The sequence below is a fragment of the Devosia sp. MDV22-iso42 genome (assembly GCF_058629155.1).
Genome location: NZ_JBZVWR010000009.1, coordinates 1 through 54,465 on the forward strand (window position 1 = coordinate 1; position 54,465 = coordinate 54,465).

A 54,465-nucleotide genomic window follows, 5' to 3' on the forward strand; every position below is an offset into this window, starting at 1 on the left:
CTGGCCGTTCTCGCGGAACACTTCCACCGCCCGCGCCATGGCGCCCAGCTCGTCGGTGCGGTTTGTCGCCGGCACCACATCAACCGAGGCGGGATCCTCTGCGATCTGCGTGGCGACGCGCACCAGGTTCAACAGGGGTCCGGTGATCGACAGGCGAATGAAGAAGTAGAGAGCCACGACCAACACCGCGGTGACCGCAACGCCGGCCAGAGCAGCGGTGACCAGGGTCTTGCCCTGTTCGGCCAGACTCTTGCTCAAGTCCCAGGCATAGGCGGCAACACCCACAGTGCTCGCCTCGGGGCCAAAACGCGCCGGCACGGCGACATAGGCAATGGCGCCTTCCGAAACGATCTCGGTCTTGCCGCTCGCCAGCGCCTTGCCGGCAACATCGGTCATGGCGGCATTGGTGGGCGCGTCCTCGGAGGTCGTGACGATGATCGCCGACTCCATGTTGTAGCTGGCGCCGGCCTTGAACTGCTCGCCCAGCGATTTTTCCAGCCCGGCATAGGCCGTCATCAGCGCATCGGCCTTGCCGAACCTGATGCCGCCCGCGAGCTGTTCGGTACTGCCCGCAGAAAGGGCCATATTGGCCTTTTCCAGCTCCGAGCGCAGCAGGGCCGCGTTCTGGCTGGCGCCGACATAGCTGATCGCGGCGGAACCCGCGATGAGCGCAAGCAGCACCAGGCCAACGATTTTCTGAGTGAGTGTGAGTTTGATCATCATTGGTCCTCGTGCTGCATAGGTAACAAACTAGAGCGAGCGATCAGAGCATCGAGACGTCGACGCCGACCGTGATGGCGCCAATCAGCGCACCGGTCGCCGGATCGGTGATCGGCACCGAGACCTGGCTCTGGAAGGCCTGCGTGCTTTCGTCCTGTTCGATCTCGCCGATATGGACGGTGTCCGCGCCGGCGCCATAGCTGGCGGTGAACTTGTCTTCATCGCCCTGCCAGTAGTCAGAGGTCAGCGTGCTCTGGGCCACGTTGAGACCCTTGGCATCCATGGCGAAGATTTCGGTATATTTGCCCAGCGACTCGTCCTGGACGGACTTGAGATAGGCCGATGCGGCATTGCCCATCGTGGCGTCGATCAGCGGCTTGGCGGAAGCATCGACCTCGGCGCGCCACTGCGTGTCCAGCGCATCGATCTTGGCCTGGTCATAGGCGCCGCTCATGGCGTTCTGGGCGTTGATGGCTTCGATCAGGAGGGGATTGGCAGCAAAAGCCGCAATCTCGCTTTTTGCCAGTTCGGTCAGTGGCGCGGTGAATTCATCCTGTGCCTGCAGTGCGGCACTGGTGGACAGCAGGGCGGCCAGAGTCAGCGCCGCCAGGCCCGGCCGCAGCATGGAATGGATGGTCATGAGCTTGTTCTCCTCTGCCGCGCACAATGGCGGCGTGGGGACAAGCATGGTTCAGCTCTGTGAATAATCTCTAAATTAATTCATCCAGCAGAATTTAACAACTCACGCGGCGCGCCGTTGACGCCTAGCAGGTTGTTTTTGCTGCACTTCTTCGGCGAGGACGAAAATATCGACAATCTGATCCAGCGCCCGCGCCTCGGCTTCCGTCTGCTCAATGGCCGCATTGGTCTGCTCGACCAGCGCCGCATTGTGCTGGGTCATCTCATCGAGCGTGCGCACCGAGACGCTGACCTCGTCAATGGCCGTTGCCTGATCGCGGCTGGCCCGGGCAATGCCCTCCACCAGCGCCGTGTTCTGTTCGGCAGCGCCCAGCATGTCCGACAGACGCTCGGCTGCATCGCTGACCAGCGTGCTGCCCGCCTTGACCTCGCGGGCGCTCTGTTCGATCAGCACCTTGACGTCGGCCGAGGCGCTGGCCGCCGACTGCGCCAGGCGGCGCACTTCCACCGCCACCACGGCAAAGCCCTTGCCAGCGTCGCCAGCCCGGGCCGCTTCCACCGAGGCGTTGAGCGCCAGCAGGTTGGTCTGGAAGGCAATGTCATCGATCATGCCGATAATGCTCGAGATCTTGGCCGAGCTGGAGGTGATGCGCTCCATGGCGGCGCTGGCCTGAATCATCACCTCGCCACTGGCCGAGGCACTGCCGGAAACCGCCAGCGCCTTGCTGGCCGCGTCCTGGGCCCGCCTGGCATTGTCCGCCACCGTGCCGGCCAGCTGTTCCATGGCGGCCGAGGTCTCCTCGATGGTGGCGGCCTGCCTGGTGGTGCGGTCGCTCAGATCATTGGCGCCGGAGAGGATTTCCCCAGTGGCGACACGGATCGAGCGCGACGTCTGTCGCAGCTGGCCGACCACATCGGCAAAGCGCGCGACGGTGCTGTTGAGCGCCTGGCGCAGGCCTTCGAACTCGGCGTCAAACTGGGTATCGATGCCGTGGCTCAGATCGCCCTCTGCCAGGGCCGCCAGGGCGGCGCCGACGGCCGTCACTGCCTGCTTGCGGGCGGTGACATCGGTGGCGAACTGCACCACCTTGTAGGGCGCCCCATCGAGCCCCAGGATCGGGGTAAAGGTGCTCTGGATCCACACTTCGCCACCATTGCTGGTGCGGCGGCGATATTCGCCGCTCTTGAAGGCGCCGCCTGCCAGATCGCGCCAGAACTGCTGATAGGTCGGATCGGTCGGCTGCGCGCCAAACAGCAGAAGCGCATTGGGCTGGCCGACCAGATCGGCAAGCCGATAGCCCAGCAGGTCAAGGAACAGCGGATTTGCCGTGATCAGTTCGCCGCTCAGGGTGAATTCGGCAACCAGCTGCGACATGGAAATGGCATTGAGCTGGCCGGTATGGTCGGCTGCAATCTCCAGATGCCGCCCGGTTTCTGCGCCCAGCTCGGCAATGCGGAGCGAATTGGTACGAAACACTTCCACCGCCCGCGCCATGCTGCCGATCTCGTTGCCATTGGCGATATAGGGTACTTCGGTGTCGAGCTGGCCCTCGGCAATGGCATTCATGGTGGCCGACAGCCGCGGTATTGGCCGCGTCAGGGCGCGCGACAGCAGCAGCGCCACAACGCCGATCAGCAGCAGCGCCAGGCCGCCGACAATGGCCATCATGGTCAGGCTCTGGCCGACCACCGCCTCGATGGGCGCCCGGGCCACCGCCACGAACAGCGCCCCGATCACCGTGCCATCAGCCATGGCGATGGGCTGGTAGCGGGTGGCATAGGCCACCTCATTGATGGTCTCGTTGCCGATCACGGCCTTGTTGGCCATCATCGCCTCAAACAGCGCCGTGCCGGCGACAATGGGTCGATCGACCAGACGCGCCCCATCGGCACCGGTCAGGCTGGTGGTGCCGATGCTGAAATCGGGACCGAGCTCGGGGTCGAACACGTAGATGCTGGCATCCTGCGCCGACACGCTGGCCACCGTGTCGATCACGCCGTCATTGCGGAAGCGCGGCATCGACCGCATGGTCAGGCTGGCCACATTGCCCACCTCGTCCGGTCCAACTTCGAGGCTGGGCAGGTTGACGCTGAGGATCTGCGCGGTGATGCGGGTGGCGCTGTCGAGCGCCCTGTCCACGTCGGCACTGGCGCTGCCCGACAGGCTGACGAACAGTCCGGCGACCACCGCGGCAATGGCGATGGTGATCGACCCGATGGCCATAGCGGCAATGGCAGCGGTGAGGCGAATATTGCCCAAGAGCGATGTCATGATGCGTCTCCGACCAGTGTACGGCGATGGGACCGTGCTGAAGGCGGACTGTGGGGGCTGTAATCTTAACGTCAGATTGATGTCATGAGAAATTCGTAATCATATTGCTGGACAGCACAAATATTAGGCACAATCCATAGCCTGCGTGGTGGAATACTCTCCCTGCTTGCAAATCAGGCAATAAAAAGCCCGCGGACCGGGATCCGCGGGCAATGTCGTGATAGAGCGATGCTGACTTAGTGGACGTGGCCGCCATTGATCTGGCCGGCTTCGATGGCCAGGTTCAGCAGCGCGCTCACCACTTCCTGCGCATAGGACTTGGCTTCCGGCGTCGGCGCCGCCGCCAGTTCCGCCTCGGCCGCCTTGATCTGGACCGCCAGGTCCGCATGGTCGAATTCGGAGAAGGGCGCGGACTGCTCGGCCAGGATCGTCAGACCCTCTGGCGAGACATCGGCAAAGCCGCCCTTGACGAAAAAGATCTCGTCGCGGCCATTCAGGCCGTTCACGGTAATGAACCCCGAGCGCAGCGTGGTCATGAAGGGCGCGTGATCATGCATCACCGTGAAATAGCCTTCGCTGCCCGGTACGGTGACGGAGGTCACCACTTCCGACAGCACCAGGCGCTCGGGCGACACGATCTCGATCTTGAGGCCTTCAGCCATAGTTTTGGTCCCTTAACGGCAGCTTGGGCTCGCCGCGTGCGGCAAGCCCGATGGATGGATCAGGCCGCCTGCGCAGCCAGCTTCTGGGCCTTCTTGACGGCATCTTCGATGGTGCCGACCATGTAGAAGGCGCCTTCGGGCAGGTGATCATACTCGCCGGCCACCAGGCCCTTGAAGCCCTTGATGGTGTCTTCGAGCGCCACGAACACGCCGGGCGTGCCGGTGAACACTTCAGCCACGTCGAAAGGCTGGCTCATGAAGCGCTCGACCTTGCGGGCGCGGGCCACGATCAGCTTGTCTTCTTCGCTCAGCTCGTCCATGCCCAGGATGGCGATGATGTCCTGCAGCGCCTTGTACTTCTGCAGCACTTCCTGCACGCGGCGGGCCACGTCGTAATGCTCCTGGCCGACCACGTTGGCATCCAGGATACGCGAGTTGGAGGCCAGCGGATCCACGGCCGGGTAGATGCCCTTTTCCGAGATCGCGCGGTTCAGCACGGTCACGGCGTCAAAGTGGGCAAACGAGGTCGCCGGCGCCGGATCGGTCAGATCGTCGGCAGGCACGTACACGGCCTGCACCGAGGTGATCGAGCCCTTGTTGGTGGTCGTGATGCGCTCCTGCATCTGGCCCATATCGGTGGCCAGCGTCGGCTGATAGCCCACGGCGGAGGGAATACGACCCAGCAGCGCCGACATTTCGGCGCCGGCCTGGGTAAAGCGGAAGATGTTGTCCACGAAGAACAGCACGTCCTGGCCCTGGTCGCGGAAGTTTTCCGCGATGGTGAGGCCCGTCAGCGCGACGCGGGCACGGGCACCGGGGGGCTCGTTCATCTGACCGAACACCAGGGCACACTTCGAACCGGCAGCCGAACCGCCATGCTCGGCCGGGTTCTTGTTCACGCCTGATTCGATCATTTCGTAGTAGAGGTCATTGCCTTCGCGGGTACGCTCACCCACGCCGGCAAACACCGAATAACCACCATGCGCCTTGGCGACGTTGTTGATCAGTTCCTGGATCAGCACGGTCTTGCCCACGCCGGCGCCGCCCATCAGGCCGATCTTGCCGCCACGCGCATAGGGCGCGATCAGGTCGACCACCTTGATGCCGGTAACCAGCACGGTGCTTTCCGGGTTCTGCTCGGCAAAGGTCGGCGCATCCTGGTGGATTTCGCGCTTGTCGGTCGAGGCGATCGGGCCGGCTTCGTCGATGGGCTCGCCGATCACGTTCATGATGCGACCCAGCGTGGCTTCGCCGACCGGGACGGTGATGGCCGTGCCCAGATCGATCACTTCGGCGCCGCGCACCAGGCCTTCGGTCGTGTCCATGGCAATGGTGCGCACGGCGTTTTCGCCCAGGTGCTGCGCCACTTCCAGGACCAGACGCTGGCCATTATTGGTGGTTTCGAGGGCGTTCAGGATCGCGGGCAGGTGGCCGTCGAACACGACGTCCACGACGGCACCGATGACCTGCGATACGCGACCGGCCTTTTTCTCTGCCATTTGTTTCGTCCTTCGCTTCGATTGCTTAGAGCGCTTCCGCGCCCGAAATGATTTCGATGAGTTCTTTGGTGATCTGCGCCTGGCGCTGACGGTTGTAGCTGAGCTGCAGCTGCCCGATCATTTCGCCGGCGTTCCGCGTCGCATTGTCCATTGCCGACATCTGCGCGCCATAGAAGGAGGCACTGTTTTCCAGCAGCGCCCGCAGCACCTGCACCGCAATATTGCGCGGCAGCAGGTCTTCCACGATCGCCTCTTCGCTCGGCTCGTATTCGTAGGGCACGGCCGAGGCTTCGACCTCGCCCTCTGCCTTGGCCGGCAGCTTGGCCGGGATCAGCTGCTGAGCCGTCGGCACCTGGCTGATGACGCTGCCGAACTTGGCAAAATAGAGCGTCGCCACGTCGAACTCGCCCGCATTGAACATCTCGAGCACCTTGTCCGTGACCTGCTGGGCCTGGACGAAACCGACCCGCTTGATCTCGCGGAAGTTGAAGGTGTCGACGATATTGTCGGCATATTGCCGGCGCAGGATATCGTGGCCCTTGCGGCCCACGGTCAGGATCTTGACGGTCTTGCCCTGGCTGAGCAGCTTGGCGGCATGTTCGCGCGCCAGCCGGGCGATCGACGAGTTGAAGCCGCCGGCCAGGCCACGCTCGCCGGTGGCGACCACCAGCAGATGCACCTGGTCCTTGCCCGTGCCGCCCAGCAGCACCGGCGCGTTTTCCTGGCCGTCATAAACGGCACCCAGCGCCGCCAGCACCTTGCCCATGCGCTCGGCATAGGGGCGCGCCGCCTCGGCCGCTTCCTGGGCGCGACGGAGCTTGGCCGCTGCGACCATCTGCATGGCCTTGGTGATCTTCTGGGTCGACCGGACCGAGTCGATCCGGTTCTTGAGGTCCTTTAGCGAAGCCATTGGCCGTCGATCTCCCTGCTGGCCTTAGGCCGCGTAGGTCTTCTTGATCTCGTCGAGTGCAGCCTTGAGCTGGGCACGGGTGTCGTCGCTCAGGGCCTTCTCGGTGGCGATGGTGGTCAGCAGCCCGGCATATTTGCCGCGCAGCGCCGACAACACCGACTGCTCGAACTCGCCGACCTTGTTGACGGCAACGCTGTCGAGATAGCCATTGGCGCCGGCAAAGATCACCGCAACCTGCTCTTCCATCTTGAGCGGGCTGAACTGGGGCTGCTTGAGCAGCTCGGTCAGGCGCGCACCACGGTTGAGCAGACGCTGGGTGGCCGCATCCAGATCGGAACCGAACTGGGCGAAAGCCGCCATTTCGCGATACTGGCTGAGCTCGCCTTTGAGCGAACCGGCAACCTGCTTCATCGCCTTGACCTGGGCCGACGAGCCCACGCGGCTCACCGACAGACCCACGTTCACGGCAGGGCGGATGCCCTGGAAGAACAGGTTGGTTTCAAGGAAGATCTGGCCGTCGGTGATCGAAATCACATTGGTCGGGATATAGGCCGACACGTCATTGGCCTGCGTCTCGATCACAGGCAGCGCGGTCAGCGAACCGAGGCCATGGGCTTCGTTCAGCTTGGCGGCACGCTCGAGCAGGCGCGAATGCAGGTAGAACACGTCGCCGGGATAGGCTTCGCGGCCTGGCGGACGACGCAGCAGCAGGCTCATCTGGCGATAGGCCACGGCCTGCTTGGTCAGATCGTCATAGGCGATCACGGCATGCTTGCCATTGTCGCGGAAGAATTCGCCGATCGCGCAGCCGGTGAAGGGCGCAATGTACTGCAGCGGTGCCGGATCGGAAGCCGTTGCCGCGATCACCACCGAATACTGCAGCGCGCCGGCTTCCTCGAGCTGGCGCACGAACTGGGCGACGGTCGAGCGCTTCTGGCCGATGGCGACATAGATGCAGTAGAGCTTTTCGGTGTCGGACGCATTGGCGTCATGGGCCGGCTTCTGGTTGAGAAAAGTGTCCAGAATGATGGCCGACTTGCCGGTCTGACGGTCGCCAATGATCAGCTCGCGCTGGCCACGGCCGATCGGGATCAGCGCATCGATGGCCTTGAGGCCTGTCGACATGGGCTCATGCACCGACTTGCGCGGCAGGATGCCCGGCGCCTTGACGTCGACGCGACGGCGTTCGGTATGCTCGATCGGGCCCTTGCCGTCGATCGGATTGCCCAGACCATCGACCACGCGACCCAAAAGACCCATGCCCACGGGCGTGTCCACGATCGAGCCGGTCCGCTTGACGACATCGCCTTCCTTGATGGAACGGTCATTGCCGAAAATCACGACGCCGACATTGTCGGTTTCAAGGTTGAGGGCCATGCCCTTGATGCCGCCCGGGAACTCGACGAGCTCACCGGCCTGCACCTTGTCCAGACCATAGACGCGAGCAATACCGTCACCGACGGAAAGCACCTGACCGACTTCGGAAACCTGGGCTTCCTGGCCGAAATTCTTGATCTGGTCCTTGAGGATCGCAGAAATTTCCGCGGCTTTGATGTCCATTATCCGACCTCTTTCATGGCGATCTTCATCGCAGCGAGTTTTGTCTTGAGCGAAGAGTCGATCATCTGGCTGCCGACCTTCACCTGAAGGCCGCCAATCAGCGACGGATCGACGAATTGATTGAGCGTGACGGTCTTGCCGATCTTGGCCTTGAGCGCTTCGCCCAGGGCCGCGACCTGCTCGGCATTGAGCGGTGCGGCCGAGGTCACGTCGGCCGTCACTTCGCCGCGCGCCTTGGCGGCCAGATCGCGGAAACCGGCAATGATGGCATCGAGCGCAAACAGCCGGCCATTCTTGGCGACAAGACGCAGGAAATTGGCGACCAGTGGATTGGTCTTGGCCTTGCCCAGCAGCGCATCGAGCGCACCGGCCTTGGTGTCAGCTGAAATCACCGGTGAACGCAGGAAGCGCGAAAAATCGGCGCTCTCGCCGATAAGCCGCGTCACGTCGGAAAGCGACGTCTCCACCGATGCCAGCTGGTTCTCGCTGCTGGCGAGATCGAACAGCGCCGACGCATATGGCCGGGCGATCTGGGTAAGCACTGAATTCTGCGCTGCCAATGCCGCATCACCCTCTTGGTTGCTTGCCTGCTTGCCGCCAATTCTGGTTGGGAAACCCGGGCGGTCGCTGACGCTTGTTCTTGTTTGGAAAAGAGGGCGTCCGGAGCCCCCTTCAAAGTCGCGCTCGCTCTAGCACAGGCCTCGCGCGCCTTGCAAGGCTTGGGGGAGAGATTCAAAGGCGGTGAAAGTGTCGCAGGGCAGCCTCACATGAAGCTCATCGGATCGATATCGACCTGCACCCGCAGATTGCCCGTCGCCTTCTCCGCCGAACCGAGCCAGAAGCGGACATAGCCCGAGAGGTCAAAATCCTTGCCCGACTGCGCCAGCAGCCGCACCCGATGCCTACCCCGCACCATGGCGATCGGCGCATCGGCCGGGCCGAACAGGCGCACGCCCTCGGCCATCGGTGCTGCAGACAGCAGCTTTTTGGCATAGCCCATCGCCACGTCATGCTCGCTGGCCGAGACGATCAGCGCCGCCAGCCGTCCGAAGGGCGGTAGCCCGCCCGCCTCCCGCGCCGCCAGCTCGTGGGCATAGAAGGCCTCGCGGTCGCCGCTGACCATGGCCTTCATCACCGCATGATCGGGATGATAGGTCTGGAGGAACGCCTTGCCGTTCTTTGACGCACGACCCGCCCGGCCCGCCACCTGGGTCAGGATCTGGAAGGTTTTTTCCGCCGCGCGCGGATCGCCATGCGCCAGCCCCAGATCGGCATCGAGCACGCCCACCACGGTGAGCTTTTCGAAGTGATGCCCCTTGGACACCAGCTGGGTGCCGATGATCAGGTCATATTCGCCGCGCTCGATTTCGGCGAGGCGCTGCTTGAGCTGGGCATTGCTGCCCATGTCCGAGGACAAAATCACCCGCCGCGCATCGGGGAAGCGCGCCGCCGCCTCCTCGGCCACCCGCTCGATCCCCGGTCCCACCGCGATCAGCGCATCGGCCGCGCCGCAGGCGCCGCAGACCGTCGGCGTGCGCACTTCGTGCCCGCAATGGTGGCACATCAGCACCCCGCGGAAGCGATGCTCCACCATCCAGGCCGAACAGTCCGGACACTGATACTGGTGGCCGCAGGAGCGGCACAGTGTCAGCGGCGCATAGCCGCGCCGGTTGAGAAACAGCAGCGCCTGCTCGCCCCGGTCGAGGGCAGCAAAAATCTCGCGCGCCAGCAGTGGCGCGATCCATTCGCCCTTTGGCGGGCCATCGACGCGCATATCGATGGTGGTGATATTGGGCATGGCCGCTTCGGCATAGCGCGCGGTCAACAGCACATGGGCATAGCGGCCGACATTGGCATTGTTGCGGGTTTCGACTGACGGCGTGGCCGACGACAGAATCACCCGCGCATTGCTGAGATGCGCCCGCACCACCGCCATGTCGCGGGCATGGTAGGTAATGCCGTCGGCCTGCTTGTAGGCGCCGTCATGCTCCTCATCGAGCACCAGCATGCCCAGTTCGCGGAACGGCAGGAACAAAGCCGAGCGCGCCCCGACCACCGCCCGCACCGTGCCGTCCAGCACGCCGCGCCACACCTTGGCCCGCTGCACCGGCGTCATGTCCGAATGCCATTCGGCCGGCCGCGTGCCGAAGCGCCTGGTGAAGCGGTCGATAAAGGTATTGGTCAGCGCGATCTCCGGCAGCAGGATTAGCGCCTGCCGACCCGCGCGCAGGGTGTCAGCCACCGCCTCGAAGAACACTTCGGTCTTGCCGCCGCCCGTGACGCCATCGAGCAGCGCCACGCCGAACTGCTGCGGGTCGAGCGCCAGAATCTTGTCGAGCGCGAATTTCTGTCCCTCCGACAGCGTGGCAATCGCCGCCTCCGGATCGGGCTGTTCCACAATGGGGGGCGCGGCCATTTCCAGCCGTTCCACCGCCCCGGCCCGCTCCAGCCCTTCGACTACCGACGCCGACACCCCCGCCGCGCCGATCAAAGCCGGCTTGGGCCAGGCCATGTCGTCCATCAGCACGTCGAGCACGCGCAGCCGGGCCGGCGTCAGCTTGTCTGGATCCCGGCCAGTCCGGCGAAACGCCACCACGGGCTTGGGCGGATCGAGCGCCTCGGTGGAGCGCAGCACGGCCCGCAGCACCTGGCCGGGTGCGGCCAGCGTATAGCGCGCCACCCAGTCGACCAGCTTGAGCAGTTCCTCGCTGAGCGGGGGCACGTCATGGGCCATGGCGATATCGCGCAGCCGGTTATGGGCCACCATGTCCTTGGGCGGCCCCCAGACCACGCCGAGCACCAGGCGCGGCCCCAGCGGCACCGAGACGATCGAGCCGCGGCTGACCGCCATGCCGGCGGGCACGCGATAGCTATAGGGGCCTTCGACGGCGACCCCCACCATGACCGCAACAATGTCTGGACGATGTTCCATTTGTGCCCGTTCTGTTCGCATCCGAACATAGGGAGCGCAAGTGATTCTGCCAAAGCCGGTGGGTGGGCGACAGGCGCCTAGAAGGAACCGCGCAGACCAGCGGTGATCTCGGCGCTGCGCAGGTCGGCGCCGCCCAGATCATCCCCGACTATGGTGCGGGCGCCGGTGATGGTGTTGAAATATTCCGACTTGCCCCGCATCAGGAAGGTCTGGCTGTAGCGCCCGGCAATGGTGAATTCCGAGGTCGGGCCCAGCGCAAAGCCGATATCGGCACCCAGCGCCAGTGTCGGGGCCGGACGAAAACTGTCTTCGACCCGCAGGTTGCGCATCCAGTGATCATCATGGCTCTGCGCCAGCACGGTCAGCCCGCCGCGCAGCATGCCGCCAATCCGGACATTGTCGTAATGCTGGTCGCCGTCAAAGCCGACAAAGATCTCGGGCAATTGCTGGCGATAGCTGATCGCCGGCGCGCCATCGGCGAAATTGCCTGTCTTGTTGCGATAGCCACCGTCGCTATAGATATAGGAGCCGCCATAGGAAGACCATTTGACGTCGGTATATTTTATACCCGCCTGCAGCCGCACAGCCCCGTCAATGTCCTCTGCCAGCGCATAGCCCACCGCCGCCGCGCCAGTGACATAGTGGTTGAGCCTGGTATCGGGATGCTGCGACCGGTCGGTCCAGGCGTCGAAATTATTGGTTTTGACCAGCCAGTCATAGTCTTCCATATAGCTCGAGCCGAAGCCGGCGAGACTCCCCTCGGCGCTGACCGACCAGCCGCCAGAGAGCTCGACGGCCATGGTGCCGCGCAGCACCGGCACCCGGCTCTGCCAGATCAGCCGGCTCAACGTGGCGTCGCCATTGAAGACATATTCATTGCCTTCCAGATACATGGCGCCGACGCTGCCGGAAATCTGCACCGATCCGTCGGCGCTGGCATGGCTATAGCTCTGTGCCATGGCTGAAGCTGTGCCCAGGGCCAGCAAGGCGGCGAGCAGCGCCGCGGTAGCGCCATATCTTGGTTGTGTCATGTCGGCGCCTTTCTGCCGATGAAACACTGGCAGAGGTCAGTTAAGCATCCGTTTACCGACAAAGTCGAGACTGGCGCCATGGTCGACTCCGCCTTTGCCACCGATGACGTCATTCGCGCCCGCATCCATGCCTGGCAGCGCGAGCTCGGCGCCGTCCGGCGGCTGGCCGACAACACGCTCGAAGCCTATGGCCGCGATCTCGACCAGTTCCTGCAGTTCCTTGCCGGCCATACCGGCGGCCCGGTTTCCCTCAAGACGCTCAAGGACTTGCGCGGCGCCGATGTGCGCGCCTTCATGGCCCAGCGCCGCAATGAAAGCCTTGGCTCGCGCTCGCTCGCCCGGGTACTGTCCGCACTCAAGAGCTTCTTCCGCTTTCTCGAGCGCGAGGGGGTGATGGCCACCGAGGCGCTCAATGTCATCCGCACGCCCAAGCTGCCCAAATCCCTGCCCAAGGCGCTCACCGTCATCGAGGCGCGCGACACCATATCCACCACCAGGGAGATGGAAGACCGTCCCTGGGTCGCCGCGCGCGATATGGCGGTGCTCAGCCTCTGCTATGGCGCCGGCTTGCGCATTGCCGAGGCGCTGAGCCTGACCCGGGCGGACCTCGAAAGCGCAGTTTTGCGGGTCACCGGCAAGGGCGGCAAGACGCGCATGGTGCCGCTGATCGCCCCGGTGCGCCGCGCCATCGACCTCTATCTCGAGCTCTGCCCGTTCAAGTCCTGGCCGGAGGAGCCGCTGTTCCGCGGGGTACGGGGCGGCGTGCTGTCCCCCCGCCTGATCCAGCTGCGGGTGGCGCAATTGCGCGGCGCCCTGGGCCTGCCGCCCTCGGCGACACCGCATGCGCTGCGCCATTCCTTTGCCACCCACCTGCTGGGGCAGGGCGGGGATCTGCGCGCCATCCAGGAACTGCTCGGCCATGCCAGCCTTTCCTCGACCCAGATCTATACCGCCGTCGACACCGACCGCCTGCTCGACAGCTATCGCAAGGCCCATCCGCGCGGCTGACACCCGATTCGATCTCTCGCCACGTTTTGTGCCGAACCGTTATCGTCTGGCGCGACTTGTCTGTCGCCATTTGGCCCGGCTACGGTGCGGCCAATGACCGCCGCCCCATCCACCGCCCCCGTCACTGACCCGCTGGGCTATGGCTTTGCCGTCGCCGGGGCGGTGCTGTTTTCCACCAAGGGCATTTTCATCAAACTCGCCTATGGCCACGGCGTCTCCACCGAGATGCTGCTCAGCCTGCGCATGCTGGTGGCGCTGCCGGTCTATCTGGTCATTCTGCTCACGCTGCTGCGGCGCGGGGATAGTTTGCGCCGCCTGCTGACCGTGCCCGTTGTGCTGGCCAGCATGGCGGTAGGCATTCTGGGCTACTATCTCTCGAGCTATCTCGACTTTCTGGGCCTGGCCTTTGTCAGCGCGCAATATGAGCGGCTGGTGCTGTTCACCTATCCCTTCTTCGTGCTGCTGTTCGGCGTCTGGTTCTTTGGCGATGCCATGCTCTGGCGCGTCGTGCCGGCCATGCTGGTCTCCTATGCCGGCCTGCTGGTGATTTTTGGCTGGAACCTGGCGGTCAATCCGGAAGGCCTGCTCGCCGGCACGCTGCTGGTACTGGGCTCGGCCATTACCTTTGCCCTCTACCAGCACCTGGCCAAGCGGCAGATGCTGCTGATCGGGGCGGGCCTCTTCACCTGTATCGGCATGTCCACCGCCGCCGTGGTTGCCATTGCCCAGAACCTGGTGCTGGCCGGGCCCGCCAGCTATCTGACCCTGGCGCCGGCCATCTGGGGTTACGGTCTGGCGCTGGGCCTGCTCGGCACCGTGCTGCCCTCCTTCCTGATGAATATGGGCATGGCCCGCATCGGCGCCCGCGCCACCTCCTCCACCGCCGCCTTCGGGCCGATCGTCACCATCGTCATCGCCGTCTGGGTGCTTAACGAACCCTTTACGCTGTTCCATGCCCTGGGCACCGCCCTGGTGCTGGCCGGCTCGGTGCTGTTCACCCGCGCCGAGCGCATGGCGCAGCGCCAGCGATCCTGACGTCATCGGCCCGCCGGGCAGAAATTTTCCATCGGGACTGTCGGCCGCCTTAAAGCCGCTTTACTGTACCGCAACACACGGGGACGTGACCTTCGGGAGGGACCATCGATGAATGCCTTGCACACAATTCTGGCCGGCGCTGCCCTGAGCCTGGCCCTGATGGCAGGCCCGGTTGCGCCCGCTTTGGCCCAGCAGCAGGCCCCCGAGGCGCCGGCGACCGAGACCGCGCCGGCCCCCGCCGAACCTGCGCCGGCGATTGATTTCGGCGACGATGCCAGCCAATGGGCCAATGATGGCGAATGCGACGATCCACGCTTTGCCGGCAGCGCATCGGCCGAAGAATTGCTCGACGCCGACCGCGGCCACGATGCCACCGACTGCAGCGCCGCCTTTGCCGAGGGCACGGTGAGCCTCGCCGACTCCCCGGACGACGCTGCAGTGGCCGATACGCCGGCGACCGACATCGACTTCGGCGATGACGCCAGCGACTGGGCCAATGACGGCGAATGCGACGATCCGCGCTTCACCGGGCCGGGATCAGCCGCCGAACTGCTCGATGCCGACATCCTGCACGACGCCACCGACTGCAGCACCGCCTTTGCCGAGGGCCGCGTGACCCTGGCGGATCCTGACGCCGTCACCGACGGGGCCGTCAGCACCGGCGCCGCCAGCCGCATCGACTTTGGCGATGACAGCGGCGAATGGACCTATGATGGCGAATGCGACGACCCCGATTTTGCCGGCGCCGGCATGGCCGCCAAGCCTGGCCCCGAGAGCCGGCTGCGCGATGCCAGCGATTGCCGCGCCGCCTTCGATCTGGGCACCATCTGGCTCGGCGCGGCCGGCACCCAGGGCACGGCCAGCTTCGATTATGGCAGCGACACCAGCCGCTGGGCCAATGACGGCGAATGCGACGATCCGCGCTTTGCCGGCATGGGCACCGACAAGAAGCTGCTCGACGACGACATGCTGGCCGATGCCAGCGACTGCCGGGCGCTCGAGGCCGAGGGCAAGGTCAGCATTCGCACGGTCTATAGCCCCGGCTATGCCGCCGGCGCCCCCTATGACAGCAGCGGCATCGACTTCGGCGATGACGGCTCCGACTATGCCCATGACGACGAATGCGACGACCCGCGCTTTGAGGGACCCGGCGCCGCCGGCTACCAGCTCGACGGCGATCTCAGCCACGACGCAGGGGACTGCCGCGCCGCCTATGAGGCCGGCACGGTGATGCTGCGCGAGGGTGAGATCTAGAAACCAAAGCCGGCAGGTCGATCGGAGCTGGACAAAGGCAGGGGTGACCCTGCCTTTGCCGTCTCCGCTACCAGGCCTCGAATTTGCCGGGCATGGCGATCGCGTCGCTGCCGCAGTCAAAATCCCCCGCCGCATCGGCGGCGGCGCGGGCCAGCGCATTGGCATCCGTGTTGGCACGGGCATCGACATAGGCGATGTGGCAGCTATTGCCCTCGACCAGTTGCGTCACCACCAGCACCTGCCCGCTATCCACGCCGGTATCGCTGTGGGCAATGTGGTAGCGCACAATCGTGGCCACCGGCAGCCAGCGCCCTGATGCATTGCTCAGCCGCCATTCGAGCTTCTCGTCCAGCCGGTTGAACGGGCTCAAGGTCTGACCGCCCGGCTCGGCATCGATATTGAAGCCATAGACGACGGAAAAGCGCAGATCGCCCTCGCTGACATGGACCGGATAGCCCCTGTAGCCCGGACAGGCCCAGCTGACGCCAAAGTCGTCGGCATCGAGCACGAGGCAATCGATGTCCAGGTTGAGGTCGGTATAGGCGCTGGTAAAACCCGTCTGCGCCAGGGCGGCACCGCTGGCCAGCGCCCAGCCCAGAACCGAGAACCCGAGCACGCGGCACAGGCTGACTTTGGCGAAGACCGGCATTGACAACACTCCTTGCAGGCATGATCCAGATCAATGTGCCCCGAGCAAGGACATAGCAAAGTGTTCGGCATAAGGAGACATATCCATGTTCAACTCTCTGCTGATTGCCACCGACGGTTCCGACCTGGGCAACAAGGCGCTGGCGGCCGGGCTGGAACTGGCCAGGCTGCACGGCGCCAAGGTGACGATTCTGACGGCAAGCGACCCGGTAAGCACCGCCCTGGGCGCCGGCGGCTTTGGCAGCATCGATGCCGGCCCCATCCTGATCCAGCTTGAAGAGCGCTATGCCGAGGAGGCCCAGACCATCCTGGCAGCCGCCGCCGCCAAGGCGCAGAGCGCCGGCATCGTCGCCGAGACGCTGCACCTGCCCCAGCACCGGCCGGCCGATGCCATTGTGCAGACGGCGACGGAACTGGCCTGCGACACCATTGTCATGGGCTCGCATGGCAGGCGGGGATTCCAGCGCCTGCTGCTGGGCAGCCAGGCCGCCGAAGTGCTGGCCCGGGCCAGCGTAGCGGTGCTGATCGTCAAATAGGCATGGCTGCCGCAGCTTTATTATGCCTTGCCATCGGGGGGCAGATTGGGCAGAACCTGCCCGCATCCGTCCCCCTTCCGAACGGCATGAAACCAAATGAACATCGACGCCATTCCTACCGGCAAGAACCCGCCCGACGACCTCAATGTCATCATCGAAGTCCCCATGGGCGGCGAGCCGATCAAGTACGAGATCGACAAGGCCAGCGGCGCGCTGTTCGTTGATCGCTTCCTCTATACGCCCATGCGCTACCCCGGCAATTACGGCTTCGTGCCGCATACTCTGTGCGGCGATGGCGACCCGCTCGACGTCATCGTCATGAATTCGCGCCCCCTCGTCCCCGGGGCGGTCGTCCGCTGCCGCCCGATCGGCGTGCTGTTCATGGAAGACGATGGCGGCCAGGACGAAAAGATCCTCGCCGTGCCGGTCTCCAAGCTCACCCGCATGTATGACGCCATCAAGGATATCGGCGACATGCAGGAAATCCAGGTCGAGCGGGTCAAGCACTTCTTCACCCATTACAAGGATCTCGAGCCCGGCAAATGGGCCAAGATCAGCCATGTCGGCGGCTATGAGGACGCCAAGAAGGTGATCCTCGACTCCATCGCCGCGCACGCCGCGGCCTGACCGGATGACCAAAGGGGCGCTCGGCGCCCCTTTTCTTTGAGGAAGCCGCCATGACCGGTCGCATCGTCATCCTCAACGGCGCGCCGCGCTCGGGAAAGTCGTCCATTGCCCGCGCCATGCAGGAGACCCTGCCCGATCCCTGGATCAATCTGGGTGTCGATGCCCAGAACGCCAGTCTACCCCAAGCGCTGCTGCCGGGGATAGGTTTGCGCCCGGGCGGGGAAAGGCCGGAGCTCGAACCGGTCGTACAGAGGCTCTACCGGGCGCTCTACCGCTCCATCTCCGCCCATGCCGTGGAGGGCTTTGACGTCGTGGTCGATGTCGGCCACCACGATGCCTATTCCCGCCCGCTCGGCATCCTGCCCGAATGCGCCTTCATCCTGGCCGGGCTCGACGTGCTGTTTGTCGGCGTGCATTGCCCGATCGACACCATCATGGCGCGGCGCAATGCCGATCCAGGCAGCCTGTATGTAAAAGGCAATGGCGTGCCGGCGCCGGTGCAGCGCTGGCAGGACGCTGTGCATGTGCCGGGCATCTATGACCTCGAACTCGATACCGACACGCTGACGCCAGCTGAAGCTGCGGCCGCCATTGGCCGCCTGCTGGCCGCGCCGCCACAGGATCGCGCTTTTGCCGCGCTGGCCAACCTGGCCCCGCGCTTGTGACTTGCCGCGCCGAGGGCCGGCGCGCATGCTCCCGGCAAAAGGGAGCTCATCCATGAAGCTGTTTGGCACCATTGCCGCTGTTCTGCTGATGCTGCTGGGCCTGGTCTGGACCCTGCAGGGCGCCAATATTCTGGGCGGCAGCGTAATGTCGGGCCAGAGCCAGTGGCTCTATATCGGCATAGTGGTGCTGCTGGCCGGCGCCGCCTTGCTGTTCTGGCTGCGCCGGAGCCGGCCCTAGGGTCGCAAGGCATAGGTCGAGACCACATTGCCCTTGGCTGTAACCTGGTTATTGACCAGAACGAGCCGCGTGATCGGATCGCCGGGCTCGAACAGGTGCCGCCCGGAACCGGCAATGACCGGATGGGTGATCAGCACCAGTTCGTCCAGCAGGCCGGCAAACAGCAGCTGGCGCACCAGCGAAATCCCGCCCATGGCGGCGATCTCGCCGCCCTCGCTTGCTTTCAGCCGCCGCACGAAATCAAGCAGGTCGCCGTCGATCAGCCGCGCATTGCTCCAGTCCAGGGACCCAGTCAGGGTTTCGGAGGCGACATGCTTGGGCGCGCCATTGGTGAAATCGGCAAAATCGCCATCGGCCTCGGCCTGCGGCCAGTAGGCGGCCCATTGCTGATAGCCGACCCGGCCGAGCAGCACATCGGTGACCCGCTGCTGCACGCCGGTCAGCAGGATCCCCAGATCATCGTCAAAGCTGTCGAATTGAAAGAGGTTTGGCGCTTCGACCACCCCGTCGATCGAATGAAACAGTCCAGCCATCACCTTGCGCATGAAAAATCTCCCCATTGAGCGGCGGTCGCACGGCCGCTTCTGCCGTTACGACGAGGGACAGCGGCGGCTTTCGACGCGCGGGGAATTTTTGGCTTAGCCGCCGTTTTGCCGCTCCGCCCGCAGGGCCGCCACGTCGGCGCGCAAAGCGCGCAGTTCGACCAGCACCGTGGCCGTATCGTCATGCAAAGCCTGGCGATCGGCCGTGGCCGTGGCCTCGGTTTCCTCCTGCATGGCCGAGACGATGACACCGATGAAGAGGTTGAGCACCGCATAGGTGGAGAGGAGGATGAAGGGCACGAAGAACATCCAGGCCAGCGGGAAGGCTTCCATCACCGGCCGGACAATGCCCATGGACCAGCTTTCGAGCGTCATCACCTGGAACAGCGTATAGAGCGAGGCGCCCAGGCTGCCGAACCAGTCGGGAAATTGCGGGCCGAAGAGGTTGGTCGCCATCACCGCCGCCACATAGAACAGCATGCCCATCAGCATGACGATCGAGCTCATGCCCGGCAGCGCCGCGATCAGCCCGCCCACCACCCGGCGCAAGGCCGGCAGGGTCGAGACCAGCCGCAACGCCCGCAGGATGCGCAGGGCGCGCAGCACCTGGAACGGGCCGCTGGCCGGCACCAGGGCGATGGCGACGACGAAGAAGTCGAACAGGCTCCAGGGATCGCGGAAGAAGGCGGGCCCGAAGGCATAGAGGCGCAGGGCGATCTCGACCACGAAGATGGCGAGGATCACGGTATCGAGCGCGTGCAGCAGCGGCCCGAAGCGGGCGACCAGCCCGGCATCGGTCTCCAGCCCCAGCACCAGCGAATTGAGCAGGATGACGGCCACGATGGCCTGCTCCCAGCGGCGGGAGCCGAGCAGTTGAACAAGCGCCTGACGCATGGCGGGAGATCTCCGGGTTTCAGCATGAGGCAAAGGCCAGGGCGCGGGATTCGTCAAGGGGGATGGCGGCGCGCAGGCGTCATCGCCGCCTGGGTCGCGGTTGTCACAACAGGAGCGGACCCCGAGGCGGCTTTCGCCTCTGGTAAGTTAAAATAGCGAGACGAAGACCGCCTCGGGGCGCCGGTTTTTGGAACTGTCCGGTCCTAGGGGTCGCTCGCCCTGTCGCAACCGAAGCGTGGAACCTGTGGGAGAGGCAAAACCCCCACCCGGCTCACCCCACCACTGTTCGCCTGCAGGCCGCTCGCGCGGGGTGATGGGGGGATTATGCGCGCGGTTGGAGGGGGCGGGGAGAAGAGGGATAGATTTATGGGGGGTGACGGCGGTCGGGCTACACGCCGCCCCTGACGCGATGTCATCCCGGCGCAGGCCGGGATCCATCTCGAGATGGCCCCACAGCAGCAAGGTGTCAGTGGTCTGACGGCGACCCCGTCCCGGACCATATCTCAGGATGGATCCCGGCCTGCGCCGGGATGACACCGTGGGTGGGGAAGGTTGGGAGAAAGCCCAGAGAGCGTCGTTGTTTTCTCCGGTCGTCACCCTCGGGCCTGACCCGAGGGGCCCACACTTACCCGACGCTCCGCCAGTACAGAGCCCTCAGGTCAAGCCCGAGGGTGACGCGCGGTGGGTGGCTACAAATATGAAACCATATTCCAAGCTGTTGACCCCATGGACATTTTAAAGAAAAACGGATACAGGAACTCTGTTCCTGTATCCGACAAAGTCTTAGACCTGTGGTCTATTTCTTAAGCTACTGATAATACTATAGGAATTGCATTTCAGTTCAGAAGCAGTGACGCTCTTGCTCCGCAAAATGGGCAGTTGTAACGTATTGTAATGCGTAGTATCCGTGACCTAGAAAACAGTCGCTCTCGCCTAAAGCAGGCCATTGCAGCCATTGAGATTGAACTCTCGGAGGTCGAGAAAGAACTTTCTGATCTACAGAAGCCCGTTTCGTTAGATAACGCTTTTTTCTGGGGCGAGGTTGCTACCAGAATTCGCGAAACGAAGTCGGGAATGTCTAGCGGTAAATTATACAAGTTTCTAACTGAGTCTGGATTTCAAGTCAGTGAAAATGGGCTCAGGACTTTATTAAGCCGAAATAAAACGCGCGGAAACCTGAACACAGTGAAGAGCACAACCGGCATCACACTTTGGCAGCTAAGCGCCGACGCCAAAGTAACTGTCAAGACTCTTAGCGGTGAAGAATAAACGAACAAACTGCCAACACGTTGGCGAAAAATTGGCCGCCCCGAGCTTGTACCTCAAGGCGGCCGAGACCCCAAGTTCTAGCCGAACTGGGGGGCGTGGCCCTTACAGACCGGATGCGATGGAAACACCGTTACGGAAGCTACGTCAAGGTTCGGCATTTTCGCTCAAGAAGGAGTTTTTCCATGAGCACAATGACGAAGAAGTGGGGCTCTAGTGTCCTGGTACCTTGATATTTCAGCTTTGACTAAGAGCGACGGGAATAAGGATTGGTGGACAACCACCTATACTCCCGGGCAGGAAGTTCCGGTTTCTGGCATTTATCGGTGCCTTGGATGCGGCAAAGAGGTTACCTGCAACGACCCAGATCGGTTCCCGCCTCAGAACCATCACCAACACACGTCTGCGCAGGGGTCGGTTCGGTGGCGTCTGAACGTGCGTACTAATACCACCGGTAGCTAGTCCATTGATCATGTTGAAGACCCGGGATAGCTCCCGGGCCTTCTTCATTCCAGTCCAGACGACGTCTGGCTACCCCCAATGCGCCAGCACGGCGATCAAGAGCAAGGCGACGATATTGGTGATCTTGATCATCGGGTTGACGGCGGGGCCGGCCGTGTCCTTGTAGGGGTCGCCGACGGTGTCGCCGGTGACGCTGGCCTTGTGGGCGTCGCTGCCCTTGTGGTGGGTGACGCCATGGCTGTCGGTGAAGCCATCCTCGAAGCTCTTCTTGGCATTGTCCCAGGCGCCGCCGCCGGCGGTCATGGAAATGGCCACGAAGAGCCCGGTGACGATGACGCCCATCAGCATGGCGCCCAGGGCCGAAAAGCCCGCCGCAGCGCCCGCGATCCAGTAGATCACGAAGAACACCACGATGGGGCTGAGCACGGGGAGCAGGGACGGCACGATCATTTCCTTGATCGCCGCCTGGGTCAGCATGTCGACCGCCCGGGCATAATCGGGCTTGGACGTGCCGGCCATGATGCCCGGATCGGCCTTGAACTGGCGGCGCACTTCCACCACCACCGATTGCGCGGCGCGACCCACCGCCGTCATGCTCATGCCCGAAAAGAGGAAGGGCAGCAGGCCACCAAACAGCAGGCCCACCACCACATAGGGATCGGCCAGCGAGAAGGTGAGCGTGCCCATGCCGGCAAAGATGGCCGGGGCATCGGGCAGGTTGGCAAAGTAGATCAGGTCCTGCGTATAGGCGGCAAAGAGCACGAGGGCGCCGAGGCCCGCCGAGCCGATGGCATAGCCCTTGGTGACGGCCTTGGTCGTATTGCCGACGGCGTCGAGCGCATCGGTATTGTGGCGGACTTCCTTGTCGAGCCCGGCCATTTCGGCGATGCCGCCGGCATTGTCCGTGACCGGCCCGAAGGCATCGAGCGCCACCACCATGCCGGCCAAAGCCAGCATGGTCGCCACCGCAAAGGCAATGCCGAACAGGCCCGCCAGATTATAGGTGACGATGATGCCGGCAATGATCACCAGCGCCGGCAGGGCCGTCGACTCGAGCGATACCGCCAGGCCCTGGATGACATTGGTGCCATGGCCGGTGACCGAGGCCTCGGCGATGGAATTGACCGGGCGCCGATTGGTGCCGGTATAATATTCGGTGATGACGATGATGAGCCCGGTAATGACCAGGCCGGCCACGCCGCACCAGAAGAGCGACATCGGGGTAAAGGTCTTGTCGCTGGCCGCGATGGCGACGTTGAGATCGCCGAAGACGAACCACAGCACCGGCAGCAGGGCCACCAGCGAGAACACGCCCGTGGCGATGATGCCCTTGTAGAGCGCGCCCATGATATTGTTGGAAGCACCCAGCTTGACGAAATAGGTGCCGATGATCGAGGTCACGACGCAGGCGCCCCCGATGGCCAAAGGCAGCACCATGCCGGCCAGCTTGAACGCATCGGGCAGGATGATGGCGGCCAGCACCATGGTGGCCACCAGGGTCACCACATAGGTTTCGAACAGATCGGCCGCCATGCCGGCGCAGTCGCCGACATTGTCGCCCACATTGTCGGCAATGGTGGCCGGATTGCGCGGATCATCTTCCGGAATGCCCGCCTCGACCTTGCCCACCATGTCGCCGCCGACATCGGCGCCCTTGGTGAAAATGCCCCCGCCCAGCCGGGCGAAGATGGAAATCAGCGACGCGCCAAAGCTCAGGGCGACCAGCGCATCGATGACCACCCGGTCATTGAAGGCAAAGCCGAGGAACTGGGTCAGCACGATGAAATAGAGCGTGACACCCAGGAGCCCAAGCCCCGCCACCAGCATGCCGGTGACCGCGCCCGACTTGAAGGCCAGGTCGAGCCCCTTGGCGAGCGAACCGATGGCCGCCTGGGCCACGCGCACATTGGCGCGCACGGAAACGTTCATGCCGATAAAGCCGGCCGCGCCGCTCAGCACCGCGCCGAGCAGGAAGCCCACCGCCGCATAGATGCCCAGCAGAAACCAGGCCGCAATCAGGATGACCACGCCGACGATGGCGATGGTGGTATATTGCCGCTTGAGATAGGCCGAGGCGCCTTCGCGCACCGCGGCCGAGATTTCCTGCATGCGGGCCGAACCGGCATCGGCAGCGAGCAATTGTCGTGTGGTGATGACGCCATAGATGATGGCCAGAGCGCCGCAGATGACGATCAGCCAGAGTGCCAGAGTCATAGAATAGTCCCTCTCGATTTCCTCCAGGGACCGATCACCGGGGAATCGAGGTCCTCCAACCTCTTGTCCCCAGCACTCCAACACGGCCCCTCCGCCGTCGAGATTAGCCAGATTGATTGGTTAAGCAATGGATATTGCGCTGTTTTGTCGCGGCTAGAGTGTGGCGAGCGCAGCCGCCAGCGCCGCCCCATCCCCAGCCACGGCCAGCGTCTTGAGCCGGGCCGTATCGCCGCTGGTGACCTGGATGGAGGATTTCGGCACGCCCAGCGCCTTGGCGAGCAGCACGATCACCGCCGCCGTCGCCTTACCCTTGTCGGGCACCGCCTTGACCCGCACCCGCAGCACGGCGCTGCCATCGTCGCGCTGCTCGACGCCCTCAATCGCATCGCGCCCGGCATTGGGCGTGACGCGAACAAAGAGGCTCAGCCCCTGGGGGCCGAGCCGGTAGCACTCTGCCATGGCCGAGATCCCTCAGGGGACCGCGGCATAGCCATAGCGCAGGATCAGCTGCTGGATGAAGAAGATGGCCAGGAACAGGATGATCGGGGAGATGTCGAGGCCGGAAAAATTCGGCATGACCCGGCGGATCGGATTGAGCAGCGGCTCGGTCAGCTGGTTGACCACCCGCCAGACGCTCTCGACGAACTGGTTGCGCGTGTTGATCACGTTGAACGAGATCAGCCAGCTCATGATGATCATGATCAGCAGCACCCACCAGTACAACTGGAGGATCACCATGATCACATCGAGTACGGCCTTCATTGCAGTCTCCCTGTTTTCATTGCCTTATTTAGGCGCAAGCGCCCCGCCCGACAAGAGCGGCGCCGCTAAAGCATGAAGACCCCGTTCTGGTCGCACAGAACGAGGCCTCAATGACTGACATCCGGTACGCAGTACAAGATCCGGATAGGCGCTCTCTTGCACATTCCGTGCCAGATCGCTGCACCAGCAAATCTAGGGCAGAGGTATTAAAGTGCTGTAAACAATCGCGTTTTGCGTCACATCCGGCGTCGCAGAATGCGAGGGCGCTCGCAAATTGCGACGCCCGCTAAAGCAGGCCCTCGCGCGGGTCCACGCCCAGCATCAGATTGAGGTTCTGCACCGCTGCGCCCGAGGCGCCCTTGCCCAGATTGTCATAGACCGCCACCAGCACCGCCTGGGCCCGCGCATCATTGGCAAAGACGTGCAGGCTCATCTTGTTGCTATTGTTGTAGATTTGCGGATCGAGTTCGGGCGTCTTGGCCAGCGCCGCATAGGGCGCCACGCTGACAAAGCTGTCGGGAATGGCGGCAAAATGGTCGGCAATGGCGGCATGCAGCTCCTCGCCGCGCGGCACCACGCCCAGATGCCCCAGCTGCAGCGGCACGAAGGTCACCATGCCCTGGGCATAGTCGCCCACCGCCGGCACAAAGAGCGGCGCATTGGCCAATTTTGTATAGGCCGTCATTTCGGGCACATGCTTGTGCTCGAAGGTCAGCCCATAGGGCATGAAATGGCTGGCGGCGGCGCCGGCCGCCTCGTACTCGGCGATCATCGCCTTGCCGCCGCCCGAATAGCCCGAAATGGCATTGATGCTGACCGGATAGGCGGCAGGCAGCAGCCCGGCCTCGATCAGCGGCCGCAGCGTGGCGATCGGCCCCTGCGGATAGCAGCCGGGATTGGAAACAAAGCGCGCCTTGGCGATGACGGCGCTCTGGCCCTTGTCCATTTCGGCAAAGCCATAGGCCCAGTCGGGATGGACGCGAAAGGCCGAGGAGGCGTCGATCACCCGGGTCGTGCCATTGTCGATCAGCGCCACGCTTTCCTTGGCGGCGTCATCGGGCAGGCAGAGGATGGCGACGTCGGCCGCATTGAGCAGCCGGGCGCGCTCATGGATATCCTTGCGCTTGTCCGCATCGATCGAGATCACCTCGAGATCGCGCCGCCCGGCCAGCCGCTCGCGGATCTGCAACCCGGTCGTGCCGGCTTCCCCGTCGATGAAAATCCTGGCGACCATTGGCGTTCTCCCGTTTGGGCAGCGTAAATGGACCGCGATCATGTCGGGGTCAAGACTGCCGGCGCTTTCTTGGCCCGACCGATCGGGCCGCCCCGGCTTGCCGATCGGCCCCGCCAATGGCATTGCTGGATCAATCGGACCCCAGCAAGGACAAAACATGACCCCGCACAACCACGCCAAAGCCGGCGACTATGCCGAAGTCGTGCTGCTGCCCGGCGACCCGCTGCGCGCCAAGTGGATCGCCGAGACCTTTTTCGACGACGCGCGCCTGGTCAATTCGGTACGCAATTGCCTGGGCTATACCGGCACCTACAAGGGCAAGCCCGTCTCGGTGCAGGCCAGCGGCATGGGCCAGCCCTCGCTGTCGATCTATGTGCACGAGCTGATCAACACTTACGGCGTCAAGACGCTGATCCGGGTGGGCACCTGTGGCGGGCTCAATGCCAAGGTCAAGGTGCGCGACCTGGTGCTGGCCCAGGCCGCCACCACTGACAGCGCCATCGTCAAGGGCCGCTTTGGCGCCTTCAACTTCGCCCCCATCGCCGATTTTGGCCTGCTGCGGTCCGCCGCCGACAAGGCCGAGGCCGCCGGCATGGCCTATCACGCCGGCAATATGCTGAGCTCGGACATCTTCTACCACGCCAATGGCATGGCCGGTTACGACGCCCTGCCCCAGCACGGCGTCATCGGCGTCGAAATGGAAGCCGCCGCGCTCTATACCCTGGCCGCCCGCTTCGACGTCCGCGCTTTGGCCATCTGCACCATGACCGATTGCCTGATCACCGGCGCCGAAATCGACGCCGAGGAACGCCAGAGCTCGCTGAAAGAAATGGTGACCCTGGCGCTGGAAGTGGCGATCGAGGGCTAGGCGGCGGCGTCAAGCCATCGCCCCGTCGGATTTGATCCAGATCATCGCCCCATGCCGGCCAATGTGCGACCGATTCCTCAGCGACAGACTGGCGGCGCTCAGCCAGCGGCTTGCCGTCGCGCCTAGGCGCGGCCGAAGATGGCGCAGTCTTTGGGCAAGGAGAATGACGATGGAAACCAGTCAACTGCATCGTGGTCGGCTCATCGACCATATCCAGCTTGTGGTCCAGGACCTCAAGGCCAGCCAGGATTTCTACACGGCAGTTCTGGCCGTGCTGGAAATTCCCATTGTCGATACGGCGCACGACTTCTTCTGGGCTGACGAGCTCGTCGTGTCATCGGCAGCCAGCCCCGCCGCCCTGGGTGTGCTGACAGGGCGCCACCACCTGGCCTTCCAAGCCAAGGACCGCGCAACTGTGGACGCCTTCTACCGCGCGGCGCTGGCCCATGGCGGACGCGACAACGGCGCACCCGGGGAGCGGGCCTATCACCCCGGCTATTACGCCGCTTTCGTCCTTGATCCCGATGGCAACAACATCGAGGCCGTCTTCCATGGCGCGGCGAAACGCAGCGCTCCCGCGGTGGTCATCGACTTCTAGCGTCCAGACCGCGGCTGCAGTCGTCGGGCCATTCTGGCGCGGCGACAAAGGCAAATCACGACCAGCACCGCAAAGGCAATCGCCGCCCCATGCCGGGCACCTGCTCATCCCCGCCCACCGGGCACCGCGGCCTCCCCCTCACCGCTTCGTCATTAACCCTGCCCGCTTCTGCCACCATCTCGCCGCCATCGCTGTGTTAACCTCGCCTTAATCTCCGGGGAATGCGCCATGCAGCTCAAGCCGAATGCCTACCGCCTCAACGAGACCGTCAAGGGCGTCGAGACGATGACCCGCTTTGCCCTGGCGGTGCTGGCTTTGGCCTCGGGGGTCTATACCTATCTGGGCGTGCGCGGCCTGCTCGATGGTTCGGCGAGCTTTGTCTTCTTTGCCGCCATCATCTATTCGGCCGCCGTTTCCGTGGCCATCTACGCCTTCTGGAGCTTCATGCTGCGTTTCGTGCCACTGGTGACCTCGGGGGTGCAGCGCATCGCGCTGTTCCTGACCATGGCCATTGGCTGCGTCATGATCATGGCGATGAGCAGCTGGCTCAATGCGGCGGCTCTCGCCGGCTCGGCCGCGCTCGAGCAGCATATGGCAGTGACGCTGCAGGGCTATGCCGAGGATCTCGACAAGGCCCATGCCAATGCCCTGGCCAGCCAGAGCCTGCTGCCCGACGTGCAGCGCGCCGCCGAGCGCTTTGCCGGCCTGGCTGCCGACGAGCGCGAGACCGGCGCCCTGACCGGCACCACCGGCTCGGGCAGCGTCGTGCAATTGCTCACCCAGATGAGCACGCAGATGACCCAGCTGGGCACCACCATTACCGGCAATCGCGACGAGGTCGCCAGCCTGTTCGAACAGGGCTCGACCCGGCTGGCCAGCATGCGCGAACTGGTGAGCACCCCCGGCACCATCGAGCCGCGCTCGGACAGCTTCCAGACCGAGGCCGTGCAGCTCTCCGCCGTGATTGCGGCGCTGCAGCAGACCGACATCGCCGCCTCGGTCAAGCGCGCCGCGGCCGACCTGTCGGCCGGCTTCATTGCCCCGGTGGCCAATGGCCAGAGCGCCGACCTGGCCAATCGGCAGGACCAGGTGATGGAAACCGTGCGCACTTCTGTGGCAGCGCAATCGGCGGCGCTGAGCGCGGCGGCCGATGAAATCCTCGCCACGCCCGCTGTGGAACAGCGCCGCTTCGTGCCGCTGTCGAGCGCTGAATCGGTGCTGCGCTACTGGAGCGACTTCATCCCCAGCTGGGCCGGCGCCATTTCCATCGACCTGCTGCCCGTCGTGCTGGTGCTGGTGCTGATGATCGTCAATGACGCCATGCGCCAGGAATCCCTGTCGCTGGCCGAGGCCGAGAACATCACCGCCGCCGAAATGCTGCGCGCCATGGCGCTGTTCCGCCAGATGGAGGCCGCCGGCATCGACATCGCTTCCGGCCAGCCGCGGCAACTGGCCACCCCCCGACCCGAGCCGGCGGCAGCGCCCGCCCCGGTCGAGACGGCTGAAACGCCGGCCGCCACAACCGACACGTCTGCCAGCGAGGCCGTCGTCACCCCCATCGATGCGGCGCAGCGCAAGCGCAGTGACGGACCGCGCCCGGCATGACCAGCCCGGCCAATGCCCGCGCCAGGGCCCCCGACGGCCCCTTCTACCGGGGCCTGATCGACCGCATGGCCGCCATCGATGACGGCAATATCCTGCGGGTGGCTTTTTTCGCGCTGCTGGCCGGCACTGCCTCGGTGCTATTCGTCGACTATCGCGAACTGACCGAACTGGCCGCGGCCAGCCCGGCTTTGCCCATGCCGTTGCAGCCCATCCTGCCCCCAGCCACGTCGGGGCCGACGCCTAGTGCCCCCCGGCCGGACATCACCACCACGCCCGAACTGCTGCAGCAGGCGCTCGACATCGCCCTGGGCAGCGGTGGCCAGCTGACCCTGACCGGCACCATCGACCCAGGCGCCGCCGAGCGCTTTGCCGCCGAGATCGACGCCCGCGGCGAATATGTGCGCGCCGTGGTGCTCGATTCCCCCGGCGGCTCGGTGCGCGACGCCCTGGCCATCGGCGATCTGATCCATGAGCGGGGCCTCACCACCCAGGTCGCGGCCGGCGCGCTTTGCGCCTCGTCCTGCCCGCTGATCTTTGCCGCCGGCGCCACGCGGCTGGCCAGCCCCGACGCCGCCATCGGCGTGCACCAGATATATGCCGCCGCCCTGACCGGGAGCGTGCAGGACAATGCCCGGGTCGCCGGACTGGCCATGAGCGACGCCCAGACCATTACCGGCACCATCATTGCCAGCCTTACCCGCAGCGGTGTCGATCCGGCGCTGTGGCTGCATGCACTGGAAACCCCGCCCAAACAGCTCTACTATTTCTCGCGTGACGAGATGGTGAGTCTCAAGCTCGTCACGGACTTCCTGCAGAAGTGATGCGTTGCGGACGGAACGGGTGGAGGACCCGGACCGTTGGACTACACCCATGGCTCTTTGAGGAGGGAGACCATCATGACCGACAGCAAACCCAGCACTGACAAGACCTTGATCCGCCACCGCGACATCCAGAACTGGGTCGCCGACCGGCAGGGCGTGCCGGCCATTGCCCGGGTGCGCAATCGCTTCGGCGAGGAGCGGGCCCAGCTCAAGCTGCGCTTTGCCCGGGCTGACAAGCCCGTGGCGCCCGGCGCGCAGGACGAGCTCAGCCCCTGTTCCTGGACCGCCTGGCTGGCCGAGCTCGACCGCCAGCAGCTGGCGCTGCGCGTCGAACCCGATAGTGACGGTTTTGAACTGGTCGAACGCGGCCGCGCCAACTAGTCCGGCAGGGCGCCTTCCGGGGGCACAGGCATGCCTGCCATATCGGCGGTGCAGACCCGGTCGCGACCGGTGCGCTTGGCCTGATAGAGGGCGGCATCGGCCCGGTGCATGAGTTCGAACAGGCCCTCGCCCCTGCGCATGGGCGCCACACCCAGACTGACGCTCAGCCGCTGGCCGGGCGTCAGCGCGCCGCTCAGCGCGGAGAATTCCTGCCTGACGCCATGCGCCAGCCCCTGGGCAACGTCCAGGCTCGAAGCCGGCACCAGCGCGGCAAATTCCTCGCCGCCCAGCCGCCCCAGCACCGAGCGATGATCCACCGCGGACTTGAACACCTTGGCAAAGGCGGCGATCACCCGGTCGCCCACAGCGTGGCCATGGTTGTCATTGATCGATTTGAAGTGATCGAGATCGGCGACCAGCAGCGTCATCGGCAGGCCGATGCGGTGTGCCCGCTGCAGCATTTTTTCGGCCCGCCCCTCAAAGCCGCGCCGGTTGAGCAGCCCCGACAGCGTGTCGGTTTCCGAGCGCGTCGTCATCTCCTCCATGCTGGCGCGCACCAGCAGCAGCAGCAGGAGCAGGCCATGGGCCACCAGCAGGACGGCGCCGCTGGCCTGCGAGATCGCCGCATAGGTGGTGGTGATGTAATCCTGTTCGGTGGCGCCCGGCCCCAGCATCGACGACAACACCGCCTTGGCAAGGAACTGCATGGCGCCGATGGTATAGAGCGAGAGCAGCAGCAGATCGAGCGCGCCGCGCCGCGCCGGCGGTGCCGCCAGCATCACCACCACGGCGATCACCTGCATCGCCGCATAGGGACCCTGATAGAGCAGCGCCCGCAGCAGGGATTGGCGCGGCATGTCCAGGATCGCCACATTGACCAGTACCGATACCAGCACCACGCCCAGCAGCACGCGCCAGGGCGTCGGCACGTTATAGTGCCAGGCCAGGCCAATCACCATCAGCCCCTCGGCCAGCAGGAAGGCGGTGAACAGGGCCACGCTGAGCACCGGCATGGGCCCGTGCAGCGGCAGCAGGAATTCGAGCACGGCATAGAGCGCCCCCATGCCATAGGCGGCCGACAGCCAGCGGGCGCTGATGGCGGCGCGCGTCGTCACCGCTACCACGGCAAAGGCCGTGGCAAAGATGCCGGCAACGCAGACATTGATCGCCAAGATGAAAAACGCTGCGCTCATGTCCGGCCTGCCCCCCAACCTTGCGCACGCTAGGCCGCAACCGCCAAGGAGAGCTTAACGCTATGCCCGATTCTGCCAGAAATCGACGGTTTTGCGGCTATTTCACCATCTTGGCGCCATCCCGAAGGCCTCAGCCACCAGCTTGTAGGAGCGCCGGCGCTGCGCATAGGAGTGGATGGTGGTCGTGATCATCACCTCATCGGCCGCAGCGGCCTCGGCCTTCTCGGCGATGACGTCGCGCACCGTCGCCGGCGAACCGACGATCCACAGGCTCGACTGATGGTCGATCACCGCCTGCTGCTGCGGCGTCAGGGTCCTGGCATGGGCATCCTCCGGGCTCATCAGCTTGCGCTGCTCGCCCGAGGTGAACAGCGCCCAGCTGACCGCCTGCGAGCGCGACAGATATTGCGCCTCCTCGTCGGTGGGGGCGCAGACCACCGAGACGCACAGCATGGTCTGCGGCCTGGGGAAGGCATCGGTGGGAACGAAGGCCCGCCGATAGGCGTCAAAGGCCGGCGCGGCCGGCGTATGGCTGAAATGGGCGGCAAAGGCATAGCCGATGCCCAGCTGCCCGGCCGCCTGCGCGCTATTGCCCGATGAGCCGAGCAGCCATTTGGGCGGCAGGGCGATGCCGCCCGGCGAGACCGGCACGCGCGAGAACGGATGCTCGGGCGGAAAGCTGTCCTCGTCAAACGCCATCAGCTCGGCCAGATAGCTGGAAAACTCCTCGCCGCCGCCGCTGCGCAGGGCGCGCATGGCATAGCCATCGCCACCCGGCGCCCGGCCCAGGCCCAGATCGATGCGGCCCGGATGCAGCGCCTCGAGCGTGCGATAGGCCTCGGCAACATGTAGCGGCGCGTGGTTGAGCAGCATGACGCCGCCCGAGCCGACGCGGATGGATTTGGTATGCGCCGCGGCGCTGGCGATCAGGATTTCGGGCACCGACGAGGCGATCGAGGGCATGCCGTGATGCTCGGCATACCATAGCCGCGTATAGCCGAGCTGGTCGGCCGCCTGGGCCAGGGCGATGGTTTCGCCCAACGCCTCGGCGGTGCTGGAGCCTTCGGCAATGGGGGCGAGATCCTGCAGCGACAGGGCGAATGGAGCAGTCATGGGGTCTATCCTTTGGCAATCGCGTCCTTCTATCGTCAAATTACGATGAAAGCGAGGCCTTCCGCGACATCCCGGTGACACCGCGCGCACAAACGGCAGCGCCGCGTTGACTCATTGGCAAGATTGCGGCTCTTACTGTAGCCCAGTCCAAGAGGAATCGCCGTGTCGAAACTGCTTACCGCCGCTTTTGCCATCGCAGTATCGGCCCTGCTCGCCCTGCCGGCGCAGGCCCAGAGCCTGCTGACGCCGAGTCCCTTTGCCGAGGTCGTCGACGAAGTGCGTATCGGCCTGCACGCCCATGACGTCAGCTATATCCTGTTTCCCCCGCCCTGGGAGTACAAGCTCAACCAGATCGAGGACATCAGCTTTGAGGTCCTGTTCAAATCGCCCGACCTCGAGGCTTTCCGCTGGATCGGCTCGCCGCGGCCCGACCTGGGCGTCACCCTCAATACCGATGGCCAGGACAGCCTGCTGCACCTGAGCCTGACCTGGCAGCTGCCCATCTTTGACACCCCGCTCTATCTCGAAGGCGCCTTTGGCGGCGCCGTCCATAATGGCTATCTGACCGGCTCGCCCGACGACACGCGCCACGCCAATTTCGGCTGCCGGCTGAACTTTTACGAGCGCTACGGCGTCGGCGCCCATGTCAGCGACAATGTCACCGCCACCCTGACCTATGAGCACACCTCCAATAACGGCTGGTGCGAGAAGAACCAGGGCCTGTCCAATGTCGGCCTGCGGCTCGGCTGGAAGTTCTAGGCAGCAATCGGCTCAGGCGACCTGCCCGGCCGCCCAGCCCGAGGCCCAAGCCCACTGGAAATTGTAGCCGCCCAGCCAGCCGGTGACATCGACCACCTCGCCGACGAAATAGAGCCCGGGCACATCCCGGGCGCCCATGGTCTTGGCGTCGAGATCGCGCGTATCCACGCCCCCCAGGGTCACTTCGGCGGTGCGATAGCCCTCCGAGCCGACCGGCTTGAGGGTCCATTGCTTGAGCACCGCCTCGACCAAGGCCAGCTTCTTGTCGGAAAAATCCCCGATCATCCCGCTCATGTCGAGTTCCTCGCCCAGCAGCTGCGCCAGCTTGCGCGGCATAAAGCCCGCCAGCACGGTCTGCACCTGCAGCTTGGGCGTGGCACTGCGGGCAGCGCGCAGCTTTTCGCCGGCATCCTGATGCGGCAACAGATCCACGGCAATGGCGTCGCCCTCGCGCCAATAGGAGGAAATCTGCAGGATGGCCGGGCCCGACAGCCCGCGATGGGTGAACAGCAGCGCCTCTTCGAACGCCGTCTTGCCATGGCTGACAATGGCATCGGTGGCGATGCCGGAGAGCTCCTTGAGTTTTTCGAGCGCCCCGGTTTCGAAGGTCAGCGGCACCAGAGCCGGCCGCGTCTCGGTCAGCCGCAGGCCGAACTGGGTGGCCAGCTGATAGCCCAGGCCCGACGCGCCCATCTTGGGAATGGATTTGCCGCCGGTGGCGACCACCAGGGCCTCGCAGGTGATCGAAGAGGTGCTCAGCTGCAGCGAGAAACCGTCGCTGCCCCGATCCACCGCTTCGACGCTGGTCTCGAGCACCATGGTGACCCCGGCCTTGCGCATTTCGTTGAGCAGCATGGAATTGATCTGCGTCGCCGGCCCGTCGCAGAACAGCTGGCCCAGGGTCTTTTCGTGAAACTGGATGCCGTGATCCTTGACCATGGCGATGAACATTTCGGGCGTGTAGCGGCTCAGCGCCGAGAGGGCAAAGCGCGGATTGGCGCTGAGGAAGCGATCGCGGCCCTTGTCGGTGGTGGCGTTCACATTGGTGAAATTGCAGCGCCCGCCGCCCGAAATGCGGATCTTTTCGCCCGCATATTTGGCGTGGTCGACCACCAGCACCGAGCGGCCGCGCCGGCCCGCCTCGATGGCGGCCATCATGCCGGCAGCGCCGGCGCCAAGGATGACGACATCATAATGGGGCATGGGGAGATCCTGTCAGCTGCGCAGGCCCGGTCTAGTGCAAGCGGGCAGTTCTGCCAAGCCGCGCCGGTGCAGTGTCCAGCCGGAGTGGCCCGGCAGCGCAGTGGCCAATGCAGCCCGACCGCGCAGCGGCCAATGCAGCATTGACTAAATCCTATAGTGGCGTATGACTTCGCCTGCTTTTTCCAAACAAGCAGTCACTTGATGCGCAGCTTTTCTATCTTTGCTGATCGGACCACCACCCGGCGCCCCGCCGGGTGCGTCGTTGCGCGCATGACCAAAACCACCAAAACCGCCTGACGCCTTCCCCGGGTCGCCTCCCGACGGGGAGCGGCGCAACCGGATCACCGCCAGTCGCAAGACGGGCGCGGGAGGCAAAAATGGTAAGGGACTGGAGTTCCAAAAATGGGTTATCGCGTCGCCGTCGTCGGTGCCACAGGCAATGTGGGCCGTGAAGTTCTCAATATTCTGGCCGAACGCAAGTTCCCGGCCACCGAGGTCATTGCCTTGGCCTCCTCGCGCTCCACCGGGCGCGAGATCTCCTATGGAGACAAGATCCTCAAGGCCAAGAACCTCGACAATTTCGACTTTGCCGGCGTCGACTTCGCCATCATGTCGGCCGGCTCGGAAATCTCCAAGGACTGGGGCCCGCGCATCGCTGCAAGCGGCTGCATCGTTATCGATAATTCGAGCTTCTGGCGCTACGATTCCAACGTGCCGCTGATCGTGCCCGAGGTGAACGGCCCGGTCCTGGCCGGCTGGCTGGCCAGCGCCACCCGCAAGAACATCATCGCCAATCCCAACTGCTCGACCGCCCAGCTGGTGGTCGCGCTCAAGCCTTTGCATGAGCTGGCCAAGATCCGCCGCATCGTCGTCTCGACCTATCAGTCGGTCTCGGGCGCCGGCAAGGAAGGCGTCGACGAGCTGTGGAACCAGACCAAGGGCATTTTCGTCAATGACAGCCCGGGCGGCGGCTCCAAGTTCCCCAAGCAGATCGCCTTCAACGTCATTCCCCATATCGACATCTTCATGGAAGACGGCTCGACCAAAGAAGAGTGGAAGGTGATGGCCGAGACCAAGAAGATCCTCGATCCCAAGATCAAGGTGACCTGCACCGCCGTACGCGTGCCGGTCTTTGTCGGCCATTCCGAAGCGGTCAATATCGAGTTCGAGAACCCCATCTCGGCCGATGAGGCGCGCGACGCCCTGCGCGACGCACCCGGCATCACCGTGCTCGACAAGCGCGAACCCGGTGGCTACGCCACCCCAGTCGAATGCGTCGGCGAATATGACACCTTTGTCAGCCGCATCCGCGAGGACGCCACCATCGAAAACGGCCTCAATATCTGGATCGTCAGCGACAATCTGCGCAAGGGCGCCGCGCTCAACACCATCCAGATCGCCGAGACGCTGATCGAGCTGGGCCTCAAGCCGCGCGACGCCGCCTGAGACGCCTGATCAAGGGCTGACCGCAACGCAGACCGGCCCTGCACCAAACAGTCTCCCTCCCCCTTGTGGGGAGGGATTAAGGGTGGGGGCCTTCGGGTAATACCGGGGTCCCCAGACACCCCCACCCCAGCCCTCCCCACAAGGGGGAGGGAGCCAGATCGAGCGCCTGCTACCATCGCGCTTTTCTCCCGCAGGTCATCATGCCGATTCGCGACCTTCTTCTGGCCCTCGGCGTTGTCACGCTCTGGGGTCTCAACTTCGTCGCCATCAAATGGGGCGTCGACGAGGTCTCGCCCTACCTGCTGACCGCCTTGCGCTATATCGGCTGCGCCCTGCCCGCCATTTTCTTCGTCCGCCGCCCCGCCGTCAGCTGGGGACTGCTGATCGCCTATGGCATGACCGTGGGCGTGCTGCAGTTCAGCTTCCTGTTTTCCGCCATTGGCCTGGGCATGCCGGCCGGGCTGGCCAGCCTCGTGATGCAGATGCAGGTGTTTTTCACCCTCGGCCTCGCCGCTTTGTTTCTGGGTGAGCGACCGACCCCGCTGCGCCTGGCCGGCGCCGGCATTGCCCTGGCGGGCCTGGTGACCATTGGCGCCGAACATATCGGCGGCGCCGTGCTGGTGCCGCTGCTGATGACCCTGGCCGCCGCCTTCTTCTGGTCCGTCTCCAATATCGTCACCAAGCGCGCCGGCAAGGTCGACATGTTCGCCTTTGTCATCTGGGGTAGCCTCGTCCCGCCTTTACCCATGCTGGCGCTCTCGCTGCTGCTCGAGGGACCCGGCCCATTGCTGGACCTGCCCTTCATCAGCCCGCAGGCGGTGTTTTCGGTGCTGTTCATCGCCTATGGCTCGACCCTGCTCGGCTATGGCGGCTGGGCCGTCCTGCTCGGCCGCCATCCCTCGGGCCTGGTCGCGCCCTTTGCCTTGCTGGTGCCCATTGTCGGCTTTGCCGCCGCCTTCATCTTCCTGGGCGAGGCCGTCAGCAGTCTCGAACTGGCCGGCAGCGTGCTGATCTTTCTCGGCCTGATGCTCAACGTCTTCGGCCCGCGCCTGCTGGCACGGCTGCGGCCGGCCTGATGCCGCTGCGTCACGTCGCGCTGGCTTTGCTGGTCGTCGCCATCTGGGGCTTCAACTTCGTCGTCATCAAGCTCAGCGTTGCCGCCCTGCCGCCCTTGCTGGCCGCCGCTTTGCGCTTTCTCTTTGCCGCTTTGCCGCTGGTCTTTTTCATCAAGCCACCCAAAGTAGCCTGGCAATTGGTGGTGGCCTATGGTTTTGCCTTTGGCGTCGGCCTCTATGGTTTTCTGAACCTCTCCATGGCCTGGGGCATGTCGGCAGGCCTGAGCTCGCTGGCGCTGCAGACCCAGGCCTTCTTCACCATGGCTTTGGCCTTTCTCCTGCTCGGCGAGCGGCCGCGCCGCGTCCAGGTCATCGGCGCCGCCATTGCCTTTGCCGGCATTGCCGTGATCGGCGCCGAGCGCCTGGCCGATGCCGCCCTGCTGCCGCTGGGCATGACGCTGCTGGCGGCCCTGTGCTGGGGTGGCGCCAATATCCTGATCAAGAAGGCCGGCCGCGTCGATCCGCTGGCGCTGACCGTCTGGGGCGCCCTGGTCGTGCCGCTGCCCCTCTTGGCCCTGTCGCTGCTGGTGGAGGGGCCTGCTGCCGTGACCACCGCGCTGGCCGGCTTTGACTGGGGCGACGCCGCCCTTATCGCCTTTCTGGCCTATCCGGCAACACTGCTCGGCATGGCGATCTGGAGCTGGCTGATGGCGCGGCACCCCGCCTCGGTGGTCGCGCCCTTTACCCTGCTGGTGCCCATTACCGGGCTTGGCTCGGGCTATCTGGTGCTGGGGGAAACCATTACCCCGGTCGAGATCGCCGGCGCGGTCCTGGTCATTGCCGGCCTGCTGGTGACCCTGCTGCGACCGCGGGCGACGCCGCTGCTCTGACCACAGTCAGTCAAACAAAAAGCCACCCCACACGAGGTGGGGTGGCTTCGTAACGCCCGGGAGGTGGCGTCTGATTTACATCGCGGCAGGCGCGGGCGCGGCCGAGGTCAGCAGCGCATATTCATCAGCCGACAGTTCGCCATTGGCATCGGTATCGGCCGCGGCAAAAGCCTCAGCGGTCAGATCCGGCCAGGCGACAACCGCCTCTTCAAACGACACGGAGCCGTTCACGTCGGTATCGACGGATACGAGATCGGTGGCGCCCTGCGCAAAGGCAGCGCCGGACATGCCGAGGACGACGAGGGTCGAGAGAATGATCTTTTTCATGGGAGTTGAGCTCCAACATTGGGGAGATAAAAGCGGTACCCGGTTAGCCGGCTGCCGACGGGCTGCTCTCCTGCAACCCATGAGACAGACAATGACTGCACATTGTGACCGGCAAAAGTTTGAAAAACGGCGCAGTCCGGGAAAATATTGGGCAAGTTCTGGGCAGTCTATGCGCAAAAAAGGCACAGACGAAATCGGGATTTATTTCCAGAAAAACAATACTACTACGCCGCCCGCGCCGCCGGAATAACAATGGATTGGCCAGCGGCGTCGCAGCACTGATATTGCCCGCAAGATGTCTGGGGATATTCTACTGCACAGCGCCGCGATCGGCACTGCATGCGCACGATCACGCCGGCGTGAGGACTGACGCCGGCCCGAACGGGCCGCCTGACGACTGCAAAGCTCAGATCTCGGGCCGCATGAAGTCGCCGCTGGCATCCATGATCCACAATTCGCCGGTCGAAATGTCGAACCAGGCGCCGTGCAGCGCCAGCTTGCCCTGTGCCTCGAGCTCGGCGACATAGGGGAAGGTACGCAGATTGGCGATCGAGTTGCGGATCGAGATGCGCTCCAGCGCCGTCTGCCGCTCGCTCTCGGTCATCAGGGCGTTCTGGGCCACCTGCTCTGGCAGGCCGCCCAGCATGCTCATCCACTTGCCGATGAAATCGCCGCTGTCGAGCGGGCTGGAATCGGGGCTAAGCGCCGCCTTGATGCCGCCGCAGCGGCCATGGCCCATGATCACGATATTGGCGATGCCGAGCGCCTTGACGGCAAATTCGATACCCGCCGAGGTGCCGTGCTGGCCGCCATCGGGCTGGTAGGTCGGCACCAGATTGGCGACATTGCGCAGCACGAACAGTTCGCCCGGCTCGGAACCGAAGATCACCTCGGGCGCCGCGCGGCTGTCGCAGCAGGCAATGATCATGGTGGTGGGCGTCTGGCCCGATGCCGCCAGTTCGCGATAGCGCGCCTTTTCGCGGACATAGCGGTCCGACATGAAACTGGCGTGGCCCTTGAGCAGATGTTCAGGAAAGTTGTGCATGGCCTACCGATTAGCGCTAAGAAGCAACAAGATCAATCGGGCGCCTGCGCCCGGCTATTGGGGGCGCCCATGCTTATCTATCGGTTTCTGACCGGCGAGGACGATGCCAGCTTTTGTCACAAGGTGACCAAGGCGCTCAGCGAAGGCTGGCAGCTGCATGGCAGCCCCACCTATGCCTTTGACGGCCACGCCAAGAAGATGAAGGCTGGCCAGGCCGTGACCCGCTCGGTCAAGGATCAGCCTTATGATCCCGACAAGAAGCTGGTGGACTACTAGGCCGATCGCGGCTGCAGACCGTCACAGCCCCGCCAGCACCGTCTCGAGCTTGCCCAGAAACTGCTTCCAGCCGGCATGCGCGCCGCCATAGGCCTGCTTCTGTTCGGGGCGGAAGCCGCTTTGCTCGACCCGCAGATGCGTGCCCGTCGGGATGGGCGTCAGCGTGAACACCACGACGCTTTCCAGCCCATAGGCCGGGTCGTCATGCACGAAGTTCCAGCTATAGGACAGCAGGCGGTTGGGCTCGAGCGCCAGCACCTGGCAATCCAGCACCCCGCCCCAGTCGCCGCGCAGGGTGAAGTCATGGCCGATCGTGGGCACGAAGTCATTGTCCATCAGCCAGTCGGCGATCAGCTGCGGCTGCGTCAGGGCGCGCCAGAGCTTTTCGGGCGGATGGGCGAAGTCGCGCTCTATCCGCATGGTGCGGCGGTCGGTTTCGGTCATGGCAGTCTCCCTCAGAGCTTTTCGCCGGGCAGGCGACTGGCCTGCCTGACCCAGTCGGCCAGCTGGCGGTCGAAGTCCTCACCTTCATGGATGTGGTGATAGCGCAGCTGCGGGTATTTGGAGGTGACGGCGGGAGCCGGCTCCAGCGCCGCGCCCTGAAAGAAGGTCAGCTTCACATAGGCGTTGAAGCAATGCAGGCTCAAAAACCAGCTGTCGCGTTCCAGCCCATAGAAGGGCGAGTTCCATTTGACCGCCTTGACCACGCCGGGCACTTCCCGCGCCACGATGGCGTCGATCCTTCTGCCGACATCGCTTTTCCAGCCCGGCATGGCGGCGATATAGGCCTGCACCGGGCCATCGCCATGGCCCTTGGCGATCTGCGGATTGCCGCCCGACAGCAGCACCGGCTCTTTGCTGACTGCGTCTGCCACGGCGCGCTCCTAGCTGGCCATCCGGCGCCCGGCGCGTCGCCGCTGCGCATAGGGCAAAAAGAACAGGTAGAGCCCGCTCAGCAGCATCAGGGCGAGCGGCAGCAGCGGCAGATAGGTCAGCCAGGTCAGGCTCTGGCCCATGAACAGCGCGATGAAATTGGCGATGACGGTGAGGGTGAAAAACAGCGACAGCCAGCGGTGGCTCTGCCGCATCATGGTGCTCCAGTTCATTGGTCCATCCTTGTCAGAAGATTGTCGAGGGCGTCGAGGCGATGATGCCAGAAGCCTTCCATCTGCGCCGTCCAGTCGCTGAGCGGCGCCAGCGCCGACAGGTCGGCGCTATAATGGGTCTGCCTTCCGGCATGGCGGTCGCGCACCAGCCCGGCCTGCCTGAGCAGGCCGAGATGCTTGGAGACGACCGGCTGGGACACGCCCGAGCCCAAGGTCAGCGCACCGACCGTCCGTTCGCCCTCGCGGCACAGCCGCTCGAACAGGCCGCGGCGGGTCGGGTCGGAAAGGGCTTTGAACAGCATATCGGCAGCGGCGTGCATGAAAATCCCATAGCTGATTGACTATGGGTTTATATAGCCATCGAGCTATCAATCAGTCAATGCCCGGCGTTAGCGGCGCTGCAGCGCCAGGCCCTGCAGCAAGATGATTGTCTTGGCATCGGTGATCGCGCCGCTGGCAATCATGCCATAGGCCTGCTCAAAGCCCAGTTCGAGCACCTCGATATCCTCGCCCTCATGGGCGAGCCCGCCGCCATTATGGGCCTGCTGGCCCGGCGTATAGCGACCGATGAAGCAGGCGCATTTTTCCGTCACCGCGCCCGGGCTCATATAGGCATTGCACAGCAGCACCAGGTCCTCGCCGGCATAGCCGGTTTCCTCCAGCGCCTCGCGCCGCGCGGCGATCTCGGGCGCTTCGCCGTCGAGCAGCCCGGCCGGCACCTCGATCAGCCAGGCCGGATCGCCATTGAGATGGGGCGGCAGGCGGAACTGCCGGGTCAGGATCACCGTCTCGGTCTGCGCCGCATAGAGCAGCACCGCCGCGGCGCTGCCATGGTCATAGACCTCGCGCAGTACGGTCTGCGTGCTGCCGTCCCGCCTTCCATGGGTGATCTCGTAATTGTCGAACCGCCCCCAATTGTGGCTGAGCTTGGTGACACTGTTGATCTTGATGCTGTCAGACATGAAGGCTCCCGGGACAATCGGGCCAGCTATGGCCCAACTTGGGCGCGAGGGCCAGTGAGCCAGACTCACAACCGCCATGCGCAAGCCGGTTTGGCGCGCGGAAATTTCGCCGTCATCGCGTCCGTTTGGCCAGTTTGTCTGAAGTTGACAAAGCCGCTTGCGACGATAGGCTGATCCAGGGCTGGTGCAGCCTGCCGCTCGCGCCTTCAATGGATGGTGAATGCACTTTTGACCTGTTTGACCCTGACCATCCGGGCAGGCTTTCAGCAATGCGAGCACTGATACTTCTTCTGCCCGATGAGAAGGATCGAACTCATGCATAGTTTCATCAATGCCAAGGCCATGGCCAAGCTGCTCCGGCAGGCCCTGGGCGAGCGCCACATCGACATCACCCATAGTGACAGCCTTGAGCTTGTCTCCCGCCAGTTCGGCTTTGCAAACTGGAACATGCTCAGCGCCCGGATCGACCGGACCACCACCGGCAACGGCCCCCTGCCCGACGGCTGGGTCAAGGCGGGCAAGAGTCCGCAATTATATGACACCCGGATTGACCAGGACAATGGCGCCACCGCCTTGATCGCCGCCCGCCCGGACCTGCTCGATGAGGTGCGCGGCGACGACTTCTGTACGATCATGCAAAGCGTTGACGCCGAACCCTTCAGGCATAGGCGCATGCGGCTGGCCGGTGAATTGCGCACCGAGGATGTCGGCACCGGCGCAACCGTCTGGTTCCGCATCGACGGCGCCGGCGGCACCCTGCTGTTCGACAATCTGGAATTGCAGCGGCCCGACGGCCCCCTGGTCGGCACGCAGGACTGGGCGGAGCGCTCGGTGGTATTTGACGTGCCCGACGCCGCGCTGAGCCTGCACTATGGCTTTTTCCTCAAGGGCACGGGCCGCTGCTGGGCACGCCGGTTCAGCCTGGTCGAGGTCGATGCCAGCGTACCGACCAATAGCCGCAAGGGACCGGTCCTGCCCAGGCCGACCAATCTCGATTTCGGCCGGTCGGCGACCCACTAGCCGGTACGGATCCGGCCCGCGGTACCCTTGCCTTGGTGTCCGCGGGCCGGATCGCCTCCGAGCATGCCGCGTGGGCGGGATGTCCCGCAGGCAATAGCGGCGCCCAACCCGTCCGCCCTTCGCACATTGCGTGCGCCATGCGAACAAAGTGCGCTTTCCGCCAAAAGTAGCATCCCGATACCGGTTAACCGCTTTGAATTTGTAACCTTTGGGCGCTAGAAGTCTCGAACCATTCCAAACTGCAGCGGCTTTGACCGGTCGCCAGCGAGGCCCCATGACGGTTCGATCCCGCCCGCTTTCTCCCCATCTCCAGATCTATCGCTGGACCATCACCATGGCGATGTCCATCGCCCACCGCGCCACCGGCATCGCCAATTATGCCGGCACCCTGCTGCTGGTGCTCTGGCTCGGCGCCGCCGCCATCGGCCAGGAAGCGCTCAACCCGGTCAATGACCTGTTGGGCAGCTGGATCGGCCAGCTGGTGCTGTTCGCCTATACCTGGAGCCTGCTGCACCACATGCTGGGCGGCCTGCGCCACTTCGTCTGGGATTTCACCCTCGGCATGGAGCCGGGCCAGCGCGAAGCCCTGGCCTGGGCCAATCTGGTGGCCTCGATTGTCCTGACCCTCTTGGTCTGGACCGTTTTTGTATGGGTGGGCTGAGATGACCGATCGCATTCCCGACGCCGTGGTCGCCAATCCCAAGACCAAATATGGCAATGCCAAAGCCTCGACCCGCCATTTCATCACCCAGCGGGTGACCGGCGCCATCAACATCCTCTTCATCGGCCTGCTGGCCTATATCGTGCTGCGCCTCGCCGGCCAGGACCGCACCGACATGGTCGCCACCATCGGCAATGGCTTTATCGGCCTGCCGCTCGCCGTGCTGCTGGTGATCGTCACCGTGCATATGCGCAACGGCATGCGCGACACGCTGGAAGACTATTTCCACGGCGCCGCCTTTGCCCGCTTCATGGCACTCAATACCGCCTTCTGCATCTTCATCGCGGTGGCCGGCCTGGCCGCCATTCTCAAGCTCGTCTTCTGGGGTTAATGGTCATGGCGCAATACGAACTCATCGACCACGAATTCGACGTGGTGGTGGTGGGCGCCGGCGGCGCGGGCCTCCGCGCCACCCTGGGCATGGCCGAACAGGGCCTGCGCACCGCCTGCATCACCAAGGTGTTCCCCACCCGCAGCCATACTGTGGCCGCGCAGGGCGGCATCGCGGCTTCGCTGCAGAATATGGGCCCCGACAGCTGGAAATGGCACATGTACGACACCGTCAAGGGGTCGGACTGGCTGGGCGACAACGACGCCATGGAATATCTGGCGCGCGAAGCCCCGGCCGCCATCTATGAGCTCGAGCATTACGGCGTGCCCTTCTCGCGCACCGAAGACGGCAAGATCTACCAGCGCCCCTTTGGCGGCCACATGACCGAATTCGGCGATGGCCCGCCGGTGCAGCGCACCTGCGCCGCCGCCGACCGCACCGGCCACGCCATTTTGCACACGCTTTATGGCCAGAGCCTGCGCCACAATGCCGAGTTCTATATCGAATATTTCGCGCTCGACCTGATCATGGGCGAAAACGGCGCCTGCGAGGGCGTGATCGCCTGGAAGCTCGATGACGGCACGCTGCACCGCTTCCGCGCCAAGACCACGGTGCTGGCCACGGGCGGCTATGGCCGCTCCTATTTCTCGGCCACCTCGGCCCATACCTGCACCGGCGATGGCAATGGCATGGTCGCCCGCGCCGGGCTTCCCTTGCAGGACATGGAGTTCGTGCAATTCCATCCCACCGGCATCTATGGCGCCGGCGTGCTGATCACCGAGGGCGCCCGCGGCGAAGGCGGCTACCTCACCAATTCGGAAGGCGAGCGCTTCATGGAGCGCTATGCCCCCAATGCCAAGGACTTGGCCAGCCGCGACGTCGTATCGCGCTGCATGACCCTGGAAATCCGCGAGGGCCGTGGCGTCGGTCCCAAGAAGGACCATATCTACCTGCATCTCGACCATCTCGACCCGGCCGTGCTGGCCGTACGCCTGCCCGGTATTACCGAATCGGCAAAAATCTTTGCCGGCGTCGACCTGACGCGCGAGCCGATCCCGGTGATCCCGACGGTGCACTACAATATGGGCGGCATCCCCGCCAATTATCATGGCGAAGTGCTCAACCCGACGCCTGACAACCCCGACGCGGTCGTGCCGGGCCTGATGGCCGTGGGCGAAGCCGCCTGCGCCTCGGTGCATGGCGCCAATCGCCTGGGCTCCAATTCGCTGACCGATCTGGTGGTCTTTGGCCGCGCTGCCGCCATCCGCGCCGGCAAGGTGATCGACCGCGCCAGCCCGATCCCGGCCATCAACAAGGCCCAGGACGACAAGATCCTCGCCCGCTTTGACCGCCTGCGCCACGCAGCCGGCTCCAGGCCGACCGCCGCCATCCGCGACGCCATGCAGCACACCATGCAGGAAGACGCTGCCGTGTTCCGCACCGGCGAGACGCTGCAGTCCGGCGTCCGGCGCATGGGCGAAATCTATGGCCAGCTCAAGGATATCGCGGTTACCGACCGCTCGCTGATCTGGAATTCCGACCTGGTCGAGACGCTCGAGCTGGAAAACCTGATGGCCAATGCCATGGTCACCGTGGTCTCGGCCGAAGCGCGCGAGGAAAGCCGCGGCGCCCATGCCCGCGAGGACTTCGCGTCGCGCGACGACGTCAACTGGCGCAAGCACACCTTGGGCTGGATCGACACCGCTACGGGCGCGGTCAAGCTGGGCTATCGCCCGGTCCATCTCGACCCGTTGACGCCCGAAAGCGAAGGCGGCATCGACCTCAAGAAGATCGCGCCCAAGGCACGCGTCTACTGATGAGTGAGCTGGCCGGATATTCGGGCACGCCTTTGGCGCAGAAGCTGGGGCTCAAGGACGGGCAGCGGGCGCTGTTCATCGACCTGCCCTCGTCCCTGGCCGAACTGGCCACGGCGCGCGCCTTCGCCGAATCGAGCCGGGTCACAATCGACCAGCTCGGCGATGCGGCGCCAGGCTATGACGTCATCCATATCTTTACCAGCGCCCGGGCCGTGCTCGAGACGCTGGGCCAGCGCCTGCTCGACCTGATCGCCCGCGACGGCATGATCTGGGTCAGCTGGCCCAAAAAGGCGGCCAAACTGGCAACCGACATTACCGAGGATGTGATCCGCACCGTGCTGCTGCCCATCGGCCTGGTGGATGTGAAGGTCTGTGCCGTCGACCAGACCTGGTCGGGGCTGAAACTGGTGATCCGCAAGGAGCTGAGATGAGATTTTTAGCCGTGCTGGCCATGCTGGGCCTTTCGAGTGCCCCGGCCCTCGCCGCAGCACCGACAGCAGAGCAAAAAAACGAATTCTACCGCGTCTGCATGGGCATCGCCCAGAACGACACGCTGTGTGCCTGCAAGGCCGAGGCGGCCATGACGCTGATCGATGAACGCTTCATGGGCGTGGTCATTGCCTCCATGAAGGGCGGCACCCCGGCCGACAGCGATTTCGTCGCCTACAATAGCTATGTCGCCAAGAGCAACCAGGTCTGCAAGCCGGACTACTAGGATTTCGCGCTGTGTTGAGCAGCGTGCGTAAAAAAGGAAGACCGACCCATGGTCGAACTGATGCTCCCCAAGGCCGACCGCCCCGCCAAGGGCAAATCCTGGCCCAAGCCGGCCGCGGCCAAGCGGCTGCGCGAATACCACATCTATCGCTATGACCCCGACCAGAGCGCCAATCCGCGCATCGACACCTATTTCGTCGATCTCGACGATTGCGGCCCGATGATCCTGGACGGCCTGCTCTGGATCAAGAACAAGGTCGACCCCACGCTGACGCTGCGCCGCTCTTGCCGCGAGGGCATTTGCGGCTCCTGCTCGATGAACATCAACGGGCTCAACACCCTGGCCTGCACCAAGGGCATGGAAGAGAGCTCGGGCCCCATCAAGATCTATCCGCTGCCGCATATGCCGGTGGTCAAGGATCTGGTGCCCGATCTCAGCACCTTTTACGCCCAGCACCGCGCCATCGAGCCCTGGCTCAAGACCACCTCGCCCACCCCGGACAAGGAATGGACGCAGACGGTGCCGCAGCGCGCCAAGCTGGACGGGCTCTATGAGTGCATTCTCTGCGCCTGCTGCTCGACCTCATGCCCGAGCTATTGGTGGAACGGCGACAAGTATCTGGGCCCGGCCGCCCTGCTGCAGGCCTATCGCTGGCTGATCGACAGCCGCGACGAGACCACCCAGGAACGGCTCGATGACCTCGAGGACCCCTTCAAGCTGTTCCGCTGCCACACCATCATGAACTGCGCCAAGGTCTGCCCCAAGGGGCTCAACCCGGCCAAGGCCATTGCCGAAATCAAGAAGATGATGGTCGAGCGCCAGGCGGCTTGAGCCTGATCGATCGCTGAATAAGCAGCAGCCTCCGGCGTGATCCGGAGGCTGTTTTGTTTGGGACGGCCCGTCTATGGAGGGTTCGTGCCACTCGACCATAGGTCTCGTGGCCTTGCGCGCTCAAATCGCGCCACTGGCGCGATTTGCCCTGCGGGACGCGATCAAGCCTTGCCGATCTGCCGGCGCAGGATGGTGCGATCGCGGCTGGAGACGCCGATCAGCTCGGCCACGCGCCAGACCATGTTGTCTTCCATTTCGTGATTGCTCTGGTCGGCAAACACCACCGTCCACATCATGCGGATGATCTCGAGGCGCTCCGCCAGCTCGAGCGAGGCCAGGCTCGAGGTAAACCGGTAAAGGTCCACCGCCTCGGCATCGCGCAAGGCCGCTTCCTTGATCAGCCGGCCCACGCTGGCCTCGTCGAGCCCATACTGCGCCATCAGCGCATTCTTGATGACCTGCCGCTCCGCCTCGGTCATCTGCCCGTCGACCGCGGCCAGATGCACCAGCAGCGCCGCCACGGCCAGCTGGGGATCGTTGCTGTCGATGGCTTCTTCGGCTTTGGAGAACAGGCGGGTAAGGGCCTCGAACATGGCATGTGCCTCTTTTCGGGGTGCGACGGAACAGCTCTGGCAGGTGCGCGCCGGGAGGCAGGCAGGTGCAGACTTAGTCATCAAAGCCATTTGCTCAATGGTCAGTTGCCTGGCTCGCGCGCTCTTGACCCGGTTTGATGCGCAATGGCCACACCAGGGACGCCGAAAAAGGACTCGACTCTCGCCGGATTCGGAGTCTAAGTGTTCCTGTTTTGTTCACTCATAAGGCTGCGCCAATGGGCTCGCCCGACCACCAGGAGCGCCTTGCCGCGCTGCGGGACGCTATTGCCGATATCGAGCGCAAGCCGGCTTTGGCCGAAGCGCGGGTGGTGACCCGCGATCCTGCAGCCGGTTTTCCGCTGCCGGCGGGCGGCTTGCTGCAGGAGGTGTTCACCGATGAGCGCCGCCATGCCGGGGCCGTGCTGGGCTTTGCCCTGGCCCAGGCCAGGGGGCTGCTGACCCGCCAGCGGCCGGCCGTCATCTATCTGCAGCTGGTCAAGGACAGCCAGGAAATGGGTCTGCCCTATGGGCCGGGCCTGCTCAGCTTCGGCTTCGACCCCGATGCGCTGGTGCTGGTGCGGGCCGCCAATATGGTCGAGCTGCTCTGGGCAGCCGAAGAGGCGCTGGCCTGCAAGGCGGTGGCGGCCGTCTTGGCCGATATCGCCGGGCACAACAAGATCCTCGATTTCACCGCTAGCCGTCGGCTCAGCCTGCGGGCCGCCAGTGCCGGCAGTTCTATTCTCATGCTGCGCTATGGCACGGGCCGGGAGGCCAGCGCGGCGCATCTGCGCTGGCGACTGACCCCGGTGCTGAGCGCCCGCAAACGCTTTGATCCCTTTGCCCCCGGGGCCCCGCAGTGGCGGGTGCAGCTGGAAAAGGGGGTTCTCCTCAATCAGCAAACCGAATGGCTCCTGGGCTGGACGCAAGATGGATTCACCACACTCGATGCTGCACGCCGCCATGCAACCGGACCTGCTGCCGGGCCGCCGTTTCCTGGCGCTGTTCCTGCCCACCTGGCCGACCGATTGGCTGAAACGGCGTGAACCCGAGCTCAAGGGTCCGCTGGCGCTCTATGAGCGCATCAAGGGCGGGCTGCGACTGGCGGCGCTGGATGCCGATGCCGGCCGGGCCGGACTCAGCATGGGGCAGAACCTGGCCGATGCGCGCGCCATGGTGCCGGCGCTGACGGTCCGGGAGATCGACCGGCCTCTGCTGGAGGCGGTCTTTGCCGATTTCGCCGACTGGCATTCCAATGCCAGTCCGCTGGTCGCGGTGATGGACGACGTCACCCGGTTTGGCGATCTGGTGCTCGACATTACCGGGGTTTCCCACCTGTTCGGGGGCGAAGGCCCCATGCTGCGCCTGCTGCTCACCCGCCTGCGCGCGCTCGGCTATACGGTCGCCGGCGCCATTGCCCCCACCATTGGCGCCGCCTGGGCGGTCAGCCATTTTGCCCGCAGCCAGGTGGTCGAAACGGCCGATCTGCAAGCCGTGCTCAATGCGCTGCCGGTCAATGCCCTGCGCCTGAGCCCGACCCAGATCGCCGGGCTGAGCCAGATGGGGCTCAAGACAATCGGCCAGCTGCGGCCGCGCGAGCGCAAGCCGCTGCAGGCCCGCTTCGGGCTGTCGCTGCTGCAGCGGCTGGACCAGGCCTATGGGCTGCTCGAAGAGCGCATGGTGCCCCGTATTCCCGTCGCCGAGCGCTATGCCGAACGGCGCTTCGTCGACCCGATCGGGCTGATGGACGACGTGCTGATGACCACCCATGACCTGGCCATCCAGCTCGCCATCAGGCTGGAAGCCGAAGGCCTTGGCGGGCAGGCCTTTCATCTTTTCCTCTATCGCGTCGATCACAAGATCATAACGCTGTCGATCAATGCGGCTAGGCTGACGCGCGACCCCGACCATATCAGCAAGCTCTTCTCCAACCGCTCCGAGCGGCTTGAAGGCGAATATGATGCCGGCTTCGGCATCGACATGATCCGCCTGGCGGTAAGTTCGGTGGGGGAACTCGACGCGGTTCAGCTGGGGGCCTTTGCCACCCGGGACGGCAGCGCGGACCTCGATCAGCTGCAGGACCGGATGAGCAGCCGCCTGGGCCCGCTGGCCGTGCTGCGCACGCAATTCGTCGCCACCCACATTCCCGAACGGGCAGCGCGGCTCGTGCCGGCGATGGCTTATGTCCCGCAGGCTTCGGCAGCGCCCTCTCCAGGGCTGGTGCGTCCGCTGCGCCTGCTGCCGGTGCCCGAGCTGGTGGCCATCAATGCCGAAGTGCCCGATGGCCTGCCGGCGTCGATGATCTGGCGACGGGCGAGTTACCGGCTGATCAAGGCGGCCGGTCCCGAACGGCTGGGGGCCGAATGGTGGCGCACCGGGCAACGCCTGCAGCTGGTGCCACCCTTTGTGCCTAAGCAGCCCGAGCCGGGCGAAAAGCCGGAAAAGCCACCCTATCTGCCCGACCTGGCGCTGCACGACCCCGACGCCGGCAGCCGGGACTATTATGTGGCCGAGGATGCCCAGGGCCGACGGTTCTGGATTTACCGGCAGGGCGCCTATGGTGACGGCAACTGGTATCTGCACGGGTTTTTCGCATGAGCGACATCATCCAGCTGCAGCCACGGCAGGGCGGGCGACAGCAGACGCCGCCGGCGCCGGACTTTGCCGAACTGGTATCGACCACCAATTTTTCCTTCCTGCACAGCGGGTCATCGGCCGAAGAAATGGTCTCTGCCGCCATGCATCTGGGCCTCAGGGCCTTTGGCGTGACCGATCGCAACAGCTTTGCCGGCGTGGTGCGCGGCTATGTCATCGCCCGCGACCGGGACGAAGACCGCTTCCCCGATTTCCGCTATCTGGTCGGCGTGCGCCTGTGCTTTGCCGACGGCACGCCCGACATCGTCGCCTATCCCACCGACCGGGTGGCCTATGGCCGGCTGTGCAAGCTGCTCACCCGCGGCAATCAGCGGGGGGAGAAGGGCAAGCCCGTGCTCTGTCTGAGCGACCTGTTCGGTTCGGGCGATCCGGTCTCGGCACTCGAGCACGGCCCCTCGGAAAACCATGCCCAGGGCCAGCTCTTCATCCTCATCCCCGACGAGACCGATTGGGGCCTGACCGAAAGGACGCTGGAAACGCTCACCACAAGGTCACCCGGCGCCGTCTGGGTCGCCGGGGCGCTGCGCTTTGATGGCCAGGATCGCGCCCGGCTCAACCGCATCGATGAACTGGCCAGGCGGCATCGTGCCCCCATGCTGGCCAGCAATGATGTGCTTTACCACGAGCCGGACCGGCGCATCGTGCAGGATGTGGTGACCTGCATCCGCGAGCACCTGACGCTGGAAAGCGCCGGCTTCCGGCTTGCCGCCAATGCCGAGCGGCATCTCAAGCCGGCCTCTGAAATGGCCCGGCTGTTCCGCGAGCATCCCCATGCCATCACGCAAACCCAGCGTTTCATCGCCCGTATCCACTTTTCGCTCGATCAGCTGAAATACAACTATCCCGAAGAAACCATCGGCAATGGCGAGACCGCCCAGCAGACGCTGGAACGGCTCACCTGGGAGGGCGCGGCCAAGCGCTTTCCCCATGGCGTGCCCGACAGCATCAAGAAGACGATCTGGACCGAGCTGTGCCTGATCGGCTTCAAAGGCTATGCGGCCTATTTCCTGACCGTGCATGACATCGTCATGTTCGCCCGCCATGAGCGCAAGATCCTGTGCCAGGGGCGTGGCTCGGCCGCCAATTCCACGGTCTGCTTCTGCCTGGAGATCACTGAGGTCAATCCCGAGACCGGCACGCTGGTCTTTGGTCGCTTCATCTCCACCGAGCGCGACGAACCGCCCGATATCGACGTCGATTTCGAGCATGAGCGGCGCGAAGAGGTGATGCAATATGTCTACAAGAAATATGGCGGCAAGCGCACCGGGCTCACCGCCAATGTCATCTCCTACCGCTCCAAGAGCGCCATCCGCGAAACCGCCAAAGTGTTCGGCGTGTCCGACGACACGGTTGCCGCGCTGAACCAGCTGCACTGGGGCTGGGGGCAGAAACTCGACCTGGGTGACCTGGCGACGATCGGGCTGAGCCCCGATGATCCGGTGCTTGCCCAGATGTTCGAGGTGGTCAAGGTGCTGCGCGGCTTTCCCCGCCATCTCAGCCAGCATGTCGGCGGCTTCGTCATCACCCGCGATTCGCTCGAAAGACTGGTGCCGATCGGCAAGACGGCCATGGAGAGCCGGCAGATCATCGAATGGAACAAGGACGACATCGATGCCCTGGCCATCCTCAAGGTCGATATATTGGCCCTGGGCATGCTCAGCTGCCTGCGCCGGGCCTTCGCGCTGATGGATGAGCATTATGGGCAACAGCTCAAGCTGGTCGACCTGCTGAGCGAAGAGGCCGATCCCGACCAGTCCAAGAAGGCGCGCGTCTATGCCATGATCCAGCGGGCCGATACGCTGGGCGTGTTCCAGATCGAAAGCCGGGCGCAGATGAGCATGCTGCCGCGCCTGAAGCCGGAAAAATTCTACGACCTGATCATCGAGGTCGCCATTGTCCGGCCCGGCCCGATCCAGGGCAATATGGTCCATCCCTATCTGCGCCGCCGCCAGGGCCTGGAAGAGCCGGTTTATTACGGCAACAAGCTCAAGGCGGTGCTCGAGCGCACTCTGGGCATACCGCTGTTTCAGGAGCAGGCGATGCAGATCGCCATCGAAGGCGCCGGTTTTTCACCCGGCAAGGCCGACAGCCTGCGCCGGGCCATGGCGGCGTGGCGGCGAACGGGCAAGATCGCCCAGTTCGGCCAGGAGTTCATGGCCGGCATGCAGGCCAATGGCTATCCGCCCGAATTTGCCAGGAACTGCTTCGCCCAGATCCAGGGTTTTGCCGAGTACGGCTTTCCCGAAAGTCATGCGGCCAGCTTTGCCTTGCTGGTCTATGCCTCCTGCTGGCTCAAATGCCATTATCCCGACGTCTTTGCCACCGCCCTGCTCAATTCGCAGCCCATGGGCTTTTACGCACCAAGCCAGATCATCCGCGACGCGATCGAGCATGGTGTCGATGTGCAGGAAGTGCAGATCAACAGCTCCCAGGTCGAGCATGTTCTGGTCAGGCCCGGGCAGGAGCGGCATGCCGGCGATCATGTCTGGCCCCAGCATGAGGACATGCGCCACGATATCTGGAGCAGCCGGTCGATCCTGCTCGGTTTCAGTGCCGTTATCGGCTTGAGCAAGCACGCCCAGCAGCAGATCGTGGACAGGCGCGGCGCCGGTTACGATTCCATCCGGGACCTCTGGCTGCGCACGCAATTGCCGATAGCCGCGCTGGAAAAGCTGGCGCATGCCGATGCCTTTGCCGATCTCGGCCTCAATCGCCGCGAAGCGCTGTGGGTGGTCAAGGGCCTGATCGGCACGCATGGCGCTGACACCCTGCCTCTGTTCGAGGCGGCCGGACGGGTGGAGACCGACGCCGATATCGAAGCCAACCTGCCCAAGATGCTGATGGGCGAGGAAGTGATCCACGATTATTCGACGCTGTCCTTTTCGCTCAAAGGCCACCCGCTGCAGTTCATCCGCCCGGTCCTGGAGGCCAGACGCATCATGCGGTCGGATCAGCTGCGCGACGCCAGGCCCGGCAGCCAGGTGGAAGTGGCCGGCCTGGTGCTGGTGCGCCAGCGACCGGGGACGGCAAAGGGGATCATCTTTGCCACGCTCGAGGATGAGGCCGGCGTGGCCAATGTCGTGATCTGGCCGCAGGTATTTGAAAACAACCGCAAGACCCTGCTGGGTTCACGCATGCTGGCGGTGCGCGGCAAGCTGCAGCGCGAGGGCCTCGTGATCCATATCATTGCCGAGCAATTGACCGACATGACCCATCACCTGCTCGACCTGGCCCATGGCCAGGACATTGGCGACCGCATCCTGGCGCGCGGCGACGAGGGTCGCTCGGGGCCCCAGCCCGGCCGCGACCACAAGGCCATGCTCGAAATCGACAAGGCCCGCCGCGCCGCCTATGCCGCCCTGCCCGAGGGGCGCAATTTCCATTGAGCCCCGGCGAGGTTAGGCCACGATCTGGTCGATCGCCCGGGCCAGCGCGATATCCTTGGCGCTGAGCCCGCCCGCATCATGGGTGGAGAGCCGGATCGTCACCACATTGTAGCCATTGGACCAGTCCGGATGATGCCCGGCCTTCTCGGCGGCCAGCGCCACCCGGCTCATGAAGCCGAAGGCCTCGGAAAAATCCTTGAACTTGAACACATGGCTGATGGCATCGGCTGCCGCATCATAGATCCAGCCATTGAGGTTCCGCAGGCCCGCTTCGCGCTCGGCGTCGTTCAGTCTGTCGGCCATCTTTCGCCTCCTTCCATTGCCTTCAGCCATAGAAGGGCAAAGCGACCCTTCCAAGGCGCTGGAGGCCGATCCCTGTCACGCCATGACTGGCCGCCCGCCACCCGGCGAGACCACCAACAGCGCAACGAGCGCGGGCCGGTAACGCTCGACCTGAACCCCGGGCCGTCCCGTCCTGGCGCGCTTCGTGCGAACCTGATCTCCAGCGACTTGCCATCCTGGTGGGCCTGAAAAGGCCGCTGCTGCACAAAGATAGTTTGATCATGCCCCGGCATTCCAAGTCTATCCTAGAAGCAGCACTCAGTGATCTTCCAGCGCCGTGCCGATGAGGTTGTTTCTACATTCTTCGTAGAGCGCTCTGACATATATGTTTTTAGCCATGAATTGAGCCTGGCCGAAATAGACTTTGACCGGGGGCAAATTGTCGATTTTGACCTGCAATAGGTCGTCATCCTCGCTGGTCAGGCACCATGTCGGGATGATCGCAAACCCGAGCCCACTCTGGACGCAACGCTTGACGCTGGAACTGCCGGACGTCGAGATGGCGGGCTCCGTCTGCCCGCCACCCTTTGTCAGAAAATCCAGTGCGACATTTCGCAAAGTCTGCCCAGGCTCAAACGTTACCCAGGGGCGTCCCCGTGACCACGCCGGAATGTCCGCAACCGCAGGGGGGGCACCCCAGCTCCTGGGATAGACCAAAGTCAATTGATAGGTGCCGATCAGACTCTGCGGAACACCCGGGTCGCCAAAGAAGCGCTCACTGATGCAGACATCCAGACTGCCGTTCTTGACCAGCTCTGCCAGCGCCGTATCGCGCTCATAGGCGATGACTTCGACGCCG

General features: G+C 64.3%; 57 protein-coding genes and 1 pseudogene (1 of these 58 only partly in view). 28 read left to right on the top strand and 30 right to left on the bottom strand.

Annotation, left to right across the window (positions count from 1 at the left end; genetic code table 11):
- From AC4NN3_RS09865 to AC4NN3_RS09910, 10 genes and pseudogenes are all read right to left on the bottom strand, one after another.
- Positions 1-720 (bottom strand): HAMP domain-containing protein (locus AC4NN3_RS09865; protein ID WP_491926929.1); only part of this gene is annotated, 720 nt, incomplete at its 3' end.
- A gap of 43 nt (positions 721-763) precedes the next feature.
- Positions 764-1,360 (bottom strand): hypothetical protein, encoded by a 597-nt coding sequence (locus AC4NN3_RS09870; RefSeq protein ID WP_491926930.1) that lies wholly within the window; start codon positions 1,358-1,360, stop codon positions 764-766.
- Positions 1,361-1,462: 102 nt separating this feature from the next.
- Complete coding sequence (locus tag AC4NN3_RS09875) at positions 1,463-3,631, bottom strand: methyl-accepting chemotaxis protein (RefSeq protein WP_491926931.1); 2,169 nt, start codon at positions 3,629-3,631, stop codon at positions 1,463-1,465.
- A gap of 236 nt (positions 3,632-3,867) precedes the next feature.
- On the bottom strand, positions 3,868-4,293 hold the full coding sequence (locus AC4NN3_RS09880; RefSeq protein WP_491926932.1) for a F0F1 ATP synthase subunit epsilon: 426 nt from the start codon (positions 4,291-4,293) through the stop codon (positions 3,868-3,870).
- A 59-nt stretch (positions 4,294-4,352) separates the two neighbouring features.
- A pseudogene (gene atpD, locus AC4NN3_RS09885) lies at positions 4,353-5,780 on the bottom strand (F0F1 ATP synthase subunit beta); the annotation flags it as partial.
- A gap of 37 nt (positions 5,781-5,817) precedes the next feature.
- Positions 5,818-6,702 (bottom strand): F0F1 ATP synthase subunit gamma, encoded by an 885-nt coding sequence (locus AC4NN3_RS09890; protein WP_491926933.1) that lies wholly within the window; start codon positions 6,700-6,702, stop codon positions 5,818-5,820.
- Positions 6,703-6,726: 24 nt separating this feature from the next.
- A complete protein-coding gene (atpA, locus tag AC4NN3_RS09895; RefSeq protein ID WP_491926934.1) occupies positions 6,727-8,262 on the bottom strand; it encodes a F0F1 ATP synthase subunit alpha in 1,536 nt (511 codons plus the stop codon).
- On the bottom strand, positions 8,262-8,804 hold the full coding sequence (locus AC4NN3_RS09900; RefSeq protein WP_491926935.1) for a F0F1 ATP synthase subunit delta: 543 nt from the start codon (positions 8,802-8,804) through the stop codon (positions 8,262-8,264). Before AC4NN3_RS09900 ends, atpA begins: the two co-directional genes overlap by 1 nt.
- A 221-nt stretch (positions 8,805-9,025) precedes the next feature.
- On the bottom strand, positions 9,026-11,194 hold the full coding sequence (locus AC4NN3_RS09905; protein WP_491926936.1) for a primosomal protein N': 2,169 nt from the start codon (positions 11,192-11,194) through the stop codon (positions 9,026-9,028).
- A 77-nt stretch (positions 11,195-11,271) separates the two neighbouring features.
- The gene (locus tag AC4NN3_RS09910; protein WP_491926937.1) at positions 11,272-12,225 is read right to left on the bottom strand and encodes an omptin family outer membrane protease; all 954 of its coding nucleotides are present in this window, start codon (positions 12,223-12,225) and stop codon (positions 11,272-11,274) included.
- Positions 12,226-12,303: 78 nt separating this feature from the next.
- On the opposite strand from AC4NN3_RS09910, the gene AC4NN3_RS09915 reads away from it, so the two are divergent.
- The 3 genes from AC4NN3_RS09915 (at position 12,304) to AC4NN3_RS09925 (ending at position 15,522) form a co-directional block, all read left to right on the top strand.
- Entirely contained in the window at positions 12,304-13,233 is a 930-nt protein-coding gene (locus tag AC4NN3_RS09915) for a tyrosine recombinase XerC (protein WP_491926938.1), read from the top strand.
- Positions 13,234-13,326: 93 nt separating this feature from the next.
- A complete protein-coding gene (locus tag AC4NN3_RS09920) occupies positions 13,327-14,268 on the top strand; it encodes a DMT family transporter (RefSeq protein WP_491926939.1) in 942 nt (313 codons plus the stop codon).
- Positions 14,269-14,376: 108 nt separating this feature from the next.
- Positions 14,377-15,522 (top strand): hypothetical protein, encoded by a 1,146-nt coding sequence (locus AC4NN3_RS09925; protein ID WP_491926940.1) that lies wholly within the window; start codon positions 14,377-14,379, stop codon positions 15,520-15,522.
- A 67-nt stretch (positions 15,523-15,589) separates the two neighbouring features.
- On the opposite strand, the gene AC4NN3_RS09930 is transcribed toward AC4NN3_RS09925, so the two are convergent.
- A complete protein-coding gene (locus tag AC4NN3_RS09930) occupies positions 15,590-16,171 on the bottom strand; it encodes a hypothetical protein (RefSeq protein ID WP_491926941.1) in 582 nt (193 codons plus the stop codon).
- 85 nt (positions 16,172-16,256) lie between these two features.
- Here AC4NN3_RS09930 and AC4NN3_RS09935 point away from each other — a divergent pair, with 85 nt between their 5' ends.
- The 4 genes from AC4NN3_RS09935 (at position 16,257) to AC4NN3_RS09950 (ending at position 18,236) form a co-directional block, all read left to right on the top strand.
- Complete coding sequence (locus AC4NN3_RS09935; protein WP_491926942.1) at positions 16,257-16,706, top strand: universal stress protein; 450 nt, start codon at positions 16,257-16,259, stop codon at positions 16,704-16,706.
- 96 nt (positions 16,707-16,802) lie between these two features.
- Entirely contained in the window at positions 16,803-17,333 is a 531-nt protein-coding gene (gene ppa, locus AC4NN3_RS09940; protein ID WP_193337839.1) for an inorganic diphosphatase, read from the top strand.
- 50 nt (positions 17,334-17,383) lie between these two features.
- On the top strand, positions 17,384-17,998 hold the full coding sequence (locus AC4NN3_RS09945; RefSeq protein ID WP_491926943.1) for a chloramphenicol phosphotransferase CPT family protein: 615 nt from the start codon (positions 17,384-17,386) through the stop codon (positions 17,996-17,998).
- Between the two features lie 52 nt (positions 17,999-18,050).
- Positions 18,051-18,236 carry a hypothetical protein gene (locus AC4NN3_RS09950; RefSeq protein WP_491926944.1) on the top strand — a complete coding sequence of 62 codons (186 nt, stop codon included), beginning with the start codon at positions 18,051-18,053 and terminating at the stop codon, positions 18,234-18,236.
- Here AC4NN3_RS09950 and AC4NN3_RS09955 read toward each other — a convergent pair.
- Together AC4NN3_RS09955 and AC4NN3_RS09960 are read right to left on the bottom strand one after the other, a co-directional pair.
- A complete protein-coding gene (locus AC4NN3_RS09955) occupies positions 18,233-18,781 on the bottom strand; it encodes a dihydrofolate reductase family protein (RefSeq protein WP_491926945.1) in 549 nt (182 codons plus the stop codon). The genes AC4NN3_RS09950 and AC4NN3_RS09955 overlap by 4 nt on opposite strands.
- Before the next feature lie 93 nt (positions 18,782-18,874).
- On the bottom strand, positions 18,875-19,672 hold the full coding sequence (locus AC4NN3_RS09960; RefSeq protein ID WP_491926946.1) for an ion transporter: 798 nt from the start codon (positions 19,670-19,672) through the stop codon (positions 18,875-18,877).
- Positions 19,673-20,566: 894 nt separating this feature from the next.
- Between AC4NN3_RS09960 and AC4NN3_RS09965 the strand changes: the two genes are divergently transcribed.
- A complete protein-coding gene (locus AC4NN3_RS09965) occupies positions 20,567-20,941 on the top strand; it encodes a hypothetical protein (RefSeq protein WP_491926947.1) in 375 nt (124 codons plus the stop codon).
- Positions 20,942-21,469: 528 nt separating this feature from the next.
- Here AC4NN3_RS09965 and AC4NN3_RS09970 read toward each other — a convergent pair.
- The 4 genes from AC4NN3_RS09970 to argC form a co-directional block, all read right to left on the bottom strand.
- Positions 21,470-23,614: a sodium-translocating pyrophosphatase gene (locus tag AC4NN3_RS09970; protein WP_491926948.1), complete on the bottom strand. Its 2,145-nt coding sequence runs from the start codon at positions 23,612-23,614 to the stop codon at positions 21,470-21,472.
- Positions 23,615-23,767: 153 nt separating this feature from the next.
- Complete coding sequence (locus tag AC4NN3_RS09975; protein WP_491926949.1) at positions 23,768-24,073, bottom strand: DUF167 family protein; 306 nt, start codon at positions 24,071-24,073, stop codon at positions 23,768-23,770.
- Between the two features lie 12 nt (positions 24,074-24,085).
- Positions 24,086-24,376 carry a YggT family protein gene (locus tag AC4NN3_RS09980; RefSeq protein WP_491926950.1) on the bottom strand — a complete coding sequence of 97 codons (291 nt, stop codon included), beginning with the start codon at positions 24,374-24,376 and terminating at the stop codon, positions 24,086-24,088.
- Positions 24,377-24,662: 286 nt separating this feature from the next.
- Complete coding sequence (gene argC / locus AC4NN3_RS09985) at positions 24,663-25,610, bottom strand: N-acetyl-gamma-glutamyl-phosphate reductase (protein ID WP_491926951.1); 948 nt, start codon at positions 25,608-25,610, stop codon at positions 24,663-24,665.
- A 157-nt stretch (positions 25,611-25,767) separates the two neighbouring features.
- Here argC and deoD point away from each other — a divergent pair, with 157 nt between their 5' ends.
- The 5 genes from deoD (at position 25,768) to AC4NN3_RS10010 (ending at position 29,883) form a co-directional block, all read left to right on the top strand.
- Positions 25,768-26,478, top strand: a complete 711-nt coding sequence (gene deoD, locus AC4NN3_RS09990) for a purine-nucleoside phosphorylase (RefSeq protein WP_491926952.1) — start codon at positions 25,768-25,770, stop codon at positions 26,476-26,478.
- A gap of 169 nt (positions 26,479-26,647) precedes the next feature.
- Positions 26,648-27,076, top strand: a complete 429-nt coding sequence (locus AC4NN3_RS09995) for a VOC family protein (protein WP_491926953.1) — start codon at positions 26,648-26,650, stop codon at positions 27,074-27,076.
- Between the two features lie 228 nt (positions 27,077-27,304).
- Positions 27,305-28,681 (top strand): hypothetical protein, encoded by a 1,377-nt coding sequence (locus AC4NN3_RS10000; RefSeq protein WP_491926954.1) that lies wholly within the window; start codon positions 27,305-27,307, stop codon positions 28,679-28,681.
- Positions 28,678-29,502 carry a COG3904 family protein gene (locus AC4NN3_RS10005; RefSeq protein ID WP_491926955.1) on the top strand — a complete coding sequence of 275 codons (825 nt, stop codon included), beginning with the start codon at positions 28,678-28,680 and terminating at the stop codon, positions 29,500-29,502. Before AC4NN3_RS10000 ends, AC4NN3_RS10005 begins: the two co-directional genes overlap by 4 nt.
- A gap of 75 nt (positions 29,503-29,577) precedes the next feature.
- The gene (locus AC4NN3_RS10010; protein ID WP_491926956.1) at positions 29,578-29,883 is read left to right on the top strand and encodes a hypothetical protein; all 306 of its coding nucleotides are present in this window, start codon (positions 29,578-29,580) and stop codon (positions 29,881-29,883) included.
- Here the strand turns inward: AC4NN3_RS10010 and AC4NN3_RS10015 are convergent.
- Both AC4NN3_RS10015 and AC4NN3_RS10020 read right to left on the bottom strand, forming a co-directional pair.
- Positions 29,880-31,076, bottom strand: coding sequence for a GGDEF domain-containing protein (locus AC4NN3_RS10015; RefSeq protein WP_491926957.1), 1,197 nt, complete (start codon positions 31,074-31,076; stop codon positions 29,880-29,882). The two genes, AC4NN3_RS10010 and AC4NN3_RS10015, sit on opposite strands and share 4 nt — an antisense overlap.
- Positions 31,077-31,178: 102 nt before the next feature.
- A complete protein-coding gene (locus AC4NN3_RS10020; protein ID WP_491926958.1) occupies positions 31,179-32,189 on the bottom strand; it encodes an LLM class flavin-dependent oxidoreductase in 1,011 nt (336 codons plus the stop codon).
- 162 nt (positions 32,190-32,351) lie between these two features.
- Between AC4NN3_RS10020 and AC4NN3_RS10025 the strand changes: the two genes are divergently transcribed.
- Entirely contained in the window at positions 32,352-32,948 is a 597-nt protein-coding gene (locus AC4NN3_RS10025) for an acyloxyacyl hydrolase (protein WP_491926959.1), read from the top strand.
- Between the two features lie 12 nt (positions 32,949-32,960).
- Here the strand turns inward: AC4NN3_RS10025 and AC4NN3_RS10030 are convergent, their stop codons facing one another.
- Positions 32,961-34,151, bottom strand: coding sequence for a BaiN/RdsA family NAD(P)/FAD-dependent oxidoreductase (locus AC4NN3_RS10030; protein WP_491926960.1), 1,191 nt, complete (start codon positions 34,149-34,151; stop codon positions 32,961-32,963).
- 402 nt (positions 34,152-34,553) lie between these two features.
- Here AC4NN3_RS10030 and AC4NN3_RS10035 point away from each other — a divergent pair, with 402 nt between their 5' ends.
- The 3 genes from AC4NN3_RS10035 to AC4NN3_RS10045 all read left to right on the top strand — a co-directional run bounded on the left by AC4NN3_RS10035 (position 34,554) and on the right by AC4NN3_RS10045 (position 37,542).
- Entirely contained in the window at positions 34,554-35,597 is a 1,044-nt protein-coding gene (locus tag AC4NN3_RS10035; protein ID WP_491926961.1) for an aspartate-semialdehyde dehydrogenase, read from the top strand.
- Between the two features lie 200 nt (positions 35,598-35,797).
- Entirely contained in the window at positions 35,798-36,673 is an 876-nt protein-coding gene (locus AC4NN3_RS10040; RefSeq protein WP_491926962.1) for an EamA family transporter, read from the top strand.
- Positions 36,673-37,542: an EamA family transporter gene (locus tag AC4NN3_RS10045; RefSeq protein WP_491926963.1), complete on the top strand. Its 870-nt coding sequence runs from the start codon at positions 36,673-36,675 to the stop codon at positions 37,540-37,542. The genes AC4NN3_RS10040 and AC4NN3_RS10045 overlap by 1 nt, the downstream gene beginning before the upstream one ends.
- Before the next feature lie 75 nt (positions 37,543-37,617).
- Here the strand turns inward: AC4NN3_RS10045 and AC4NN3_RS10050 are convergent, their stop codons facing one another.
- Entirely contained in the window at positions 37,618-37,869 is a 252-nt protein-coding gene (locus AC4NN3_RS10050; RefSeq protein WP_491926964.1) for an EF-hand domain-containing protein, read from the bottom strand.
- Positions 37,870-38,275: 406 nt separating this feature from the next.
- On the bottom strand, positions 38,276-38,914 hold the full coding sequence (locus tag AC4NN3_RS10055; protein ID WP_491926965.1) for a carbonic anhydrase: 639 nt from the start codon (positions 38,912-38,914) through the stop codon (positions 38,276-38,278).
- Positions 38,915-38,983: 69 nt separating this feature from the next.
- Between AC4NN3_RS10055 and AC4NN3_RS10060 the strand changes: the two genes are divergently transcribed.
- A complete protein-coding gene (locus tag AC4NN3_RS10060) occupies positions 38,984-39,190 on the top strand; it encodes a DUF1737 domain-containing protein (RefSeq protein ID WP_491926966.1) in 207 nt (68 codons plus the stop codon).
- Positions 39,191-39,211: 21 nt separating this feature from the next.
- Here AC4NN3_RS10060 and AC4NN3_RS10065 read toward each other — a convergent pair whose 3' ends face one another.
- The 5 genes from AC4NN3_RS10065 to AC4NN3_RS10085 all read right to left on the bottom strand — a co-directional run bounded on the left by AC4NN3_RS10065 (position 39,212) and on the right by AC4NN3_RS10085 (position 41,258).
- A complete protein-coding gene (locus tag AC4NN3_RS10065; protein WP_491926967.1) occupies positions 39,212-39,634 on the bottom strand; it encodes an SRPBCC family protein in 423 nt (140 codons plus the stop codon).
- An 11-nt stretch (positions 39,635-39,645) separates the two neighbouring features.
- A complete protein-coding gene (locus tag AC4NN3_RS10070; protein WP_491926968.1) occupies positions 39,646-40,065 on the bottom strand; it encodes a DUF1801 domain-containing protein in 420 nt (139 codons plus the stop codon).
- A gap of 9 nt (positions 40,066-40,074) precedes the next feature.
- On the bottom strand, positions 40,075-40,296 hold the full coding sequence (locus AC4NN3_RS10075; protein WP_491926969.1) for a hypothetical protein: 222 nt from the start codon (positions 40,294-40,296) through the stop codon (positions 40,075-40,077).
- Positions 40,293-40,616, bottom strand: coding sequence for an ArsR/SmtB family transcription factor (locus tag AC4NN3_RS10080; protein ID WP_491926970.1), 324 nt, complete (start codon positions 40,614-40,616; stop codon positions 40,293-40,295). The genes AC4NN3_RS10075 and AC4NN3_RS10080 overlap by 4 nt, the downstream gene beginning before the upstream one ends.
- A gap of 69 nt (positions 40,617-40,685) precedes the next feature.
- On the bottom strand, positions 40,686-41,258 hold the full coding sequence (locus tag AC4NN3_RS10085) for an NUDIX domain-containing protein (protein ID WP_491926971.1): 573 nt from the start codon (positions 41,256-41,258) through the stop codon (positions 40,686-40,688).
- A 315-nt stretch (positions 41,259-41,573) separates the two neighbouring features.
- Between AC4NN3_RS10085 and AC4NN3_RS10090 the strand changes: the two genes are divergently transcribed.
- The 7 genes from AC4NN3_RS10090 to AC4NN3_RS10120 all read left to right on the top strand — a co-directional run bounded on the left by AC4NN3_RS10090 (position 41,574) and on the right by AC4NN3_RS10120 (position 46,693).
- Positions 41,574-42,278 (top strand): glyoxalase superfamily protein, encoded by a 705-nt coding sequence (locus AC4NN3_RS10090; protein WP_491926972.1) that lies wholly within the window; start codon positions 41,574-41,576, stop codon positions 42,276-42,278.
- Positions 42,279-42,552: 274 nt separating this feature from the next.
- Positions 42,553-42,939 carry a succinate dehydrogenase, cytochrome b556 subunit gene (sdhC, locus tag AC4NN3_RS10095; protein WP_491926973.1) on the top strand — a complete coding sequence of 129 codons (387 nt, stop codon included), beginning with the start codon at positions 42,553-42,555 and terminating at the stop codon, positions 42,937-42,939.
- A gap of 1 nt (position 42,940) precedes the next feature.
- Positions 42,941-43,330 (top strand): succinate dehydrogenase, hydrophobic membrane anchor protein, encoded by a 390-nt coding sequence (gene sdhD / locus AC4NN3_RS10100; RefSeq protein WP_491926974.1) that lies wholly within the window; start codon positions 42,941-42,943, stop codon positions 43,328-43,330.
- A 5-nt stretch (positions 43,331-43,335) separates the two neighbouring features.
- Positions 43,336-45,147, top strand: a complete 1,812-nt coding sequence (gene sdhA, locus AC4NN3_RS10105; protein ID WP_491926975.1) for a succinate dehydrogenase flavoprotein subunit — start codon at positions 43,336-43,338, stop codon at positions 45,145-45,147.
- Complete coding sequence (locus AC4NN3_RS10110; RefSeq protein WP_491926976.1) at positions 45,147-45,578, top strand: DUF3052 domain-containing protein; 432 nt, start codon at positions 45,147-45,149, stop codon at positions 45,576-45,578. Before sdhA ends, AC4NN3_RS10110 begins: the two co-directional genes overlap by 1 nt.
- Positions 45,575-45,862: a hypothetical protein gene (locus AC4NN3_RS10115; protein WP_491926977.1), complete on the top strand. Its 288-nt coding sequence runs from the start codon at positions 45,575-45,577 to the stop codon at positions 45,860-45,862. Before AC4NN3_RS10110 ends, AC4NN3_RS10115 begins: the two co-directional genes overlap by 4 nt.
- A 48-nt stretch (positions 45,863-45,910) precedes the next feature.
- A complete protein-coding gene (locus AC4NN3_RS10120; RefSeq protein ID WP_491926978.1) occupies positions 45,911-46,693 on the top strand; it encodes a succinate dehydrogenase iron-sulfur subunit in 783 nt (260 codons plus the stop codon).
- A gap of 161 nt (positions 46,694-46,854) precedes the next feature.
- Here AC4NN3_RS10120 and AC4NN3_RS10125 read toward each other — a convergent pair whose 3' ends face one another.
- The gene (locus tag AC4NN3_RS10125; RefSeq protein WP_491926979.1) at positions 46,855-47,286 is read right to left on the bottom strand and encodes a tellurite resistance TerB family protein; all 432 of its coding nucleotides are present in this window, start codon (positions 47,284-47,286) and stop codon (positions 46,855-46,857) included.
- Positions 47,287-47,522: 236 nt separating this feature from the next.
- Here AC4NN3_RS10125 and AC4NN3_RS10130 point away from each other — a divergent pair, with 236 nt between their 5' ends.
- Genes AC4NN3_RS10130 through AC4NN3_RS10140 form a run of 3 tightly spaced genes read left to right on the top strand, consistent with a single transcriptional unit; the run spans position 47,523 to position 53,324 of the window.
- The gene (locus AC4NN3_RS10130; protein ID WP_491926980.1) at positions 47,523-48,329 is read left to right on the top strand and encodes an ImuA family protein; all 807 of its coding nucleotides are present in this window, start codon (positions 47,523-47,525) and stop codon (positions 48,327-48,329) included.
- Positions 48,214-49,881 carry a Y-family DNA polymerase gene (locus tag AC4NN3_RS10135; protein WP_491926981.1) on the top strand — a complete coding sequence of 556 codons (1,668 nt, stop codon included), beginning with the start codon at positions 48,214-48,216 and terminating at the stop codon, positions 49,879-49,881. The genes AC4NN3_RS10130 and AC4NN3_RS10135 overlap by 116 nt, the downstream gene beginning before the upstream one ends.
- Positions 49,878-53,324, top strand: coding sequence for an error-prone DNA polymerase (locus AC4NN3_RS10140; protein ID WP_491926982.1), 3,447 nt, complete (start codon positions 49,878-49,880; stop codon positions 53,322-53,324). The genes AC4NN3_RS10135 and AC4NN3_RS10140 overlap by 4 nt, the downstream gene beginning before the upstream one ends.
- A 12-nt stretch (positions 53,325-53,336) precedes the next feature.
- On the opposite strand, the gene AC4NN3_RS10145 is transcribed toward AC4NN3_RS10140, so the two are convergent.
- Together AC4NN3_RS10145 and AC4NN3_RS10150 are read right to left on the bottom strand one after the other, a co-directional pair.
- Positions 53,337-53,627: a 4a-hydroxytetrahydrobiopterin dehydratase gene (locus tag AC4NN3_RS10145; RefSeq protein ID WP_491926983.1), complete on the bottom strand. Its 291-nt coding sequence runs from the start codon at positions 53,625-53,627 to the stop codon at positions 53,337-53,339.
- 297 nt (positions 53,628-53,924) lie between these two features.
- Positions 53,925-54,465, bottom strand: the 3' portion of a protein-coding gene (locus AC4NN3_RS10150; RefSeq protein WP_491926984.1) for a LysR family transcriptional regulator. 359 nt of this gene lie beyond the right edge of the window; the window shows 541 of its 900 coding nt (coding positions 360-900); its start codon lies off the right edge, out of view; its stop codon occupies positions 53,925-53,927.

What these genes read in the sequence shown, in the direction of transcription:
- AC4NN3_RS10130 (WP_491926980.1), top strand. Translation starts at nt 47,523, where the DNA reads ATGGGCTCGCCCGACCACCAGGAGCGCCTTGCCGCGCTGCGGGACGCT.
- AC4NN3_RS09930 (WP_491926941.1), bottom strand. Translation starts at nt 16,171, where the DNA reads ATGCCGGTCTTCGCCAAAGTCAGCCTGTGCCGCGTGCTCGGGTTCTCG.
- AC4NN3_RS09960 (WP_491926946.1), bottom strand. Translation starts at nt 19,672, where the DNA reads ATGCGTCAGGCGCTTGTTCAACTGCTCGGCTCCCGCCGCTGGGAGCAG.
- AC4NN3_RS09975 (WP_491926949.1), bottom strand. Translation starts at nt 24,073, where the DNA reads ATGGCAGAGTGCTACCGGCTCGGCCCCCAGGGGCTGAGCCTCTTTGTT.
- AC4NN3_RS09875 (WP_491926931.1), bottom strand. Translation starts at nt 3,631, where the DNA reads ATGACATCGCTCTTGGGCAATATTCGCCTCACCGCTGCCATTGCCGCT.
- AC4NN3_RS09890 (WP_491926933.1), bottom strand. Translation starts at nt 6,702, where the DNA reads ATGGCTTCGCTAAAGGACCTCAAGAACCGGATCGACTCGGTCCGGTCG.
- AC4NN3_RS09995 (WP_491926953.1), top strand. Translation starts at nt 26,648, where the DNA reads ATGGAAACCAGTCAACTGCATCGTGGTCGGCTCATCGACCATATCCAG.
- AC4NN3_RS09915 (WP_491926938.1), top strand. Translation starts at nt 12,304, where the DNA reads ATGGTCGACTCCGCCTTTGCCACCGATGACGTCATTCGCGCCCGCATC.
- AC4NN3_RS09910 (WP_491926937.1), bottom strand. Translation starts at nt 12,225, where the DNA reads ATGACACAACCAAGATATGGCGCTACCGCGGCGCTGCTCGCCGCCTTG.
- deoD (WP_491926952.1), top strand. Translation starts at nt 25,768, where the DNA reads ATGACCCCGCACAACCACGCCAAAGCCGGCGACTATGCCGAAGTCGTG.
- AC4NN3_RS10000 (WP_491926954.1), top strand. Translation starts at nt 27,305, where the DNA reads ATGCAGCTCAAGCCGAATGCCTACCGCCTCAACGAGACCGTCAAGGGC.
- AC4NN3_RS10125 (WP_491926979.1), bottom strand. Translation starts at nt 47,286, where the DNA reads ATGTTCGAGGCCCTTACCCGCCTGTTCTCCAAAGCCGAAGAAGCCATC.
- AC4NN3_RS10010 (WP_491926956.1), top strand. Translation starts at nt 29,578, where the DNA reads ATGACCGACAGCAAACCCAGCACTGACAAGACCTTGATCCGCCACCGC.
- AC4NN3_RS10035 (WP_491926961.1), top strand. Translation starts at nt 34,554, where the DNA reads ATGGGTTATCGCGTCGCCGTCGTCGGTGCCACAGGCAATGTGGGCCGT.
- AC4NN3_RS09870 (WP_491926930.1), bottom strand. Translation starts at nt 1,360, where the DNA reads ATGACCATCCATTCCATGCTGCGGCCGGGCCTGGCGGCGCTGACTCTG.
- AC4NN3_RS09925 (WP_491926940.1), top strand. Translation starts at nt 14,377, where the DNA reads ATGAATGCCTTGCACACAATTCTGGCCGGCGCTGCCCTGAGCCTGGCC.
- AC4NN3_RS10090 (WP_491926972.1), top strand. Translation starts at nt 41,574, where the DNA reads ATGCATAGTTTCATCAATGCCAAGGCCATGGCCAAGCTGCTCCGGCAG.
- AC4NN3_RS10085 (WP_491926971.1), bottom strand. Translation starts at nt 41,258, where the DNA reads ATGTCTGACAGCATCAAGATCAACAGTGTCACCAAGCTCAGCCACAAT.
- AC4NN3_RS09945 (WP_491926943.1), top strand. Translation starts at nt 17,384, where the DNA reads ATGACCGGTCGCATCGTCATCCTCAACGGCGCGCCGCGCTCGGGAAAG.
- AC4NN3_RS09880 (WP_491926932.1), bottom strand. Translation starts at nt 4,293, where the DNA reads ATGGCTGAAGGCCTCAAGATCGAGATCGTGTCGCCCGAGCGCCTGGTG.
- AC4NN3_RS10120 (WP_491926978.1), top strand. Translation starts at nt 45,911, where the DNA reads ATGGTCGAACTGATGCTCCCCAAGGCCGACCGCCCCGCCAAGGGCAAA.
- AC4NN3_RS10115 (WP_491926977.1), top strand. Translation starts at nt 45,575, where the DNA reads ATGAGATTTTTAGCCGTGCTGGCCATGCTGGGCCTTTCGAGTGCCCCG.
- AC4NN3_RS10020 (WP_491926958.1), bottom strand. Translation starts at nt 32,189, where the DNA reads ATGACTGCTCCATTCGCCCTGTCGCTGCAGGATCTCGCCCCCATTGCC.
- AC4NN3_RS10060 (WP_491926966.1), top strand. Translation starts at nt 38,984, where the DNA reads ATGCTTATCTATCGGTTTCTGACCGGCGAGGACGATGCCAGCTTTTGT.
- sdhD (WP_491926974.1), top strand. Translation starts at nt 42,941, where the DNA reads ATGACCGATCGCATTCCCGACGCCGTGGTCGCCAATCCCAAGACCAAA.
- AC4NN3_RS10135 (WP_491926981.1), top strand. Translation starts at nt 48,214, where the DNA reads ATGGATTCACCACACTCGATGCTGCACGCCGCCATGCAACCGGACCTG.
- AC4NN3_RS10005 (WP_491926955.1), top strand. Translation starts at nt 28,678, where the DNA reads ATGACCAGCCCGGCCAATGCCCGCGCCAGGGCCCCCGACGGCCCCTTC.
- atpA (WP_491926934.1), bottom strand. Translation starts at nt 8,262, where the DNA reads ATGGACATCAAAGCCGCGGAAATTTCTGCGATCCTCAAGGACCAGATC.
- AC4NN3_RS10075 (WP_491926969.1), bottom strand. Translation starts at nt 40,296, where the DNA reads ATGAACTGGAGCACCATGATGCGGCAGAGCCACCGCTGGCTGTCGCTG.
- AC4NN3_RS09905 (WP_491926936.1), bottom strand. Translation starts at nt 11,194, where the DNA reads ATGGAACATCGTCCAGACATTGTTGCGGTCATGGTGGGGGTCGCCGTC.
- AC4NN3_RS09980 (WP_491926950.1), bottom strand. Translation starts at nt 24,376, where the DNA reads ATGAAGGCCGTACTCGATGTGATCATGGTGATCCTCCAGTTGTACTGG.
- AC4NN3_RS10015 (WP_491926957.1), bottom strand. Translation starts at nt 31,076, where the DNA reads ATGAGCGCAGCGTTTTTCATCTTGGCGATCAATGTCTGCGTTGCCGGC.
- AC4NN3_RS09955 (WP_491926945.1), bottom strand. Translation starts at nt 18,781, where the DNA reads ATGCGCAAGGTGATGGCTGGACTGTTTCATTCGATCGACGGGGTGGTC.
- AC4NN3_RS10110 (WP_491926976.1), top strand. Translation starts at nt 45,147, where the DNA reads ATGAGTGAGCTGGCCGGATATTCGGGCACGCCTTTGGCGCAGAAGCTG.
- sdhC (WP_491926973.1), top strand. Translation starts at nt 42,553, where the DNA reads ATGACGGTTCGATCCCGCCCGCTTTCTCCCCATCTCCAGATCTATCGC.
- ppa (WP_193337839.1), top strand. Translation starts at nt 16,803, where the DNA reads ATGAACATCGACGCCATTCCTACCGGCAAGAACCCGCCCGACGACCTC.
- AC4NN3_RS10040 (WP_491926962.1), top strand. Translation starts at nt 35,798, where the DNA reads ATGCCGATTCGCGACCTTCTTCTGGCCCTCGGCGTTGTCACGCTCTGG.
- sdhA (WP_491926975.1), top strand. Translation starts at nt 43,336, where the DNA reads ATGGCGCAATACGAACTCATCGACCACGAATTCGACGTGGTGGTGGTG.
- AC4NN3_RS09950 (WP_491926944.1), top strand. Translation starts at nt 18,051, where the DNA reads ATGAAGCTGTTTGGCACCATTGCCGCTGTTCTGCTGATGCTGCTGGGC.
- AC4NN3_RS10140 (WP_491926982.1), top strand. Translation starts at nt 49,878, where the DNA reads ATGAGCGACATCATCCAGCTGCAGCCACGGCAGGGCGGGCGACAGCAG.
- AC4NN3_RS10045 (WP_491926963.1), top strand. Translation starts at nt 36,673, where the DNA reads ATGCCGCTGCGTCACGTCGCGCTGGCTTTGCTGGTCGTCGCCATCTGG.
- AC4NN3_RS10145 (WP_491926983.1), bottom strand. Translation starts at nt 53,627, where the DNA reads ATGGCCGACAGACTGAACGACGCCGAGCGCGAAGCGGGCCTGCGGAAC.
- AC4NN3_RS10050 (WP_491926964.1), bottom strand. Translation starts at nt 37,869, where the DNA reads ATGAAAAAGATCATTCTCTCGACCCTCGTCGTCCTCGGCATGTCCGGC.
- AC4NN3_RS10065 (WP_491926967.1), bottom strand. Translation starts at nt 39,634, where the DNA reads ATGACCGAAACCGACCGCCGCACCATGCGGATAGAGCGCGACTTCGCC.
- AC4NN3_RS10055 (WP_491926965.1), bottom strand. Translation starts at nt 38,914, where the DNA reads ATGCACAACTTTCCTGAACATCTGCTCAAGGGCCACGCCAGTTTCATG.
- AC4NN3_RS10080 (WP_491926970.1), bottom strand. Translation starts at nt 40,616, where the DNA reads ATGCACGCCGCTGCCGATATGCTGTTCAAAGCCCTTTCCGACCCGACC.
- AC4NN3_RS09935 (WP_491926942.1), top strand. Translation starts at nt 16,257, where the DNA reads ATGTTCAACTCTCTGCTGATTGCCACCGACGGTTCCGACCTGGGCAAC.
- argC (WP_491926951.1), bottom strand. Translation starts at nt 25,610, where the DNA reads ATGGTCGCCAGGATTTTCATCGACGGGGAAGCCGGCACGACCGGGTTG.
- AC4NN3_RS09920 (WP_491926939.1), top strand. Translation starts at nt 13,327, where the DNA reads ATGACCGCCGCCCCATCCACCGCCCCCGTCACTGACCCGCTGGGCTAT.
- AC4NN3_RS09970 (WP_491926948.1), bottom strand. Translation starts at nt 23,614, where the DNA reads ATGACTCTGGCACTCTGGCTGATCGTCATCTGCGGCGCTCTGGCCATC.
- AC4NN3_RS09965 (WP_491926947.1), top strand. Translation starts at nt 20,567, where the DNA reads ATGCGTAGTATCCGTGACCTAGAAAACAGTCGCTCTCGCCTAAAGCAG.
- AC4NN3_RS10030 (WP_491926960.1), bottom strand. Translation starts at nt 34,151, where the DNA reads ATGCCCCATTATGATGTCGTCATCCTTGGCGCCGGCGCTGCCGGCATG.